At 67.9% G+C, this 45446-nt stretch carries 45 protein-coding genes; 33 read left to right on the top strand and 12 right to left on the bottom strand.

The window, feature by feature from the left end:
- From D0C15_RS27275 to D0C15_RS27255, 5 genes are all read right to left on the bottom strand, one after another.
- A partial coding sequence (locus D0C15_RS27275) for a hypothetical protein (protein ID WP_116050980.1) occupies nucleotides 1-704 on the bottom strand: 704 nt, incomplete at its 3' end.
- Complete coding sequence (locus D0C15_RS27270; RefSeq protein ID WP_116050979.1) at nucleotides 701-2518, bottom strand: carbamoyltransferase family protein; 1818 nt, start codon at nucleotides 2516-2518, stop codon at nucleotides 701-703. The genes D0C15_RS27270 and D0C15_RS27275, both read right to left, overlap by 4 nt.
- Before the next feature lie 16 nt (nucleotides 2519-2534).
- Nucleotides 2535-3836 carry a hypothetical protein gene (locus D0C15_RS27265; RefSeq protein ID WP_116050978.1) on the bottom strand — a complete coding sequence of 434 codons (1302 nt, stop codon included), beginning with the start codon at nucleotides 3834-3836 and terminating at the stop codon, nucleotides 2535-2537.
- Between the two features lie 61 nt (nucleotides 3837-3897).
- Nucleotides 3898-5034, bottom strand: coding sequence for an ATP-grasp domain-containing protein (locus D0C15_RS27260; protein ID WP_425455435.1), 1137 nt, complete (start codon nucleotides 5032-5034; stop codon nucleotides 3898-3900).
- A gap of 131 nt (nucleotides 5035-5165) precedes the next feature.
- Entirely contained in the window at nucleotides 5166-6143 is a 978-nt protein-coding gene (locus D0C15_RS27255; protein WP_116050976.1) for a glycosyltransferase family 2 protein, read from the bottom strand.
- A gap of 276 nt (nucleotides 6144-6419) precedes the next feature.
- Here D0C15_RS27255 and D0C15_RS27250 point away from each other — a divergent pair, with 276 nt between their 5' ends.
- From D0C15_RS27250 to D0C15_RS27205, 11 genes are all read left to right on the top strand, one after another.
- Nucleotides 6420-7202, top strand: coding sequence for a hypothetical protein (locus D0C15_RS27250; RefSeq protein ID WP_116050985.1), 783 nt, complete (start codon nucleotides 6420-6422; stop codon nucleotides 7200-7202).
- Nucleotides 7199-8257 carry a GNAT family N-acetyltransferase gene (locus tag D0C15_RS27245; RefSeq protein ID WP_116050975.1) on the top strand — a complete coding sequence of 353 codons (1059 nt, stop codon included), beginning with the start codon at nucleotides 7199-7201 and terminating at the stop codon, nucleotides 8255-8257. The genes D0C15_RS27250 and D0C15_RS27245 overlap by 4 nt, the downstream gene beginning before the upstream one ends.
- Nucleotides 8254-9324, top strand: a complete 1071-nt coding sequence (locus tag D0C15_RS27240) for a hypothetical protein (protein ID WP_116050974.1) — start codon at nucleotides 8254-8256, stop codon at nucleotides 9322-9324. Before D0C15_RS27245 ends, D0C15_RS27240 begins: the two co-directional genes overlap by 4 nt.
- 7 nt (nucleotides 9325-9331) lie before the next feature.
- The gene (locus D0C15_RS27235) at nucleotides 9332-10336 is read left to right on the top strand and encodes a GNAT family N-acetyltransferase (protein ID WP_116050973.1); all 1005 of its coding nucleotides are present in this window, start codon (nucleotides 9332-9334) and stop codon (nucleotides 10334-10336) included.
- Nucleotides 10333-11361 (top strand): GNAT family N-acetyltransferase, encoded by a 1029-nt coding sequence (locus tag D0C15_RS27230; RefSeq protein WP_116050984.1) that lies wholly within the window; start codon nucleotides 10333-10335, stop codon nucleotides 11359-11361. The genes D0C15_RS27235 and D0C15_RS27230 overlap by 4 nt, the downstream gene beginning before the upstream one ends.
- 96 nt (nucleotides 11362-11457) lie before the next feature.
- The gene (locus tag D0C15_RS27225; protein WP_116050972.1) at nucleotides 11458-12228 is read left to right on the top strand and encodes an ABC transporter ATP-binding protein; all 771 of its coding nucleotides are present in this window, start codon (nucleotides 11458-11460) and stop codon (nucleotides 12226-12228) included.
- A 5-nt stretch (nucleotides 12229-12233) separates the two neighbouring features.
- Nucleotides 12234-13430, top strand: coding sequence for an FtsX-like permease family protein (locus D0C15_RS35220; RefSeq protein WP_245976299.1), 1197 nt, complete (start codon nucleotides 12234-12236; stop codon nucleotides 13428-13430).
- Between the two features lie 126 nt (nucleotides 13431-13556).
- A complete protein-coding gene (locus tag D0C15_RS35215) occupies nucleotides 13557-14177 on the top strand; it encodes an FtsX-like permease family protein (RefSeq protein ID WP_245976294.1) in 621 nt (206 codons plus the stop codon).
- A gap of 96 nt (nucleotides 14178-14273) precedes the next feature.
- A complete protein-coding gene (locus D0C15_RS27215) occupies nucleotides 14274-15089 on the top strand; it encodes a siderophore-interacting protein (protein WP_116050971.1) in 816 nt (271 codons plus the stop codon).
- 112 nt (nucleotides 15090-15201) lie between these two features.
- On the top strand, nucleotides 15202-15786 hold the full coding sequence (locus tag D0C15_RS27210) for a hypothetical protein (RefSeq protein ID WP_162830270.1): 585 nt from the start codon (nucleotides 15202-15204) through the stop codon (nucleotides 15784-15786).
- A gap of 135 nt (nucleotides 15787-15921) precedes the next feature.
- Nucleotides 15922-17160, top strand: a complete 1239-nt coding sequence (locus tag D0C15_RS27205; protein ID WP_116050969.1) for a serine hydrolase domain-containing protein — start codon at nucleotides 15922-15924, stop codon at nucleotides 17158-17160.
- A 165-nt stretch (nucleotides 17161-17325) separates the two neighbouring features.
- Here the strand turns inward: D0C15_RS27205 and D0C15_RS27200 are convergent, their stop codons facing one another.
- From D0C15_RS27200 to D0C15_RS27175, 6 genes are all read right to left on the bottom strand, one after another.
- Nucleotides 17326-18321 (bottom strand): TIGR03842 family LLM class F420-dependent oxidoreductase, encoded by a 996-nt coding sequence (locus tag D0C15_RS27200; protein WP_116050968.1) that lies wholly within the window; start codon nucleotides 18319-18321, stop codon nucleotides 17326-17328.
- A gap of 9 nt (nucleotides 18322-18330) precedes the next feature.
- Nucleotides 18331-19731, bottom strand: coding sequence for a dihydropyrimidinase (gene hydA, locus D0C15_RS27195; protein WP_116050967.1), 1401 nt, complete (start codon nucleotides 19729-19731; stop codon nucleotides 18331-18333).
- Between the two features lie 10 nt (nucleotides 19732-19741).
- A complete protein-coding gene (locus D0C15_RS27190) occupies nucleotides 19742-20584 on the bottom strand; it encodes a nitrilase-related carbon-nitrogen hydrolase (RefSeq protein WP_116050966.1) in 843 nt (280 codons plus the stop codon).
- Nucleotides 20535-22118 carry an NCS1 family nucleobase:cation symporter-1 gene (locus D0C15_RS27185; RefSeq protein WP_116050983.1) on the bottom strand — a complete coding sequence of 528 codons (1584 nt, stop codon included), beginning with the start codon at nucleotides 22116-22118 and terminating at the stop codon, nucleotides 20535-20537. The genes D0C15_RS27190 and D0C15_RS27185 overlap by 50 nt, the downstream gene beginning before the upstream one ends.
- 230 nt (nucleotides 22119-22348) lie before the next feature.
- Complete coding sequence (locus D0C15_RS27180) at nucleotides 22349-22723, bottom strand: SSI family serine proteinase inhibitor (RefSeq protein ID WP_116050965.1); 375 nt, start codon at nucleotides 22721-22723, stop codon at nucleotides 22349-22351.
- Between the two features lie 76 nt (nucleotides 22724-22799).
- Entirely contained in the window at nucleotides 22800-24440 is a 1641-nt protein-coding gene (locus tag D0C15_RS27175) for a PucR family transcriptional regulator (protein ID WP_116050964.1), read from the bottom strand.
- A 180-nt stretch (nucleotides 24441-24620) separates the two neighbouring features.
- On the opposite strand from D0C15_RS27175, the gene D0C15_RS27170 reads away from it, so the two are divergent.
- From D0C15_RS27170 to D0C15_RS27145, 6 genes are all read left to right on the top strand, one after another.
- On the top strand, nucleotides 24621-25925 hold the full coding sequence (locus tag D0C15_RS27170; RefSeq protein WP_116050963.1) for an aspartate aminotransferase family protein: 1305 nt from the start codon (nucleotides 24621-24623) through the stop codon (nucleotides 25923-25925).
- The gene (locus tag D0C15_RS27165) at nucleotides 25922-27418 is read left to right on the top strand and encodes a CoA-acylating methylmalonate-semialdehyde dehydrogenase (RefSeq protein ID WP_116050962.1); all 1497 of its coding nucleotides are present in this window, start codon (nucleotides 25922-25924) and stop codon (nucleotides 27416-27418) included. Before D0C15_RS27170 ends, D0C15_RS27165 begins: the two co-directional genes overlap by 4 nt.
- 29 nt (nucleotides 27419-27447) lie before the next feature.
- Nucleotides 27448-29184 carry a C69 family dipeptidase gene (locus D0C15_RS27160; RefSeq protein ID WP_211323340.1) on the top strand — a complete coding sequence of 579 codons (1737 nt, stop codon included), beginning with the start codon at nucleotides 27448-27450 and terminating at the stop codon, nucleotides 29182-29184.
- Nucleotides 29185-29317: 133 nt separating this feature from the next.
- Nucleotides 29318-30343, top strand: coding sequence for a heat-inducible transcriptional repressor HrcA (hrcA, locus tag D0C15_RS27155; protein ID WP_116050960.1), 1026 nt, complete (start codon nucleotides 29318-29320; stop codon nucleotides 30341-30343).
- 45 nt (nucleotides 30344-30388) lie between these two features.
- Nucleotides 30389-31552: a molecular chaperone DnaJ gene (gene dnaJ / locus D0C15_RS27150; RefSeq protein ID WP_116050959.1), complete on the top strand. Its 1164-nt coding sequence runs from the start codon at nucleotides 30389-30391 to the stop codon at nucleotides 31550-31552.
- Nucleotides 31552-32310: a 16S rRNA (uracil(1498)-N(3))-methyltransferase gene (locus D0C15_RS27145; protein ID WP_116050958.1), complete on the top strand. Its 759-nt coding sequence runs from the start codon at nucleotides 31552-31554 to the stop codon at nucleotides 32308-32310. The genes dnaJ and D0C15_RS27145 overlap by 1 nt, the downstream gene beginning before the upstream one ends.
- Before the next feature lie 288 nt (nucleotides 32311-32598).
- Here the strand turns inward: D0C15_RS27145 and D0C15_RS27140 are convergent, their stop codons facing one another.
- Nucleotides 32599-33729 carry an acyltransferase family protein gene (locus D0C15_RS27140; RefSeq protein ID WP_342768606.1) on the bottom strand — a complete coding sequence of 377 codons (1131 nt, stop codon included), beginning with the start codon at nucleotides 33727-33729 and terminating at the stop codon, nucleotides 32599-32601.
- Between the two features lie 140 nt (nucleotides 33730-33869).
- Between D0C15_RS27140 and D0C15_RS27135 the strand changes: the two genes are divergently transcribed.
- The 16 genes from D0C15_RS27135 to D0C15_RS27060 all read left to right on the top strand — a co-directional run.
- The gene (locus D0C15_RS27135; RefSeq protein WP_116050957.1) at nucleotides 33870-34229 is read left to right on the top strand and encodes a histidine triad nucleotide-binding protein; all 360 of its coding nucleotides are present in this window, start codon (nucleotides 33870-33872) and stop codon (nucleotides 34227-34229) included.
- Nucleotides 34230-34331: 102 nt separating this feature from the next.
- Entirely contained in the window at nucleotides 34332-35408 is a 1077-nt protein-coding gene (locus D0C15_RS27130; protein WP_116050956.1) for a PhoH family protein, read from the top strand.
- A gap of 4 nt (nucleotides 35409-35412) precedes the next feature.
- Entirely contained in the window at nucleotides 35413-35967 is a 555-nt protein-coding gene (gene ybeY, locus D0C15_RS27125) for an rRNA maturation RNase YbeY (protein ID WP_116050955.1), read from the top strand.
- A 9-nt stretch (nucleotides 35968-35976) separates the two neighbouring features.
- A complete protein-coding gene (locus tag D0C15_RS27120; protein WP_116050953.1) occupies nucleotides 35977-37320 on the top strand; it encodes a hemolysin family protein in 1344 nt (447 codons plus the stop codon).
- On the top strand, nucleotides 37313-37672 hold the full coding sequence (locus D0C15_RS27115; RefSeq protein ID WP_116050951.1) for a cytidine deaminase: 360 nt from the start codon (nucleotides 37313-37315) through the stop codon (nucleotides 37670-37672). Before D0C15_RS27120 ends, D0C15_RS27115 begins: the two co-directional genes overlap by 8 nt.
- Nucleotides 37673-37728: 56 nt before the next feature.
- A complete protein-coding gene (gene era, locus D0C15_RS27110) occupies nucleotides 37729-38634 on the top strand; it encodes a GTPase Era (RefSeq protein WP_245976293.1) in 906 nt (301 codons plus the stop codon).
- A 101-nt stretch (nucleotides 38635-38735) separates the two neighbouring features.
- Entirely contained in the window at nucleotides 38736-39071 is a 336-nt protein-coding gene (locus D0C15_RS27105) for a CD225/dispanin family protein (RefSeq protein ID WP_116050947.1), read from the top strand.
- Between the two features lie 46 nt (nucleotides 39072-39117).
- The gene (locus D0C15_RS27100) at nucleotides 39118-39540 is read left to right on the top strand and encodes a CD225/dispanin family protein (protein WP_425455434.1); all 423 of its coding nucleotides are present in this window, start codon (nucleotides 39118-39120) and stop codon (nucleotides 39538-39540) included.
- On the top strand, nucleotides 39537-39989 hold the full coding sequence (locus D0C15_RS27095) for a DUF2752 domain-containing protein (RefSeq protein WP_116050945.1): 453 nt from the start codon (nucleotides 39537-39539) through the stop codon (nucleotides 39987-39989). Before D0C15_RS27100 ends, D0C15_RS27095 begins: the two co-directional genes overlap by 4 nt.
- A gap of 15 nt (nucleotides 39990-40004) precedes the next feature.
- Nucleotides 40005-40439, top strand: coding sequence for a DUF2752 domain-containing protein (locus D0C15_RS27090; RefSeq protein WP_245976291.1), 435 nt, complete (start codon nucleotides 40005-40007; stop codon nucleotides 40437-40439).
- Nucleotides 40440-40533: 94 nt separating this feature from the next.
- The gene (locus D0C15_RS27085; protein ID WP_116050941.1) at nucleotides 40534-41421 is read left to right on the top strand and encodes an RDD family protein; all 888 of its coding nucleotides are present in this window, start codon (nucleotides 40534-40536) and stop codon (nucleotides 41419-41421) included.
- Between the two features lie 78 nt (nucleotides 41422-41499).
- Nucleotides 41500-42273, top strand: coding sequence for a DNA repair protein RecO (recO, locus tag D0C15_RS27080; RefSeq protein ID WP_116050939.1), 774 nt, complete (start codon nucleotides 41500-41502; stop codon nucleotides 42271-42273).
- 39 nt (nucleotides 42274-42312) lie between these two features.
- Nucleotides 42313-43188: an isoprenyl transferase gene (locus D0C15_RS27075; RefSeq protein WP_116050937.1), complete on the top strand. Its 876-nt coding sequence runs from the start codon at nucleotides 42313-42315 to the stop codon at nucleotides 43186-43188.
- The gene (locus D0C15_RS27070) at nucleotides 43185-43622 is read left to right on the top strand and encodes a hypothetical protein (RefSeq protein WP_116050936.1); all 438 of its coding nucleotides are present in this window, start codon (nucleotides 43185-43187) and stop codon (nucleotides 43620-43622) included. Before D0C15_RS27075 ends, D0C15_RS27070 begins: the two co-directional genes overlap by 4 nt.
- Nucleotides 43623-43645: 23 nt before the next feature.
- Nucleotides 43646-44668: a permease gene (locus D0C15_RS27065; RefSeq protein WP_116050934.1), complete on the top strand. Its 1023-nt coding sequence runs from the start codon at nucleotides 43646-43648 to the stop codon at nucleotides 44666-44668.
- The coding region (locus tag D0C15_RS27060) for a TIGR03943 family putative permease subunit (protein WP_116050932.1) at nucleotides 44665-45446 on the top strand (782 nt) is incomplete at its 3' end. The genes D0C15_RS27065 and D0C15_RS27060, both read left to right, overlap by 4 nt.

Raw genomic sequence — 45446 nt, 5'->3', positions numbered from 1 at the left:
GGGGTGGGGGGCTTCAGGGACTGGTCCACCCAGCGGCCCAGTGGGAGGGCGAGCACCAGAGCCGCGAGGACCAGGTGTACGAGCATGAAGATCACGGCGGCGAGTACGGTCGGTGGCCCGCCGAGGAACACAATGATGTGTGAAGCCCACTTGAGCTCCGTCGGCCGCACGCCTGCCGACCACACGTCGTTGAGGGCCCAGAAGGTCAGGTCGTTCAGGCCGGACACCACGACGAGCACCGCGGCGATGCCGGTCTTGAGCACGCTCGTGGTACGGGCACCACCGAGCCGATAGGCCATCAGTGCGAACAGGACGATGAACGTCGTGATGAACAGCTCGAACTGGTAGATCGGCTGGAAAGACCCCTCCGCCTCGGATTCCCGGCCGTACGTCTGGATGCGCATGACGAACTCGGTGTCCAGATAGGACATGTAGCCGACCACGGCCAGTACGATCAACGCGGGGCCGGGCCGAACCTGGGGAAACAGCGCGACCGCGAGCACCGCGAGCACGAACGGGCTGATCTTGAATGCCCACTCGCCGAGATCGTCCAGCGTCTGGTCGGGCGGCAGTACCACCATGATCAGCAGGGTGATCGCCGCGGCGGGAACCGCCGGCAGCACCCAGAGCCAGCGCCGATTGCGGTACAGCGTCCGGAGCCAGTTCTTCTGGGTCTCGGCGGGCGCGTCCAGCTCGGTCGTCATTCGTTCTCGTCCTCCAGGTATGGCTTCTGTGCCCAGAACGGTCCCAGCGCCAGTGCGTCCACATCGGTCTTGAGGAAGCATGCGATCGCATCGGCCGGGGTGGCGACGATCGGTTCGTTGTTGTCGTTGAACGAGGTGTTCACCACCATGGGCACACCGGTGATCTTCTCGAACTCCGAGATCATGGTCCAGTACAGCGGATTGTCCTCCCGGCTGACCGTCTGGACGCGCGCCGTGCCGTCGGCGTGGGTGATGGCTGGAACCGCCTCGCGCTGGTGCTCGAGCACATCGAAGACGAGCAGCATGACCGGTGAGGGATGGTCGCTGACGAAGTAGTCGCCCGCCCGCTCGACCAGACAGGAGGGGGCGAAGGGGCGGAATGCCTCCCTGTGCTTGACTTTCTCGTTCATCCGGGTCTTCGACTCCGGATCCCGCGGGTCCGCCAGCAGCGACCGGTTACCGAGCGCTCTCGGCCCGCATTCCATTCTGCCCTGCACCCAACCGACGATGAGTCCGTCGGCGATCTTCGTCGCGGTGTGTCGTGCGATGTCGTCGACCCGCTGGTATTCGATCCCCGCGTCCTGCAGTGCGACCTCCATCTCCGACTCGCTGAACTCGGGGCCGGTGTAGGTGAAGCCGTCCCGTGGTCGGGGCCTGCCGTACTTTCCGACGCTCACCTCCAGCGCCGCTCCCAGCGCGCAACCGTCGTCGGCGGCGGCAGGCTGGGCGAAGAAGTCCTCGAACGGGGTCTCCAGCAGAATTCTGCCGTTCATCACGCTGTTGAGCGCGACTCCGCCCGCGACGGACAGCCGGGTGGACCCCGTCTGCCGCTGCAGCCACCTGGCCAGGTGTAGTCCGGCCTCTTCCAGCGTCACCTGAAGCGCGTACGCGATGTCCATATAGTGCTGGGGTACCGGGTTCTCGGCCGTCACCTTCGTCCGTGGCCGTGCCGGGCCGAAGGTGTCGGCGAACTTCTGCGACATCATGTGTTTTCCGGAGGTGTGGTGGCGGAACCAGCTCAGATCGAGTTCGAATCCGCCGTCCGGGTCGAGGTGGATCAGCTTTTTGAACTGTTCCACGTAGGTGTCGCGGCCGAAGGGGGCCAGCCCCATGATCTTGCCCTCGTCCCGAGTCGGGTAGAAACCGAGGTATCCGGTCACCCCCGCGTACATGGCGCCGAGTGAGTGCGGAAACTTGATCCTGCGCAGATCGGTGATCCGGCTGCCCTGCCCGTGTGCGAGGTACGTACTCGTTCCATCGCTACCGATACCGTCGAGAGTGAGAATCGCGGACTCCTCCCACGGACAGATGTAGTAGGCGCTTCCCGCGTGCGCGCGGTGATGGTCCACCAGATGCACATCGAACTTCGTGGGCCCGGTGTGGCCGACCGCCGCCCGGACGTCCCGGCCGAGGGTGAACGAGCGCTTCACATGGGCGAGCAGTGCGCCGCCCACGTGGTAGTCGTCGACCCCCTTGCCGCCCCCGGACTTCAGGGTCTCCAGCATCCCAGCGGACCGGCCACCCTCGTCCCCGTTGTCGTTGCGCAGTACCTCCAGTGTCCGCGGGAAGTACCTGGCGAACACTTTCGCCGCATGCAACGGTTCCTGCCAGCGTTGCCAGTAGTAGGCGACATGGTCCACATCGGCCAGTGTGATGCCGCCCTGGCGCAGGCAGAACGCGATGGCCTCGGCGGGAAGCCCGCCGTCGTGCTTGATTCGGGTGAAGCGTTCCTCCTCGGCGAAGGCGATGATCTCGCCGTCGCGGACGAGTGCCGCGGCCGAGTCGTGGACCCTGCTGATGCCGAGAACGTACATGATGACTCCGTCTTTCTCAGTGATTCTGAACGCGAACACGGTTGTGGGCGAGCAGTTCGGGGTGGTGCCGCAACAACATCCGGCGCAGCGTCGTCGCCTCCGCACCGAGTGCGAGCACGATGGCGCAGAAGCCGCCGATCGCACCGAGTGGGGGGACGAGTGCGGCGGCGCACAGCAAAGTGGCGGCAAGGCGCACCACTGCGGCCGCCGAAGTGACGGTCAGGATGCGGCTGTTGGTGTTCTCCAGCAAGAAGCCCGCGTACATGAGCACGATGGCCATGGCGATCTCGACCAGCACGAGAACGCCGAGGGTCAGGTACGCGGACCACGTGGCCTGCTCGGCGGCGTCGGTCAGCAGGAGCTGCCGGGAGGCGGGCAGCACGAGCAGGACGGCCAGCAGTACGGCGAACACCAGTCCGGCCAGTTCCGCCGCCCTGAGCAGGGTCCGTGCCCGTGCCCTTCCCGCTACGGCACCCTGTCCGCGTAGCCGGGCAGAAGTGGCCGGTTGATGCAGTTTGAGCTGGTACAGCACGAAGGAGCAGATGAAGCTGGACGCCATCAGGGCCAGGTAGAACGGCCCGCTGTCGGTGACCCGCCCCGCGACGGCGAGTACCAGGAAGATCGATGAGAGCGTGACGGCGTCGAGCAACTCGGTGAGTCCGAGCAGCCAGGTGCTCCGGCCGAACGCGGGCAGCAGCCTGCGCCCGCTCGGCTGCGCCGGACGGATCCAGTCCTGGGGCAAGGACCGGACGGTGCTGCCGATGATCACCGCGATTCCGGCGACCAGAACCAGAACATGGCTGTGCGGGGACCAGCCCGTGTACCAGGTGGCCGCCGTCGCCCCGATCACCAGCACAGCGGCGACACCGAAGGCGACGGCGTCGAGCACGGGCCTGCCCCGCAGCCGGTGCAGGCCGGACACCGTCATCAGCAAACCCGTGCTCGCCGACCAGGTCGCGGCGGACAGGTACAACGTGACCGTCGACAATGGATCGACCAGCAGGGCGATGGCGAGCACGACCAGCAGTAGCAGCACCGGCGTCGCGGCGATCCGCAGTGCCAGGACGGCCACGTGCGGGGTGAGCAGGCGTGTTCGTGGCAGGACCTTCAGCGCGGCCTTCTCGGCCGCGGTCGGCAGGAACACGAGCCAGGTGCACAGCCCGAGCGCGTTGGTGAACTGGCCATACGTCTCCGCGCCCCATGTGGCCAGTAGCGCGACAGCCATCACTTGCACGCTCAGCCGGAACGCGCCACGTCCCGCGACCAGGCGCAGCATCATCATCGGGCGGAGCGGGGTGACCGAAACCGTGCCCGTCATCGCCGCGGCCCGTGGCGGGTGAGGTGCCCGCGCTGATGGCGCGGGCCGGGAAGAACGGTGCTCAAGGAAGCGGTACCGCCATGTCCTGATCCTCGAGCAGGAACTTGAGCGTCCCCCGCACAGCGCCCTCGGCCGCCCAGAGCCGAGCCGCGGACTCGCCGGCGAGCACGACGTATCCCAGCTTGTAGCCCGCCTGTTCGTAGGGGCGGATGAAGGTGCCCGGCTCGACGAACAGGTGTAGCTCCACCACCTCCGGCATCGCGCGCACCGCCTCGACGCCGTCCACGGCCGACAGGTGTCCCCCTCGGTCCGACGTCAGCATGTGCACCAGAGTCGGCAGCGGTGGTTTCGGGGTCAGAGGCACGTCCTCACCGACAGCGAGCGCGATCGTGGCCTCCATGAGATCGACGCCGTAGCAGGTCTCGACCAGTTCGGCCAGGCCGTTGCCGCCCATCCTGGCACCCATCTCGATCAGGTAGAGCTCGCCGTCATGGCCGAGTACCGCGTCCAGTGTGAGTGGACCGTTGCGGTAACCGAGTTCCGCGCAGATCGACGTCAGCATCGGTATCAGCCGGGCGTCGGCCTCGGCGGGAAGCGCCGCGGGCATCAGGTGCGAGGACGTGACGAAGAACGGCGGGGGAGTGATGGTCCGCTCGGTGACCGCGTGGAAAACGATCTCGCCACGCGCGACCAGCGCCTCGATCGTGAAATGTATCCCGTCCAGATGTTCCTCGACAACGACTCGTCCTGACGGGGAGAACGCGATCGACTCCGTGCACGCCGAACGCAGCATCCCCGGCCCCGCGCAGGCCACCACACCCCTGCTGCCGGAGGAGTCCACCGGTTTGACCAGCGTCGGGAACCTCAGTCCGCGCGCGTTCGAGAGCAGCTCTGGTCCGGGAATGCCGGACACGTTCCGATAGCTCGGAAAGCCGAGCCGATCACACAACGCACGAAAGACCGGTTTGTCGGTCGAGGCGGTCACCGCGGCCTCGGGCAGCGGCTCCGGCAGATTCCAGTGCCGCGAGAGCCAGGCCTGTGCGGGTAGACCCACATCGCTGGCCGGACACAGCACCGCCGCGATATCCGTGCGTCCCGTCAGCGCGGCGGCAATCTGCTCCGGTGCGCGAACGCTCGCGTGCAGGTACTCGTCGGCGACAGCTACTCCCGGAGCTCCGGGCCGGACATCGACGCACACGGTGCGAAATCCCAGCTCTCGGGCCCGGCGGTAAACGCTGACGGATCCGTCCGCCCCGCCCAGTACCAGAAGAGTTCTCGCCGCACTCGGGTGCGCAATGGCACCGGGGCCGTCGTCTCTTGTATTGGTCCTCATGGTGTTGCCCCCAGGAATCGTGAAGTGACGCAGAGCCGATCGTCATCCCGGACAGGGAGAGTCGACTCGCGGATGTAGAACTGGCGTGGTCGTGCCTGGGCCCCGCCGAGCACCACGAGATGGCGCACGGTGAGCGACAGCGTGAAAAGCACGACGGCCAGTAACAGCAGCAGCATCGCGGCGATCGCGTGACCACCGACCAGGCCGGCGGCGGAGGCCGCTGTCAACAGCAGTGCCAGCAGGCCGCTGAGGAGAGTGCCGATCGAGGCGGCGGTGGTCGGCCTACTGCTGAATCCGACGAACAGTTCGACGGCGTGCGCGCTGAGAAATCCGAATCCGACCTTGGATTCGCCGCGTGTGCGCGGGCGATGCCGTACCGGCACGGTGGTGTAGCGGTTGGTGAGTCTGGGCACCGTCGCCAGGAAGTACGGGGTGGGGAGCCTGAGGTCCACGATCTCGCGAGCCAGATCCGACCGCACCAGGCGGAAGGCTGTTGCGCCTCGCGGAATCTCGATCCGCAGGATTCTGCGCCCGATGTAGTGGAAGGCGGCGGTGCCCCAGCGCCGCAGACGGGGATCCTGCCGGTTGGTCCGGACACCGAAAACGGCGTCGTGGCCGTGTTCGGCCGCTTCGATGAGCACCCAGGCCTCGGCCGCCGGGAACTGCTGGTCGGCATCGATATGCAGGATCCACGGGCGGCTCGCGTAGCGGTACCCGGCGGAGAACGCCGCCTCGAAGCCGAAGTTGCGGGTGAAGGAGATGTACTGGACGCGGGGATCGGATTCGGCTATTCGGCGGATCGCCTCCAGTGTGCCGTCGGTACTGCCGTCGTCAACATAGATGATTTCCAGATCGAGTGTGCCGAGTTCGGCGAGAATCTCCCGATAGGACGGTTGGATGTTGTCCGCTTCGTTGTAGCAGGGAATGACCACCGTGAGACCGGTTCTGGCAGGGGACTCCGCCGCATCGGTCATCGAGCCGGGTCCGAAGCGGGCTTCGGCGGGTGATCGGTGTGTCTGGAAAGTGGTGGGCCAGGCATGGGTATCCTTTGTTCGATCTCAGGCAGGCGGGTCGCGCCTACGTAGAGCAGCGATTCGAGAGTTATAGGCCTGACCCCCTCCGTCAGGGGAAGCCTTTCGTCGTTAATTGCGCCGTTCGGCGGCGCGCACCCTCCGAAAGATGTGGGGTGTTTGGCCGATTCCACCGTCGGGCGGCCGAATTCCGCCGGCTTGCTGGCACACTCGGTCGCCATGTGGACTACTGGGGTGAGTGCTTTGTGGCGCTCGGAATACCGTCGTGTCGTCCGGTCCGCGTTCGACACGGTCCCGTTCTACCGCGAGCGATGGGCACTGGACGGAAGGACCGAACCCACCCTGGTTCCGGGCAGGACCGGCCTGCTCGACGGAGCTGTGACCACCGCGGACACGACACGTGCGATGGTGGATCTCGTGCCGCTGGCGGGCGGCGCCACGGAGCCGGACCCGGCACGCGGCCTCGGCAGGATGCTGCCGCAGGCTCGATCAGTTCCACGCGGCTCCCTGGTCGTCATCGCGGATCCGGAGATCGCCTTGCCGCCCACCGATCTCGGTCGACACCTGCGCGGTTCCGTACTCGATCCCGGAGCGCTGCGTACGGATTCACCCGCGCTCGCCGAACTGGCGAACGCCTTGCTGCGCGGCGACAGCGTTGTCGCGGTCGGTCCGGACAAGGGGCTGGCCGCACTGGACGCGGCGCTGCCCCCGGATCTCGGGCAACGCCTCGCTCGAGTGCCACATCGCGCGCTCGACGAACTCGACGGCGGACCGTACGGAGTCCTCCATGATGCACAGCTGGGCTACCTTGGCGCGTTCGGCCGGTGTGGACGGTGGCATCTGGACTGGCGCCAGGTTTATGTGCGGTCCACCAAAGCGGGGCTCGCCGTCACCCTGCTCAGGCAGAACTCGCCGAGGATGGTCGACGTGCTCGTCGCGGGCGGGGTCGCGGGGAAGGTGACGTCCTGCCGCCGGCACGGAACACCGGTTGTGCTGCCGTGATTTCGGAGGTGCTGGTCGTCGATCCACGTGTGGATCCGGAACCACCTGGCTGGCGCGAGTTCCATCGGCGATGGCGGTTGCACGCGGTGTGGGACTACGAACTGCTCCGGCTGGAGGCTTGGACGGCACGTAACCCTCCCGTGCTGATCGTGATCCGGGATTCGGGCAAGGTGGTCGCCGGCCTTTCGGTTCTGGTCTGCAGGCCGTGGCGCGAACCGAGGTACGCCCCCGCGCCGCGACGACAGGGCCGGTGGCCGACGATCCGGGGACCGGTCTGGGCGGAGGTGTATCAGCCCTGGCTCAGTGGCTTTCCCGGGATCGTGTTCGATCCCGGCCTCGACACGGCCGTACGTGAGGAAGTGGTGCGGCTGGCGGAACGAGAACTCGTCCGTCGTTTCGGCTTCGCCTTGCTCGGTGTGCTCTACCGTGCGCTGGATCGCGAACTCGCTGGGATCGTGGGTGGGCGCAGGCGCCTGACCCGCGAGGTCGATTCGGTTTCGGTGCTGGCCAACGTGTTCTCCTCACCCGATGACTGGTTCGCCGCGCTCTCGAAGAGCCGCAGGTCGAGCTTGCGCAGACAGCGCAAGGAGCTTGAGTCGTCGACCGATCTGCTGATACACGGAGGAGCGGGCCGGAGAGATCTCGACGGTGCGCAGGTCGCGCGGCTGATCAACCGGCATCGCGCCGAGCGCGGCAAGGCTCCGTTGGACACCCGTAGCCCGCTCTCCGGTGCCTACTTCGAGACTTTCCTGCGCAGGCCGGACGTACACACGCTCACGTATCACGACGACGAGGGAAGGCTGCTCGCGGTGAACACGATGCTCGACCACCCGGACAGTGTGATCAAACAGCACTGGGCCGCGTTGTCCGAGGCCGAGGGCGGGCGCAAGCACCTGTTCTTCGACAGCTACCAGCGTGCTGTGCGCCACCTGGTGAGCAGGGGTGCCGGAGAGCTGTCCGCCGGACGGCAACCGCACGAGGTCAAGCGATCACTAGGTTTCGGGACCCGCCCGATCTTCGGGGTCGCGGTGCCGCGTCCGGTGGTGGGCCGATGAGCGTCGACATCGTGGATCCTCGGATCGAGGCGGAGCCCGTGGGATGGCGGGACTTCTGCCGCAGGGCGGGACTGCCACCTGTATGGGACTACCAGCTCATGCGGACCGAGGCGTGGCTGGCCCGCAACCCGCCCGTGCTCGCCATCGTCCATAACGGACCCCAGGTGGTCGGAGCGCTTTCGGTCATGGTCTGTCGTACGTTTCGCGATCCTGCTTTCGCGCCTCGGCCGCCCAGGCGGCTCAGGCGGCCGCGCCCGGTGTGGGCGGAGGTCTACCTGCCGTTGCTCAGCGGGTACCCGGCCTGTGTCTTCGACCGTTCGATGGACGCGGCAGCACGCCGAGCGAGCTTGCGGCACTTCGAACGTGAGCTGGTGCGCTTCCTCGGCGTCGGCACACTCGGAGTGGTGTACCGCGCCATGACACCGGAGGTGGGCCTGGCCGCGGTCGGCCGCGGGCGGGTGGCCAGGGAGATCGATCCCACGTCGGTGATGCGTAACCGCTGGTCCTCCTTCGCGGACTGGCTGGCCACCCTTTCGCCGCGATTGCGCGCGATCGTCCACCGGTTGGCGGGGGACGACACGCTCCATGTCACAACCGGTAGCGAGCGAACCGATCTGGACGGTCGCGAGCTGGCCACCCTGCTCAACGCGCATCGGGCGCGGCAGGACGCGCGGGCCTGGGCGGAAGGGCAGCGCTCGCGTGTCGGCGGGCTGCATTTGGACACGCGCAGCCCCGTCGCCGCGGCCTATCTGGACGCGTTCGTTCGCAGGCGGGACGTCGTGACCACGGAATATCGCGACCTGAATGGCAGATTGCTGGCCTTCAACACCATGATCGACCACAAGGTGAGTTCGGCCGTACATCATTGGGCCGCGGTACCGGGCGGGGAAGGCGGACGCAAAGAGCTGTACGTCGACGCCTACGCGCGATGCGTACGGCAGATGATCGAACACGGCAGACCAGAGTTGACCGCGGGTCGCACATTGCTGGATGTCAAGGGGGAGCTGGGTTTCGAGACGAGGCCCTTGACTTCGGTCGCCGTGCCCAGACCGCTGCTGGGGCGGTGAGCAGGCGATGACCGAATCCGTCGAGGTACTCGACCCAGGATACGACGCGGAGCCGGCAGACTGGTCCGGCTTGTGCAGGACGGCGGCGCGGCACGCTTCCTGGGACTTCGGCCTGCTCGGAGTCGAGTCCCGGTACTCACGGCATCCGACCAGGGTGGCGGTGGTCAGGCGCGACGGCATCGTCACGGGTGCGTTGGTGTCGACCCTGATTCGTTCTCGTGGTGGACCCAGCCTGGTGGAGGTGCACAATCCGTGGCTGTCCGGCTTTCCCGGCTGGGCCTTCGCGGACCGCTTGGAACCAGTCGAGCGCAGGGCGGTGTTGCGGGCGTGCGAGCGTGCGCTCTGCCGGGCGGCGGGCGCGGGCTGCACCGGACTGCTGTACCGCTCGGTTCCCGCGGACAGTTTGTCTCTTGTGCGCGGCCGGGGACGCATCGTACGGCCGGCCACGGGCACGGCGATCCTGGACAACACCTTCACCAGCGGTGCGGATTGGATCGCATCGCTGCCGCGCAGTCGCAGGCACAGTATCCGGGGCCAGGTACGCAAGGTCGAAGCGGACTCCGAGCTCGTGGTGCGGTTCGAGACGGCGCGGGACGACCTCGACGGGGCAGAACTGGCCGAGTTGGTCAACCGGCACCGGCATCGCCTCGGCAGGCCGAAGTTCGACAGCCGAAGCCCCGTCACGGCCGAGTACCTGCACGCGCTCGTCCGCAGGAAGGACGTACGGACACTGACTTATCACAACGGGGACGGCAAACTGCTCGCGTTCGCGGATCTGCTGGATCATCCGGACGTCCCGCTCTACCAGCACTGGGCGGCGTTATTACCGGAGGAGGGCGGCCGCAAGCATCTCTACTTCGACTCCTACGCACGGCTGATCGGGCAGATCGTCGCTGATGGTCGCAAGTCGCTGGCCGCGGGCAGGGGAAGGCTCGAGCTGAAGGCCTCACTCGGATTGGGGACACGTCCACTGTGGGCGGTGGGCGTCCCGCGTCCGGTGGCCGGACGATGAACGCGACCGTCGAGGTGCTGGATCCCAGGACGGATCCGGAACCGTCGTACTGGGCCGATCTGCGTCGTCGAGCGGGACTGCGCGCGGACTGGGCGTGGGAAGTGCTGGCGGTGCAGGCGTGGTGTGCGCGGACGCCGCAGTTCGTCACGGTGCTGCACGAGGCAGGACGGCCATGCGGTGTCGTGAGCGCTGCCTGGGTCGGATCGCGCACCCGCAGGAACCGGTTCGTGTCCTCGAAGCGTGGCGGTCGCCTTGGTGGACTGGACGTACGGGCTCCCGGCACGAGTTCGTTGCCGGGCTGGTGGTTCGCCGCGGCGGAGTCCGACGGTGGGTGCCGGGAACTGCTGACCGAATACGTACCGATGATGCGGGAGGTACTCGGCCGCGGACTCCGTGCTCTGTTGCTACGACAGGTGCCCGCGGGCGGACTGTCCGCAGTGGATGGCAGGTTCCGGCTGGTCCGGGAGACCGAGAGTGTCGCCGTGCTCCGGACCGACACATTCGGCGAGCGGCAGGACTGGATGGCGACCCTGGCCAAGAAACGCAGGCAGAACTTGCGCAAGATCTTCCGCACCGTCGACGAGGACGAGACGCTGGACGTGCGCGTCACTCCCGGGAGCGAGGTGGAGCCGGCGCGGGTCGCGGAACTTGTCCGGTACAACGAGAGCAAACACCATGACGTGCCGATCGTTCCGTTGCCCCAGTTCGTCGGGTATCTGGAGCGTCTGCTGCGTCAGCCGGACGTGTTCGTGCTGCGCTATCTCGATCGCGGCTCGGGACGGCTGCTGGCGATCGCGACGATACTGGACGATCCGGAATGGCCGGTCATGCGCACGTGGTCGGCGCTGCCGGTGGAACTCGGCGGGCGGTCGAACCTCTACTTCCATTTCTACGGGGAATCGGTGAGATGGTCGATCGAGAGCGGAAAATCCGGAGTGATCCTGGGAAAGAAGATGGCGGAGACGAAGCGGACACTGGGGGCGGAACTCATTCCGCAGTACGCGGCCGCCGTGCCATTGCCGTGACCGCTTCCCGGAATCCGCGGAGGTAGGGCCAACCCCACGCCGGATTAGGGGGCTGGGGCTGGTGAACCGTCGCCCGGTTCACGATGAGATCGACCCATGACAGCGGCGACGGGGACATCCCGGGAACAACAGGCGAGCAGAACACCCATGGCGGTCGAGTTGCGTGGGGTCAGCCGGGAGTACGGCTCGGGGCAGGCCAGGGTGCGGGCCCTGGACGAGGTGGACGCCGAGTTCGCGCCGGGTTCGTGGACGGCGGTGATGGGACCTTCCGGCTCGGGGAAGTCGACACTGCTGCATTGCGCGGCCGGGCTGGAACAGGTGAGCGGGGGGCAGGTGTCGCTCGCTGGGCAGGACATCACCGCGGCATCGGACGGCGAACTGACCGCGTTGCGTCGCGGGACCATCGGCTTCGTCTTCCAGAGCTTCAATCTGATCGGGTCGCTGACGGCCGAACAGAACGTCGCGCTGCCGCTGAAGCTCCGTGGGGGGCGCAAATCCACAAAGGACGTAAGAGAGGTACTGGCGAGTGTCGGCCTGGATGATCGGCGACGACACCGCCCTCGCGAGCTGTCCGGTGGACAGCAACAGCGGGTGGCCATCGCCCGGGCCATGGTCACCAGGCCCGCCGTACTCTTCGCGGACGAACCCACCGGTGCGCTCGACTCCGGATCGGCCAGAACCGTGCTGGGACTGCTGCGCCGGATGGTGGACTCGGCAGGCCAGACGATCGTCATGGTCACGCACGACCCCGCGGCAGCGGCGAGCGCCGACTCGGTCGTCTTTCTCTCCGACGGCCGCATCGTGGACAGGGCGATCGCGCCCTCGGCCGCCGCCGTCGCCACGCGTCTTGCCCGGCTGGAGGCGTGAGCCTGATGCTGCGCCTGTCGATGAGCACGTTCCGGGAACGCTGGCAGCTGTTCATCGGTGCCATCGTGACCGTGTGTATGGGGGTCGCCCTCGTGCAGTCCTCACTGTTGATCCTGATCTCGGCCGCGACCGCGCAGGCGCCGGCCGGTGTGACCGCCATGGAGCGCGCCGAGATCGAGAACGCCTTCACCGCCGCGATGGCGCTACTCGGCATCACCCTCGGACTTTCGGTGTTCCTCGCGGCCTTCATCGTCAGTTCGACATTCGCGTTCACTGTCGCGCAGCGTCGCCGCGACCTGGCCCTGCTGCGGCTGGTCGGTGGCGCGCGCGGCCAGGTGCGCAGGCTGTTGCTGTCGGAGGCCCTGCTGCTCGGGGTGCTCGGAACCGGCGCCGGGATCCCCGTCGGGCTACTGGTGATGAGGATGCAGGCCTGGCTGCTGACCGAACTGGGATTCCTGCCCGCATTCTTCGTTCCACGATGGCAGGACTGGATTCTCGGGGTGTCCTTCGGGATGGGGGTGGCAGTGGCGCTGGCGGGGGTGTTCGTCGCTTCGCGCCGGGCGGCGAAGGTCCGTCCGCTGGAGGCCCTCAGGGAAACCGGTGCGGCCACGCGCGTGATGACCGTTTCTCGCTGGTTCCTCGGGCTGCTGTTCCTGGCGGGTGCGGTGGCCATGGTGATCGTGGCGGGCGTCGCGGGCCCGGAGGGCGCGATTCCGCTGTCGATCAATGCCGCGTTGGCAGCCGCCGTGGGCCTGTCCGCGCTCAGTCCGCTGTTGGTGCCTCTGGTCGGCCGGTTGTTCGGCCTGGCATTGCGGGGCAGTGTCCTCGGTGGCCTCGCCGAGGCGAACCTGCGGGACGGTGTGCGGCGCAGTGCCTCGACGGCGGCCCCGCTGCTGGTGCTGGTGGGTTTGCTGGTCGGGCAGTTCGGTGCGATGTCCACCATCGCCGCGACGAGTGAGCAGCAGCAGCGTCGAGAACTGGACGCGGACCTGGTGGTCGAGTCCGGCGGCCGTGGGACCGCGCAGCTGGCGGATCTCGCCGGGGTGGCGCTGGTGTCGGCCGAGACGAGAGTGCCGATGTCGGTGACCCGTACGGAGTCCGACGATGACGAGGTGGAGACCGAGACCGAGAACGCGATGGCGCTGGCGGTGGATCCCGTGTCATATCAGAGCGTGCACCGAGACACAGTGGAGAGTGGCTAGCTGGACGAACTGCGTGGGCGAACCGTCGCGATCGGACCGGGAGGCGGCGGCGAAAGCGGCCTCGGCCTCGGCGGCGTCGTCGATGCCCAGGTCGGTGACCGTACGGTCGCACTGCGGATCGTCGCGGTGCTGCCCGCGTCGATGACCGGTGGTCCGGATTTCCTGCTGCCCGCGAGTCTGCCGACTGCCGCGGAGGCCGCCGCGGGATCGACGCGGTCACTGGTCCGGGTGGCTCCAGGTGTGGACGCCTCCGCCGTCGCGGAACGGGTCCGGGCCAGCGGGCTCGGTGAGGCGACCACAATGGACGATTGGATCAGCCGGTCGGCGTCGGCGCAGCAGGACACCCAGACCGGGATCACCGCGGTCGTCATGGGGTTGGGCGGGCTGTACGCATTGATCGCGGTGATCAACGCCGTCGTGATCGCGGCGGCGGAGCGCAGGCGGGAGTTCGCCGCGGCCAGGGTCAGCGGTCTGAGCAGGGGGCAGGTCGTCCGAATGGCGTTGATCGAGTCGTGGGCGGTCTCGGCGATCGGTGTGCTGCTTGGTGGCGTGGCCGCGTCGCTGACCATGATCGGGATTACCTCGGCATTGCAGCGGATCACCGGTTTGTCCGTGGTCGACGTCCAGTGGGCGCTCGTGGCCGCCGTGGCCGCCGGCGCGTTCGTCGTTGTGGGCCTGACCAGCGTGTGGACCACACTTCCGGCCACCAGAGCCGCGCCGGTCTCGCTGATCACCGCGAGGGAGTGACTCCTGCGCGATCGGGTCTCACACGTGCCCTCGCACGGTCCGCTGCTTTGTGAGGGTAGCCTTAGTTCAGATGGACCCGTTCGTTGAGGAGTAGGAATGGCGGAGCGACCCGCACCGAAGGCCAGGCCGTCCACCCGGCTACGGGTGCTGCGGACCGAACGCCTGACCCCGCACATGATCCGGGTAGTCGCCGGTGGCGAGGGGCTGGTGAACTTCCGGCCGAACGAGTTCACCGACAGCTACGTCAAGCTGGTGTTCCCGGTGCCTGGGGTGCGCTACCCGGAGCCGTTCGACACGCAGCGCGTGCGGGCGGAACTGCCGAGGGAACACTGGCCCAGGATGCGGACCTACACCGTGCGCTACTTCGACGAGCGTGCGGGCGAACTGGCGATCGACTTCGTCTACCACGGCGATGAGGGCCTCGCCGGCCCCTGGGCCGCCGCGGTCCGGCCGGGGGACGAGATGCTGATCCTCGGGCCGGGTGGTGCGTACGCCCCGGCCCCGGAGGCCGACTGGCACCTGCTGGTCGGGGACGAGAGCGCGCTGCCCGCGATCGCGGCGACGCTCGAGGCGATGCCCGCTGGGGCACAGGTCTCGGCGCTGATCCTGGTCGAGGACGCGATGGAGGAGCAGGCGCTGGCGACCAAGGCCGATGCCCAGGTGCGGTGGCTGCACCGCAGTGCGGGCGACGACCTCGGCACCACGGTCCGGGCCCTGGACTTCCCCGCCGCGACCGTGCAGGCCTTCGTCCACGGCGAAGCCGGCATCGTGCGGGAACTCCGCGGTCACCTGCTCGACGAGCGCGGCGTGCGCAAGGACCTGCTCTCGATCTCCGGCTACTGGCGCAGGGGCAAGGTCGACGAGGCCTGGCGCGCGGAAAAGGCAGCCGAACGCGAGTCCGCCCGCCCCTGACTTTGCACTTCCAGGGCCTGACTTTGCAGTTCCCGGGCTCGACTTGGCAGTTCCGGGGCCCTGACTTGGCAGTTCGCCGGTGAGTACGGTCGGGCAAGGAAGGAGTCGTCGCTTGAGGACGTCAGCCTGGGTGCGTGTGCCTGGCAAGGGCAGGTTCGCCGTGCACGAGCTGCGCGACGGCATCGGCGTTCTCCCGGACCCGTACGTCTGGTACCGGTACCAGCTGCTGCTGGGAATCCCTGCCGTTGTGGTCGCGATCGCCGTGGGTGTGTTCGTCTGGGACGATCTGGGGTTGGCCGAGTCCGCCGCCTTGTTCCTGCTTGTGACCGTGGTGATCGTCGAAGGACTTCTGCTTCGGATCTCCCGAGGGGTCGGTGAAGTAGGTCGAGCTGCGCTGGGATGGACCGTTCCCGGTAGGCTCGCGCGCCCACCAGTCTTCGGACTACTGGGGCCGAGACACGGCCTGCGAACGGTGTCGGATACGCGCCGTGCGCTTGCGCTTCGTGGGTTCGCGGAGAAGGTGCTGCACGCAAGTTCGATCGCGCAGGCCCGAGTCGTCCGCCGGGGCTGGACGGTCGAGGTGCACCTCCGCACCAAATCTGGTGACGAGCTCACGCTGACGCGGTCGTTTCCCGTCGGCCAACGCAGGTTCCTCGCGATCCTGCGCAGCACGCTGGGCAACAAGCTCGACCTCTGACCGCGACGCGAGCGACTTCGCCGCACAGCCGTGGGGCAGCTTCGTCTACTTCCGCGATCCCGACGGCAACAGCCGGTCTCACTTATCATGGCGCGCTGACAGCAAAGTGCGCGGTTGTCCCGACGAGAGGGTCCGATGACTGAACTGCCTGCGCGGTCCGATCCGGCCGAACTCGGTTTCGACCCCGCGCGGCTCGCGCGGATCGATCGCAGAATGGCCCGCTACGTCGATGAAGGCCTGCTGCCCGGCTGGCTGACAGTGGTGAGCAGGCGTGGCCGGCCTGTGCACGTATCGACTTACGGCAGCCGCGACCTCGAGGCCGACCTGCCGGTGGAGTCGGACACCCGCTGGCGCATCTTCTCCATGACCAAACCGGTCACCTCGGTAGCCGCGATGATGCTGTTCGAGGAGGGGGAGTTCGACCTCACCGACCCGATCTCCCGCTGGTTGCCGGAGTTCGCCCGCCCATCGGTCTACACGAAGGGTTCGTCCCTGCGGCCGGTCACGGAACCGGCCACCGAACCGATCCGGGTGTGGCACCTGCTCACCCACACCGCCGGGCTGACCTACGGCTTCCATCACGCGCATCCGGTCGACGCGCTCTACCGGCAGCGCGGCTTCGAATGGTCGACGCCGCCGGGCATGGATCTCGCGGCCTGCTCGCAGGCATGGGCGGACCTGCCGCTGGTCCACCAGCCCGGTACGGAGTGGAACTACTCCGTGGCCACCGACGTACTCGGCAGGCTGGTCGAGGTGGTGTCCGGCACCACGCTCGACCGCTTCTTCGCGGACCGCATCTTCGGCCCACTCGGGATGACCTCAACGGGCTTCCACGTGGAGGGCGACGCGTTGCACCGCCTCGCGGCGTTGTACGTGCCGAAGCCAGGGACCCGCGAGGCCGTCCGCAACGACGCTTTCGGCGCCGCGATCACCCGGCCGCCCGACTGCCTTTCCGGTGGCGGTGGGCTGGCCTCCACGGCCGCCGACTACCACCGGTTCGTCCAGTTCCTGCTCCGCGGTGGCGAACTGGATGGTGTCCGGTTGCTCAGCCCGAGGACGGTCGAGCTGATGGGCCGCAACCACCTGCCGGGCGACGTCGACCTCGAAGCATTCGGCAGGCCGCTGTTCGCCGAGATGCCCTTCGACGGGTTCGGCTTCGGGCTCGGCTTTTCCGTGCTGCGGGATCCGGTGAAGGCCAAGACCCTTGCCACGGAGGGCGAACTCGCCTGGGGAGGCGCGGCGAGCACCGCGTTCTGGGTGGATCCGGCTCGCGAGATCACCGTGCTGTTCTTCACCCAGCTACTGCCGTCGAGTACGCACCCGTTGCGGCAGCAACTGCGCCAGCTCGTCTACCAGGCGCTGGTGGACCGGTAGTGCCACCGAATCTGCCAACTCGGGCCCCGAATCTGCCAACTCCGGCCCCGAATCTGCAAAGTCGGGCCCCGGATCTGCAAAGTCCGGCCCCGAATCTGCCAACTCGGGCCCCGGATCTGCAAAGTCGGGCCCGGATCTGCAAAGTCGGGCACGGGGTCTGCGAAGTCAGGTCAGGGTGGGGATTACCTCCTTGCCGTAGGCGTGCAGGGTTTGCTCGCGCTGGTCGTGCATCAGGTATAGCGAGAACTGGTCGACCCCCAGGGCGGCCAGTTCCTGTAGCCGTTGCACGTGCGCCTCGGCGGGGCCGAGTAGGCAGAAGCGGTCGACGATCTCGTCCGGGACGAAGTCGGTCGAGGGGTTTCCGGCCCTGCCGTGGTGGGCGTAGTCGTAGCCCTCCCGGCCCGCGATGTAGTCGGTCAGTTCACGCGGTACCGGGCCGGACTCGCCGTAGCGGGAGACCAGGTCCGCGACGTGGTTGCCCACCATCCCGCCGAACCAGCGCAGTTGCTCGCGCTGGTGCGCCAGGTCGCTGCCGACATATGCGGGCGCCGCGACGCAGATGGTAATGCCCTCCGGATCCCGGCCGGCGGCTCGCGCTGCCTCGCGGACCGAGCCGATCGTCCACCGCGCGATGGCCGGATCGGCGGTCTGCAGGATGAACCCGTCGGCGTGCTCGCCCACCGCCCGCAGCGCCTTCGGCCCGTAACCGGCCATCCACATCTCCAGCTTGCCGCCCCGTACCCACGGGATCCGCACCGCGGTCTCGCCGAGCACCACCTCCCTGCCCTCGGCGAGTTCCTTGATGACGTGCATCGCGTCGCGCAGGGTCGCCAGGGTCGACGGCGGCTTTCCCACGACCCGGTGCGCCGAGTCACCCCGGCCGATCCCGCAGACGGTGCGGTTGCCGAACATGTCGTTGAGCGTGGCGAACAGCGACGCCGTCACCGACCAGTCCCGCGGTCCCGGGCTGGTGACCATCGGTCCCACGGTCATCGCCGAGGTCGCGGCCAGGATCTGCGAATAGATGACGAACGGCTCCTGCCACAGCACACAGGAGTCGAACGTCCAGCCGTGGCTGAACCCCTGCTCCTCAGCGGCGACCATCAGCCGGACGACCTCCCGTGCGGGAGGATCGGTCTGCAGCACCACACCGAAATCCATCACACACTCCTAGTTGAGGTACTGGCAGAGATCGCGGGACAGGAACCGGCCGTGCCCGGTGCTGCCGGTGAACCCGTCCGCCGACACCACCACGGTTCCCCTGCTGAGCACGGTCTCGACCCGGCCCATCAGCTCGAAACCCTCGTACGCCGAGTAGTCCACGTTCATGTGGTGGGTCTCGGCGGACAGGGTCTGCCGGGCAGCGGGGTCGTAGATCACGACATCGGCGTCGGAGCCCGGCGCGATGACGCCCTTACGGGGATAGAGCCCGAACATCCGGGCCGGGGTCGTCGAGCACGCCTCGACCCAGCGGGCGAGTGAGATCTCGCCGGCCACCACGCCTTGGTGCAGCAGGTCCATCCGGTGCTCCACGCCCGGCATCCCGTTGGGAATGGCTCGGAAATCGGAGCGCCCGAGTTCCTTCTGATCCTTGAAACAGAAAGGACAGTGATCGGTCGACACCACGGAGAGGTCGTTGGTCCGCAATCCGCGCCACAGGTCCGCCTGATGCGACTTGTCCCGCAGCGGGGGCGACGCGACGTACTTGGCGCCCTCGAAACCTGGCTTCGCCATGTCCTCGATGGACAGATAGAGGTACTGCGGACAGGTCTCCGCGAAGACGTTCTGCCCGGTGTCGCGGGCGCGGGCGACCTCCGCCAGAGCCTGTGCCGCCGACAGGTGCACGATGTACAACGGCGATCCGGTGACCTTCGCCAGGGTGATCGCACGGGAGGTGGCCTCGCCCTCCAGTTCCGGCGGGCGGGTCAGGCCGTGCTGCACCGGATCCGTTTTGCCCTCGGCAACGGCCTGCGCGGCGAGTTCGTCGATCGCGATGCCGTTCTCGGCGTGCATCATGATCGTCGACCCGGTTTCACGGGCCTTGTGCATCGCCCGCAGGATCTCGCCATCGGTGGAGTAGAAGACGCCGGGATAGGCCATGAACATCTTGAAGCTGGTGACCCCGCCGTCGATGCAGGTCTCCATCTCCTTCAGCGAGGTGTCGTTGACATCCGACACGATCATGTGGAACCCGTAGTCGATCGCGCAGTTTCCGTCGGCCTTCCCGTGCCACGTGTCCAAGGTGGACAGCAGCGACGTACCCTTCTTCTGCACGGCGAAGTCGATGATCGTCGTCGTACCACCCCAGGCCGCCGCGGTCGTCCCGGTCGCGAACGTGTCGTGCGAGAACGTCCCGCCGAACGGCATTTCCATATGCGTGTGAGCGTCGATACCACCGGGCATGACGTACTTCCCGGTGGCGTCCAGCACGGAGTCGGCAGTGCCCTTGACGTCGGCGTCGAACCATCCTGGCGCGGTGACCGCCGCGATGGTCTCGCCGTCCACAAGTACGTCGGCCAGGTGAGCACCGGTGCTGCTGAGCACCGTCCCACCGGAGATCAGTGTCCGCATGCGACTCCTCTCATGCCTCGGTCAGTGGTCCGTAGGTATCGGGCCTGCGGTCGCGGTAGAACGCCCACAGGTCCCGGACCTCGGCCAGTTTGGTCATGTCCAGGTCCCTTACGACGATCTCCTCCTCGGAGTCGGACGCCGCCTCGCCGACCAGTTGCCCGCGTGGGTCCGCGAAGTAGGACTGTCCGTAGAAATCGTTGTCGCCCAGTGGTTCCACGCCCACCCGATTGATCGTGCCGACGTAGTACTCGTTGGCGACCGCGGCAGCCGGCTGTTCCAGGCGCCAGAGGTACTCGGACAGGCCCCGGCTGGTGGCGGAGGGATTGAACACGATCTTCGCTCCCGCCAGGCCCAGCGCCCGCCAGCCCTCCGGAAAGTGGCGCTCGTAGCAGATGTAGACACCGATACGTCCCACCGCCGTGTCGAAGACCGGGTAGCCGAGGTTGCCGGGCCGGAAGTAGAACTTCTCCCAGAACCCCTTCACCTGTGGGATGTGGTTCTTGCGGTGCTTGCCGAGATAGGTGCCGTCGGCGTCGATCACCGCCGCGGTGTTGTAGTACAAGCCGGGCTGTTCGGCCTCGTACATCGGCACGATCAGTACGACGCCGTGGCGCTCGGCGACCTCCTGCATTAACCTCGTGGTCGGACCGTCCGGAATGGACTCGGTGTAGGAGTAGTAATCGGTGTCCTGCACCTGGCAGAAATACGGTCCGTAGAACAGTTCCTGCAGGCACACGACCTGAGCGCCCTGCGACGCGGCCTTGGCGATCGCCTCGACCGCGTTCGCGATCATCGACTCCTTGTCACCCGTCCACCGCTGCTGGATCAGGCCTGCTCGCACGATTTCGCTCACTTGTGTCCTCCTGTGGGATGTGCATGTCTGCGCCACGAGACGTGGGCAGGGAGAGCGCCAGAAACACCAAGAACGCCGCGACCAGCCCGACCAGCCAGCTGTAGTCGTAGAACTGCTGGAACAGCGGGATCAGTCCGTCCTCGGGGAACGGACCTTCGCCCGGCGCGGAGTAGGCGCCGCCGACCGCTAGGACGGCGCCCACGGCGGTCGCTACCAGCGCCCGCCAGTTCCACCCGCCGGTGAACCAGTACCGGCCCCCCGGCCCGTCGGCGTAGAGGTCGGCCAGATGCAGCTGGGTCCTTGCCTGCACCCAGTACCCCGCGACCAGCACGCCGGCCACCGCCGCGAGCACTCCGCCGTAGAAGTTCAACCAGGCGAAGATGTAGATGTTGGGATCGGAGATCAACCGCCACGGCTGGATCGCGATACCGATCACGCCGGTGATGAGGCCACCGAGACGGAAGCTGATTCGCTTCGGGAACGCGTTGGAGAAGTCGTAGGACGGGCTGACCACGTTCGCGGCGAGGTTCGCCGACACCGTGGCGAGGCCGAGCCCGAGCAGGGCGAGCACGACCACCAGCGGGGAGTCGAAGCGGGATGCCAACTCGACCGGGTCCCAGATCGCCTCGCCGTAGATCACGATACCCCCGGAGGTGATCATGATCGAGACGATTGCCATGAACGACATCGTCGTCGGCAGACCGAGTATCTGCCCGAATGCCTGCTTGCGCTGACTCGAGCCGAAGCGGGTGAAGTCGGGCATGTTGAGCGACAGCGTGGCCCAGAAGGCGATCATCCCCATCAGCGACGGCGCGAAGATCTTCCAGAAGTCCGCTCCCCAGCCCAGTTGTGATGGTTGCGAGAAGATCGGGCCGAACCCGCCTGCCTTCACCAGCACCCAGATCAGCAGAATCAGGAAGCCGACGGTGACCAGTGGCGCGGTCCAGTTCTCGAACTTGCGAACAGCGTCGATACCGCGCCAGATGATCGCCATCTGGAACGCCCAGAACGCCAGGAACCCGAGCCACATCGTCCATGGTTGCCCGAACACCTCGCCCGCGTTGATCCACTCCGGACCGACGAGTTTGCCGAGGATGACGAAGATCGCCTGTCCGCCGACCCAGGTCTGGATGCCGAACCAGCCGCAGGCGATGAACGCCCGTAGCAGCGCCGCGAGGTTGGCGCCCCTGATCCCGTAGAACGCCCTGGCGAAGATCGGGAACGGAATGCCGAACTTTGTCCCGGCGTGGCTGTTGAGCAACATCGGGATCAGCACGATCAGGTTGCCGAGCGTGATGGTGAGAAATGCCTGCGCCCAGTTCATTCCGATGGCGATCAGGCCGGAGGCGAGCAGGTAGGAGGGAATGTTGTGGGCCATTCCCATCCACAGTGCGAAATAGTTGTAGGTGCTCCAGGTGCGTTTCTCGATGGGCACCGGTGCGAGTTCGTGGTTGAAGTACTGACTACCGTGCACCGACGTGGCGTCGGTGAGCTCGATGCGACCGTCGGGGTGGCGAACCTGGGCTGGCTCCATCACGGCATACTCGGCTCGACCCCGGCCGTCCGGCAGTGTCAGAGTGTTCACCATTGGTGCCGTCACCGCACATTCTGACGATTGCGGAAACGGCCGAACCGCGCGGCTGGGACGAACGACCGGTCAATACTGCTCCGATCGATCCAACGCTGGTCCACATCGGGGAGAGGCTCCGGCCACCGCGATCTGCATCGCGGGGCCGGAGCGCGTGGAATTTCCGTGCGCGACTGTCAGAAGCCGAACACGCCGGAGGACTCGGCCCCGGCGACACACGCGTTGGGGTAGACGGTCTCGAAGTCGACCGGCTCACCGCGCCAGTGGCCGTGCGCGGTCGCCTGCACCGGGGCGTAGATCAGTGCGCAGGCCACGTCCTCGGTCTCCAGGTCCTCGAACTCGCCGTCCGCACGGGCCAGTGCCGCGCAGGCCTCGCCAGGCGAGGGATGGTTGCCGGCCGCGGGATCGCAGTGCAGGACGACCGTCTTCGTGCTGCCGTTGACGTCGTGGGTCGCCAGGGTGAGCGCCGAGTCGGTGGGGGTTGCCGGTCCGCCGATGCACATCAGGGTGAGAGCGCAGGCGGACAGGGGCTCGAAGGGGAACAATGCCATGCCTTCTCTATCGGCACGCCGAACCCGGTCACTGTGTGACTCGCCCGAGTGAAAATTGACTACCCGATCGTGGTGTTCAGCCGGCCCCGTTGTTGTTCCTGCCCTCCCGGACGTCGAGGGCGAGCAGGGCGACATGCAGCGAGAGCATCGACTCCGGGTCTTCAAGTGCCACCCCGAGTACCTGCTCGATCCGGGCGAGCTGCTGGTAGAAGGCGGTCCGTGAGGTGTGGGCCGCCGCGGCGGCGGCGGACTTGTTTCCGCCGTGTGCGCAGAAGTGCCGCAGCGCCTGCACGAGTCTGCTGCCGGTAGCCGCGTCCCTGGCCTGCAGCGCACTCAGCTCCCGTCCCACGAAGGCCGTCACCCGATCGTCGTCGGCCAGCAGGTGCAGTAGCCCACGGAGCCGGACGTCCTCGAGGCGGTGGTAGGCCCCCTGTCGATCGGTGGCCCCGGCGCCGGTCGCCGCCGCGACGTGTCCGGCCTCGGTGAGGCTGCGTCCCGCGTCGGCCGCGGCCTCGACCACGCTGCCGACGGCGATCACCGCGGGCACGGTGCTGCGGTGCTGGTGGATCTCGCGAGCCACCCTCCGCAGGACGGCTTCGGCGTCCGCGCCGGGCGACAGCGAGACAAGGGCGTTGACCTCGGTGTCGCCCGTGTCGGCCACCAGTGCGCAGACTCGCGCCCTGCGCGCGGCGAGCGCGGTGGCCTCGGCGAGGTCACGCAGTAGCGGGGCGACGGCGGCGGCCGGAGCGGGAGACGCGGCGGTGGTGAGTCGCGGCCGGATGGCGACGCCGATGAGCCGTCTGTCGTTCAGTTCGACGGCCAGCGCCGCCGAGCGGGCGAGGACCTCCGCCGACGGCGCGGGACAGCGGAGCAGCTCGGTGAGAACCGCCCTGTGTGCCTGCCGCTCGAGGCTCTCGCCCTCCCTGGCGAGCAACCGGTACACCGCGAGCGCCGAGGCCGCCCGCTCCGCGACGACGATGTGCCGGTGTGGCGGCGATTCCGCGGACAACAGCACGAGCCTGCCCCAGTCGTGCCCACGAGCGCCGACGATCGTGACGAGCCATCCCGCGGCCTGGTGGTAGCCAGTGCGATCGCCGAGGCGAACGCCCTTGGAGCGAGACTGCCACCGGTGCAACAGCTCGCCGGGTTCGGTACCGGCGGCGTCGTAGGCCAGCACCTCGTGTGACAGCGTCTCCAGCACCACCGGCAGTTCGGTGCTGCGCGCGACCTCCCGCAGTACCTCGCCAGGCTCCGCGCCGGCGACGGTCAGTGCCGTGAACGCCTCGTGGACCTGCTCCGCGGCCCGCAACTCGGCCACCTGGTTGTCCACGATCAGCCCGTTGACGGTTTCGGTCACGGTGACGTAGCGGGTCTCTCTCGACAGCGTGACCAGTGGGATCCCGTGGCGGTCCGCGGCCTCGCACAGCGCGGATGGCAGCACATCGTTCCAGTGCCGCACCAGCTCCACGACGACGCCCGAGGCGCCGACGGCGGCCAGTTCGCGGATGTAGCTCGTGAGCGCGGCCTCGTCGTCGGGGAGTGCGATGCCGGTGGTGAGCACGAGCTCGCCACCCCTGAGCAGATGAGCGATGTCGGCGACCTCGGCCACGTGCACCCAGCGGACCCTGCGGTCCAGTCCTTCGGCGCCCGCGGCGACCCTGGGACCGCCGTGCCGGATCACCGGTAGTGCCAGCACATCCGCAACAGTTGGATACATCGCACCTCCTGCCTGCGGAGTCACGAGCCCGCGCATCGGCGCGAGCCACGGAATCGATCAGGCACAGACTGTACGGCCGCGACCCTTAGTCCGTACATGTTGCGGGTGGCGGCGCCGAGGCCGCTGCGGCAAAACTCGCGGAGGAGGCGGAACACCGTGTCGCGGCGAAGGGAACGGCGCATGACGGAGGCAGATCTGCTGGCTCGGCACCGAGCTGTGCTACCGAACTGGCTGGCGCTGTACTACCAGGAACCGCTCGAGATCGTCCGCGCCAACGGCAGGCACGTGACGGACGCGCAGGGGCGAACCTACCTCGACTTCTTCGCCGGAATCCTGACCAACGCCATCGGCTACGGCGTCGCGGAGATCTCCGATGCGGTTCGCTCCCAGCTCGACACCGGCGTCCTGCACACCTCGACCCTCTACCTGATCCGTAAGCAGGTCGAACTCGCCGAGCGCATCGCCGAACTCTCCGGAATCCCGGACGCCAAGGTCTTCTTCACCAGTTCCGGCACGGAGGCCAACGAGACCGCGCTGATGCTGGCCACGCAGTACCGGCGCAGCAACCAGATCCTCGCGTTGCGAAACTCCTACCACGGCAGGGCGTTCGCGACCGTTGGCATCACCGGTAACCGCGGCTGGTCGGCCACCTCGCTTTCGCCGGTGAAGGTCAGTTACGTGCACGGCGGGTACCGGTACCGGGGACCGTTCGCGGGCTGGTCCGACGCCGACTACATCGCCGCGTGTGTACAGGATCTGCGCGACGTCCTGCAGACCACCACCTCCGGCGACGTCGCGGCGATGATCGCTGAGCCGATCCAGGGCGTCGGCGGGTTCAACGTGCCGCCGGACGGGCTGTTCGCAGCGTTCAAGGAGGTGTTGGACGAGTACGGCATTCTGCTGATCTCCGACGAGGTGCAGACCGGCTGGGGGCGGACCGGCGAGCACTTCTGGGGTATCGGCGCGCACGGCGTCACCCCGGACGCCATGACGTTCGCGAAGGGACTGGGCAACGGCCTCGCGATCGGCGGTGTCGTGGCCCGTGGCGAGCTGATGGACTGCCTCAACGCCAACTCGATCTCCACCTTCGGCGGCAACCCACTCGCCACGGCGGGCGCCGCCGCGACCCTGGAGTACCTGCTCGACCACGATCTGCAGGGCAATGTGGCCAAGCTCGGGGACCGGCTGCTCGCCGGACTGCGCGAGATCGGTGCGCGCAGCGGCATCGTCGGCGACGTCCGGGGCAAGGGGCTGATGATCGGCATCGAGCTGGTGGAGCCGGGCGGCAGCGAACCGAGCCCGGCCGCCGCGAGTTCGGTGCTGGAACACACCCGGGAGCGTGGACTGCTGGTCGGCAAGGGCGGGCTGCACAACAATGTCATCCGGCTGGCCCCGCCGATGACACTGACCGGCGACGAGGCCGAGCAGGCACTGGACATTCTCGGCGAGAGCATCGTCGAGGCAGGCAAGGAGCGCACCACGTGACTACCCGAATCAGCCACTGGATCGACGGCAAGGCCTGGTCCGGGGTGGCTGAGCGCACCGGCGAGGTTTTCGACCCGGCGGCGGGCACCGTCCAGGCACACGTCGATCTCGCGGCGCCGGAGCAGATACAGGAGGCGGTCGCGGCGGCGAAACGTGCGCTGCCCGGCTGGCGGTCCACCTCGCTCGCGGCCAGGACCAGGGTGATGTTCGCGTTCCGTGAGCTGCTCTCGGCCCGCAAGGACGAGCTGGCCAGGATCGTCACAGCCGAACACGGCAAGGTCGTGTCCGATGCGGCGGGCGAGATCGCGCGGGCGATCGAGAACGTGGAGTACGCCTGCGGCGCAGCGCAGGTACTGAAGGGCGGATACACCGAGAACGCCTCCACCGGGGTGGACGTCTACTCGATCGCGCAGCCGCTCGGCGTGGTCGGGGTGATCTCGCCGTTCAACTTCCCCGCGATGGTCCCGCTGTGGTTTGTGCCGAACGCCATCGCGTGCGGCAACACGGTGGTACTCAAACCGAGCGAGAAGGATCCCTCCGCGGCCAACTTCATCGCCGAACTCTTCGCCGAGGCGGGCCTGCCCGACGGCGTGCTCAACGTGCTGCACGGCGACAAGGTGGCCGTCGACGGCCTGCTGGAACACCCGGACGTCAAGGCGATCTCGTTCGTCGGCTCCACGCCGATCGCGCGGTATGTGTATGAGACCGGTACCCGGCACGGAAAGCGGGTGCAGGCACTCGGCGGGGCCAAGAACCACATGGTCGTCCTGCCCGACGCCGATCTGGACCTCGCCGCCGACGCCGCGGTCTCCGCCGGCTTCGGCTCGGCGGGGGAGCGCTGCATGGCGGTGTCCGTGGTGGTGGCGGTCGACCCGGTCGGGGACGAGCTGGTCGCCAAGATCGCCGAACGGATCAGCGGACTGAAGGTCGGCGACGGCAGGCAGCCGGACTCGGAGATGGGCCCGCTGGTCACCGCCGCCCACCGGGACCGGGTGGCGAGCTACCTCGACTCCGGGGTCGCCGAAGGAGCCGAACTCGTCGTCGACGGCCGCACGGTCGAGGTGGCGGACGGCCAGGACGGCTTCTGGCTCGGGCCGACCCTGTTCGACCGGGTGGAGCCGGGCATGTCGATCCACCGCGACGAGGTCTTCGGCCCGATGCTCTCCGTGGTGCGCAGGCCTACCTACGAGACGGCCCTTGAGCTGGTCAACGCCAACCCGTACGGCAACGGGACGGCGATCTTCACCAACGACGGCGGTGCCGCTCGGCGGTTCCAGAACGAGGTCGAGGTCGGCATGGTCGGGGTGAACGTGCCGATCCCGGTGCCCGTGGCCTATTACTCCTTCGGCGGGTGGAAGGACTCGCTGTTCGGTGACAGCCACGCCTACGGACCGGAAGGTGTCCACTTTTTCACCAGGACCAAGGTCGTCACCTCGCGCTGGCTGGACCCGTCCCACGGCGGCGTCGAACTCGGTTTCCCGCGCAACAGCTGAACGAACCTGGATAGGAATGGTGGTTGGTCGTGTCGCGGTCTCCGGAAAAGTCCAAGCTCAGGTCGCTGGCGATCCTGGCGGCGGCAACACTGGTCATTCCCGCGGGAGCCACCTCGGCAGCGCAGTCCGCCGCCGAGCGTGCCTCGGCCGGAGTGGAATCCGCCGACCAGGAGAGTCCGACGAAGAGCATCGGTTTCTACGTCGGTAAGAACCTGACCGAAGACGGCAGTGTCCTGCTCGGCGGCTTCGGCCACGAACCGTCCAGCCATTGGCTCGAGATCGTGCCCTCCAGGCAGTTTCCCGAAGGCGCCACGACGACCGTCGGGGTGACCGAGCGGGCCGGTTTCCCCGGCAAACTCACCGAGATTCCGCAGGCAGAGCAGACGAACAGGTACATCACGTCGAACTATTCGGAGTTCGCCGGCTTTCCCGCACCCCTGACCAACGGAGGTCTGAACGAACACGGGGTCGCGGCGCGAGACATCTGGTCACCGTCGAGTGAACGGCTGCTCGAGTTCACCGCGGATCCACAGACCGGGCCCAACTACAGCGACCTGTCCAGGATCGCGATGGAGCGGGCCACGACCGCACGGGAAGCGGTCGAGATCGTCGGCGGCCTGATTGACCAGTACGGCTACTCGACCTACGGCGGAAACTCCCATATGTTCGCGGACCAGAACGAGGGCTGGGTGCTCGTCAACTACGGCGGCAGCCAGAACCTGTGGGCCGCCGAGCGGCTGGGACCGGACGAGACCCGGGTGTCCTACCCGGGGTACCTCAACCCGTTCCCGCTGGACTACCAGGAGCACCCCGAGGAGTTCCTGGCCTCGGACAACTTCATCGACTTCGCGGTCGAGCAGGGCTGGTTCGATCCCGCGGAACGCGACGTGTTCGATCCGCAGGAGGTCTACGCGGGCTGGCAACCCAACGAGCGCAAGGTGACTCCCACACATCCGTGGGGAAACAACATCCAGGCGGACCTGGAGCGGGAACTGAGCGATGCACTCGGCCCGGTATCGCTGCAGGACATGATGGCCTATGTGCGCGACCCGCGGTGGTCGCATGATCGGTCCGGCTACGGGCAGGTCGCGCAACTCGGCGAGGTCGACCACGCCGACCTGAACGTCCTCTGGACCGCCGTGACCGGCGCCGTGACGACCCCGTACGTGCCGATCTACATCGGCGCCCAGGACGTGCCGCCGGAGTACAAGCAGCATCGGTACCTGACCAGTGACGGGGCCTCGACGCATATCGCCGCCGACTACGCACCGCTGGAGGCGACGCGCTACGCCACCAGGGAGTTCAAGCGGCTGATGTACCACACGTGCGAGCACCCGGGGACCTTCCTCAAGCCCGTCACGGCCGAGATCGAGGACTTCGAGCGGACGCTGCTCCGGGAGCAACGCGGGATCGAACGCCAGGCGCTGGCGCACGAACGCCGTGGCGGTGACGACGGACGGCGCGAGTTTCTGACCGAGTACGTCGAACGACGCCTCCTCGACGCGCTCGACCTCGGCGAGGACCTGGTGCGTGAGGTCGAGGACCAGACCCGGGAACAGTTCGGTATTCGTATGCCGACCGGTCGTGACCTGCCCGGGGAGACGTATCGTTCCGAAAGCCAGAGCATGAATCGCGGCGGCGGTCTCTCCGGCCGGGCGAACGACATCGTCTGGTGCTTCCGCGAGAACATCGGCGACTACCCACGCGAGCACGGCTCCTACCGGAAGCTCGCCGGCTCCCTGGTTCCCGGACGCCCGTCGTCCTGACGCGCAGGCGCCCGGGTCCGTCATCGGGTGCGGGCTGAGGCGCCCCGCCGAACGCACCCGCCGCCACGGGCACCAACCGGTACGTAAACTCGTTGTCAGGTACGCGGCAGGGCTGACGACGTAGGAGGTGCCGGTGGCCAACGCGGACGAGCGCCGTTTCGAAGTGTTACGCGCCATCGTCGCCGACTACGTGTCCAACCAGGAGCCGGTCGGCTCGAAGGCGATCGTGGACCGGCACAACCTCGGTGTGTCGAGTGCCACTGTGCGAAACGACATGGCGACGCTGGAAGAGGACGGGTACATCACCCAGCCCCACACCAGCGCGGGCCGGATACCCACGGACAAGGGCTACCGCCTCTTCGTCGATCGGCTCAGCGAGATCAAGCCGCTCAGCGGTGCGGAACGCAGGGCGATCACCAGCTTCCTGGACGGCGCGATCGACCTGGACGACGTGCTACGCAGGTCCGTTCGGCTGCTCGCGCAGCTGACCAGGCAGGTCGCGATCGTGCAGTACCCGATGCTGACCAATTCGACGGTCCGCCACGTCGAGGTGGTGCCGCTCACCGCGGCCCGGCTGATGCTGGTGCTGATCACCGACACCGGCCGCGTCGACCAGCGCACCGTCGACCTCGGCGACGTCATCAGCGAGGACAGCGTGTCCCGGTTACGCACTGTGCTGAACTCCATGCTGGCCGGGCAACGGATGTCCGAGGCGGCGGCGAAGGTGGCCGAACTGCCGGATCAGTCGCCCGCCGAGCTGCGTGACACCATGACCCGAGTCTGTACCGTGCTGGTGGAGTCACTGGTCGAGCATCCGGAAGAACGCCTGGTGCTCGGCGGTACGGCGAACCTGACCCGCAACGTCGCGGATTTTCCCGGTTCGCTGCGACAGGTGCTGGAGGCGCTCGAGGAACAGGTCGTGGTGCTCAAACTGCTCGCCGCGGCCCGTAACCCCGGTGCCATCTCCGTGCGCATCGGCGAGGAAAATGAGGACGAGCAGATGCGCAGTACCTCGGTCGTGTCGATCGGCTATGGCATGGACGACATGCTGCTGGGCGGCATCGGCGTGGTCGGCCCGACGAGGATGGACTACCCGAGCACGATCGCCGCGGTACGCGCCGTGGCAAATTACGTGGGCCAGATCCTGGCCGGCAGGTAGCCGGCGGATCGTATGCGCCCGAAGACCTAGGAGGACAGCAAGACGGTGGCGAGGGACTATTACGGCACCCTGGGGGTGGCCAAGAACGCGTCGGATCAGGAGATCAAGCGCGCCTACCGCAAGCTCGCTCGGGAACTGCACCCCGATGTGAATCCCTCCGAGGACGCACAGCACAAGTTCAGCGAGGTCACCAGCGCCTACGAGGTGCTGTCCGATCCGCAGAAGCGCAAGATCGTCGACCTCGGCGGGGATCCGATGGACGGCGGGGCAGGCGGCGGTGGCGGCCGCGACCCGTTCGCCGGGTTCGGCGGCCTCGGCGACATCATGGATGCCTTCTTCGGTGCCGCGGGCGGTGGTGGTGGCCGCGGACGTGGGCCCCGCAGCCGCGTGCAGCCCGGCTCCGACGCCCTGATCCGGATCGGCCTGACGCTCGAGGAATGTGCCACCGGGGTGGACAAGGAGATCACGGTCGACACGGCGATCCTGTGCGATCTGTGTCGTGGCGCGGGTACCGGCGAGAACGGCACCACCACGACCTGCGACACGTGTGGCGGAGCGGGTGAGATCCAGTCGGTGCAGCGCTCGTTCCTCGGCCAGGTCGTGACCGCCCGCCCGTGCCCGGTGTGCCGTGGCTTCGGCGAGGTGATCACCGATCCATGCCGGCAGTGTGGTGGTGACGGTCGCGTGCGGTCTCGCCGCGACGTGACCGCCAAGATCCCGCCTGGCGTCGGTGACGGGATGCGGATCCGGCTCTCCGGGCAGGGTGAGGTCGGCCCCGGTGGCGGCCCTGCCGGTGACCTGTACGTGGAGGTCGACGAGGCACCGCACGAGGTGTTCGTCCGGCAGGGCAATGACCTGCACTGCAACTTCCGCATCCCGATGACCACCGCCGCGCTCGGCGCGACCGTGCCGCTGGAAACACTGATCGACGGCGAGCACGACATCGACATCGAGCCGGGCACCCAGCCCAACACCGAGCTCGTGCTGACCGGGCTCGGCATGCCTCGCCTCCGCTCGTCGGGACGCGTGGACGGCCGAGGTGACCTGCACGTACACATCGACGTAGTGGTACCCACGAAACTCGACGACGGCCAGGAGGAGCTGCTGCGCGAGCTGGCCCAGCGCCGTGGCGAGGAGTCGGCGACGCTGGCCAGCAACGGCAGCAAGCACGGCGGGCTCTTCTCGAAGCTGCGCGCCAGGTCCCGCTAGTGCGCGAGGCGGGCAGCACCCCGCCGGTGTTCCTCGTCCCCCGGCTGCCCGAGGGCGAGGACGCCGTACTCGACGGCGAGGAGGCCAGGCACGCCGCCACGGTGCGCAGGCTCCGCCCCGGCGAATGGCTCGTGCTCTCCGACGGTGCGGGCGGCCTGGCCGACTGCGTCGTCGCGCAAGCACGCCCGGGCCGCGACGCCGAGCTGATTCTCGACGTACGGCAGTGGCGTCACGAGCCCGCTCCCGAGCTCACGGTGACGGTGGTGCAGGCGCTGGCCAAGGGCGACAGGGGAGAGCTCGCGGTGGAGTTGGCCACAGAGGCGGGTGCGGACGCCGTGCTGCCGTGGCGGGCGGCACGCAGCGTCGCCCGCTGGGACGAGGGACAGCGGGGGGCCAAGGCGCTGCAGCGTTGGCGTGCAAGCGCACGCTCGGCGGCCAAGCAGGCGAGGCGTGCGTGGCTGCCCGAGGTCCGGGAGCCGGTGAGCACACGCGAACTCGTGGAGCTGGTCCGGGGCAGTGCGCGGACGTTGGTGCTCGATGCGGAGGCAGCGGGCCCGATCGATGCCGCGGTGCTGCCCGAGCGCGGCGAGGTGCTGCTCGTCGTCGGACCCGAGGGTGGCATCACGGCCGAGGAACTCGCCGCGCTCACCGACGCCGGGGCCGTCGGTGTACGGCTCGGGCATACCGTCCTGCGGACCTCGACCGCGGGCGCCGTCGCGCTCGGTGCCATCGGTGTGCTCAGTACCCGCTGGCGCTGACGTTTTCGCCGCTGTCGCCACGAAAACCACTGACTCCACTGAATGCCGTAGCTGCGGGCGCCGCCAGATCGGGTTATTTGCTGGCATTCGGGGGCTGATCCTGGCGCGCGCACACTGACGCGTTTACCCTTGGCGACTGACGCCACGAAAGGTTTTGGCGCACCGGGGGACTACCGGCGCGCCGTTGTCACCGCCGGACACCTCCCCCCTCGGTCCGGCGGAGCCGCGGTGGCGGTGGAGCGACCCCCAGGCTTCACCGCCCCGCGGCGCTCTTCTCCCGGCACTTCGTCAGGACGCTGGACGCGACCCAGCCTTGGCCGGCAGCCGTTTCGTCAGCAGCCGGAAGGCCGGTCGCTCGACGCAGATCGTCAGTAGCCAGCCGAGAAGCACGGCGCACAGCACGAACGCGGGTACCCACACCCACCAACCGAGCCCGAGATCCGCCAACCGGCGGGCCAGTACCGTGCCGATCGCGTAGTGCATCAGGTAGACGCCGTAGGAGATGCCCGCAAGCCACTGCAGGGGCCGCGCCAGTGTGAGCAGAAGTGGCAGTTGCCAGACCGGACGGTAGGCGGCGAGGCAGATGAGCACGAGTGCGGCGGCGAACGGTGGCACCGAGTCGCCATCGGGCGGGTGTTCGGAGTGTGCGAACAGCACGACGCACAACATGGCGAACAGTTGCGGAAAGCTCATCCTCGCCTTGGACCAGCGGTAAATGGCCACCCCGGCGATGAGCAGGTGGGCTCTGTTCAGGCCGCTGCCGTCCATCACCGCGCTCAACCAGGCAGGCGCGTCCTGCGTCATCAGAGTGATCCGGACGAGGATCGGAACGAGAAGGATCGTCCACAGCAGCGTGGTGGCCGCGCGACCGCTGATCCGCCCGGACAGCACCGCGATCGCGGTGAAGCCGCTGACCTGCACCGGGATCGTCCAGTGTGCGAGATCGACGAGTTCGATGTGTGGCAGCAAAAGATGCAGCAGCGCCAGATTGCCGACGAGGTCGGTGCCGCTCGGCCGGGGAAAATCCGGCGGAGCGAACAGGCGGACGATGGCGAAGATGACCAGTACGGCCACGAAGAACGCGGGTAGCAGCCGGGCCAGCCGGCGAACCCACCAGTGCAGCGGTAGTTGATTGCCGACCGTCATCGCGGCGAAGTAGCCGGAAACCACGATCAGCAGCGAGGCGCCGAACGGGAAGTGCATCCGCAGCGGCCAGGGTGGCAGGTCGAGACCGGGCAGATTCAGCGGGGCCAGGAACGTGGCGTGGTAGGCGAGTACCGCCGCGATGGCGATCACCCGAAGTGCATCCCAGCTCACGTGGCGCGGTGTCGCCGGCGGCACCATCGACCCGGCCTCTACCGGTGCGGGGGCAGGGCCGGAGAACGGACGCTCGCCATCGTCGGATTTGGTCACGGCCATAGGCACAGGACAGTAACAATTCGATACTGACGACGTTCAGGGGTGTTCAGTTTCACCGCCGAGGCCCTCCGTGACCGCGTCCGGAGCTTGTGCTCGCGCTGCTGAAATCAGCCTGCCGTGCAAGGTCTAGGCTGAGGAGCATGAGTGACGCCGAGACCTTGTTCGAGCGGATCATCGCCAGGGAGATACCGGCCGAGATCGTTCACGAGACCGAGAACACGGTGGCCTTCCGGGACATCAACCCGCAGGCGAGCGTGCACGCCCTCGTGGTGCCGAAGCAGCGCTACCGCGATGTGGGTGAACTCGCCGAGGCGGATCCGGCCCTGCTCGCGGAGGTGCTGACCGCGGCTGCGGCCGTGGCGAAACTGGACGGGATCGCCGACTCCGGGTACCGGGTGGTTTTCAACACCGGGGCGGACGCGGGACAGACGGTCTTCCACGTGCATGCTCACGTGCTGGGTGGTGAGCAGCTCGGCTTCTTCGGCCGTGGTGACGGCTGAGAAGTTACGTGACTGCGCGCACCCGGCTGGTACCGCTAGCATCGAGGGCGTCCATACCGAACGAACGACAAGCGAACGCGCAGAAAGCAGGCCCGAGCGCACGTGGCCGGTACCGCACAGGGTGGAGCCGCCCGATCCGACGACGTTCCGGAGAACATTCCGCAGCCGGCGTCCGGGGCTGCAGTTCCACCGGCACAGTCCAAGTTCCCCGTTCCCGACGCCGCGGTGCTCACCCTGCTGGGGTCGCGGGACGAGAACCTCCGCATCGTCGAGGAGTTACTGGACGCGGACGTGCACGTCCGCGGTAACGAGGTGACGCTGACCGGAGCCCCTGCCGACATCGCTTTCGCCGAACAGGTCTTCGCCGAACTGGTGACCCTGGCCAGTCGAGGGCAGCAGGTGGGGCCCGACACCGTGCGCCGGACGATCGGCATGCTCTCCGCGGGCGATTCCGAGTCGCCAGCCGAGGTCCTCAGCATGGACATCCTGTCGCGGCGTGGACGCACGATCAGGCCCAAGACGCTGAATCAGAAGCGCTACGTGGACGCGATCGACAAGCACACCGTCGTGTTCGGGATCGGCCCCGCGGGTACCGGTAAGACCTACCTCGCGATGGCCAAGGCCGTGCAGGCACTGCAGGCCAAGCAGGTGACCCGGATCGTGCTCACCCGGCCGGCCGTCGAAGCGGGGGAGCGCCTCGGTTACCTGCCGGGCACCCTGTACGAGAAGATCGACCCCTACCTGCGGCCGCTCTACGACGCGTTGCACGACATGGTCGACCCGGAGTCGATTCCGCGGCTCATGCAGGCGGGAACCATCGAGATCGCACCGCTGGCGTACATGCGCGGGCGCACCCTCAACGACGCATTCATCATTCTCGACGAGGCACAGAACACCACTCCCGAGCAGATGAAGATGTTCCTCACCCGGCTGGGTTTCGGCTCGAAGATCGTGGTGACCGGCGACATCACCCAGATCGACCTGCCCAGCGGGCAGCGCAGTGGTCTGCGGATCGTCCGGGAGATCCTGGAAGGCGTGGACGACCTGCATTTCTCCTCCCTGACTAGTCAGGACGTCGTTCGGCACCGGCTGGTCGGCGACATCGTCGACGCCTACGAGAAGTGGCAGGTGGCCGAGGACTCGAAGGAGTCGGGAAAGTCCTGGAAGGGCCGCCGGTAACCGAATGAGTATCGAGATCGCCAACGAGTCGGGCGTGCAGGCGGACGAGACGTCCATCGTCTCCGCGGCCCGGTTCGCCTTGGACAAGATGGAAGTCAGCCCGCTCGCGGAACTGTCGGTCCTGCTGGTCACCCTCGAGGTGATGGAGGAACTGCACGAAAGGTGGATGGACCTGCCGGGCCCCACCGACGTGATGGCGTTCCCGATGGATGAGCTGGAGTCGACGCGGCGCCCGGACGCTCCGGAGTCGTCTCCCGCGCTGCTCGGGGACATCGTGCTCTGTCCAGCGTTCGCGAAGGACCAGGCGCATACGGCCGGTCACTCGCTGACCGACGAGTTGCATCTGCTGACCGTGCACGGCGTGTTGCACCTGCTCGGTTACGACCACGCCGAACCAGCTGAGGAACGCGAGATGTTCGGCTTGCAGAAGCGCATCCTCGCCGAGTTCCAGGCAGCCACCCTCGCCGCCCAGCGCAGGGACGCGCAGCGCAGCGCCGATGACCGCCTGCTCGGCACGGTGGGCCTCGACGGAGGCCCAGCCGACCCATCGGGTCACTAGGTCCGCACCGTGCTTCCTTCCGTAACCCTGCTGGTTGTCGCCGTGGTGCTCGTGCTGCTCGGTGGCGTGTTCGCCGCCGCGGACGCCGCCGTGAGCACCGTGTCCAGGGCGCGGGCGGACGGCCTCGTCCGGCTCGGCAGCACCGGTGCCCGGCAGCTGTCCCTGGTGGTGGACGAGCGCAGGCGGCATATCAACCTGCTGTTGCTGCTCAGGATGAGCTGCGAACTCACCTCCACGGTGCTCGTCACGGTGGTGTGCCTGCGCTGGATCAACCCGGACGGGCTGGCGGTGGCCGTCGCCGCGGTGGTGATGGTCGTCGTCAGCTACGTCCTGATCGGGGTCGGCCCGCGCACAATCGGGCGCCAGCACCCTTACCGGGTCGGATTGTTGCTGGCGGGACCGGTCCGCGTGCTCGGCACCATCCTCGGGCCGCTGAGCAAACTGCTCATCGTGGTCGGTAACGCCATCACCCCCGGCCGTGGCTTCCGTGAGGGTCCCTTCAGTTCAGAGGTCGAGCTACGCGAACTGGTGGACATGGCCGAGGAACGCGGGGTCGTCGGCACCGAGGAACGGGAGATGATCCACTCGGTCTTCGAACTCGGCGACACCGTGGCCAGGGAGGTCATGGTGCCGCGTACCGAGATCGTCTGGATCGAGAACACCAAGTCGGTCCGGCAGGCGCTCGCGCTGTCGCTGCGCACCGGCTTCACCCGGCTGCCGGTGATCGGTGAATCCGTGGACGACATCGTCGGCGTGGTGAACCTCAAGGACCTGGTGCAGTCCTCCATGGCCGCGGAAGGCTCGGCGACCGCGGTGGGCGAACTGATGAACCCAGCCAGCTACGTGCCGGACTCCAAACGCCTGGACGAGCTGCTCAAGGACATGCAGGTCTCGCACAATCACATGGCCATCGCCGTCGACGAGTACGGCGGAACCGCGGGCCTGCTGACGATCGAGGACATTCTGGAGGAGATCGTCGGGGAGATCACCGACGAGTCCGACACCGACGAGAGACCACCGATCGAGCACATCGACGACAGCACCGTCCGGGTCTCCGCTCGCCTCGGCGTCGACGATCTCGCGGAGTTGTTCGGCCTGGACCTCGGCGAGCAGGACGTGGAGACCGTCGGCGGCCTGCTGGCGCAGCGGCTCGGCAGGGTGCCACTGCCCGGGGCGGAGGCCGAGGTCGAGGGTCTGCGGCTGCACGCTGAGGGCGGTAAGGACCGGCGTGGCCGGATGCGGATCACCACTGTGGTGGTGCACGCCAACGATGAGCGGATCGCCGGGCGCAGGATGCGCGTGACCGGTGCCGGGGACGACGACGAGCGGGACAGGAGTGTCGAACATGCCTGAGGAGACGGCCGGGATCGAGCTGGGGCCGGAGGACGAGAAGATCGTGATCCTCGCCAGGTCCGCGAGGGCCCGCACCCAGGCGGCGGAGGGAGCCGCCATCCGGGACACCGATGGACGCACCTATGCGGCGTGCACGGTCGATTTGCCGTCGTACTCGCTCACCGCGATCCAGGCCGCGATCGCCGCCGCGGTCTCCAGCGGGGCCGAAGGTATCGAGGCCGCGGCGATCGTCGGTGCGGCTCCGCTGTTCGACCAGGCTTCGGTGCACGCGCTGCGCGATATGGGTGGGCGCGCGCCGATCTTCCTCGCGGATCCGTCCGGCACGGTCCAGGAGGTCCTGCGGCCGGAGTAGCCGGTGAGGGTCATGGGCTCGTCAGCGTGCGGCGGGCATAGGCGACAATGCTGTGGGTGAGCACTCAGCCAGAGCACCGGTCCGGATTCGCCTGCTTCGTCGGACGTCCCAATGCGGGCAAGTCGACCCTGACCAACGCACTGGTCGGAAGTAAGGTCGCGATCACCTCGAGCAAGCCGCAGACCACCCGGCACGCGATCCGCGGGATCGTGCACCGGGAGGACGCACAGCTGGTCATCGTCGACACGCCGGGCCTGCACCGGCCGCGCACGTTGCTCGGCCAGCGGCTCAACGACATCGTGCATTCCACGTGGTCCGAAGTGGACGTGGTCGGGCTCTGTGTCCCGGCTGACGAGAAGATCGGGCCGGGGGACCGGTTCATCGCCGCGGAGCTGGCCAAGATCGCCAAGCGGACACCGGTGATCGGCGTGGTGACCAAGACCGACCTGGTGGGGCCGGAACGCGTCGCCGAGCAGTTGCTGGCGCTGCAGGAGGTCATGGAGTTCGCCGAACTGGTACCGGTGTCCGCCGTGGACGGCTTCCAGGTCACCACCCTCGCCGACCTACTGGTCCGCAAGCTGCCCGAGGGGCCACAGCTCTATCCCGACGGCGATCTGACCGACGAGCCCGAGCAGACGCTGGTCGCGGAGCTGATCCGGGAGGCCGCGCTGGAAGGGGTCCGCGATGAACTCCCGCACTCGATCGCCGTGACAGTGGAGGAAATGCTGCCCCGCGAGGGCCGCGACGACCTGCTGGACGTGTACGCGTTCCTTTACGTGGAGCGGTCCAGCCAGAAGGGCATCATTCTCGGGCACAAGGGCGAGCGCCTCAAGGATGTGGGCGCGAGGGCGCGTCAGCAGATCGAAGCCCTGCTGGGCAGCAAGGTGTACCTGGACCTGCACATCAAGGTCGCCAAGGACTGGCAGCGCGATCCGAAACAGCTGCGCAGGCTGGGCTTCTAGGGTCTCGATGTGGTCACGGCGGGGCCGATTCGGACACCCGCTGCAACAGTCGCATCCTAAGGTTCGTCGGTTCCTATCGAGAGCCAGTGCAAAGGACGACCATGACCGACGAATACGGCCTACCGAGCCACCCTGGTGAACCTCAGGGCGGGCCGCAGTACTCGCAGCAGCCGCCTCCCGGAAGCAACCTGGTGTGGGGCATTCTCACCACTATCTTCTGCTGCCTTCCGTTCGGCATCGTGTCGATCGTCAAGGCCAGCAAGGTGAACTCACTCTGGGCTACGGGAGCGCAGGAGCAGGCGCGGGCGGCGGCAGCGGACGCCAGGAAATGGGCGATCATCGCCGCGGTCACCGGCGTCGCCCTCAGCATGCTCTGGGGAATCCTGTTGGTCGCCGGTGTGATCACCTTGGGCACCACCGCGAATCTGGAGTACTAGGCCGGAATCAGGTCGCCGGGCCCGGTGGCAAGGAACAGGAGGTTCAGTGAACGACCAGTACCCCCAGTACCCGCAGAACCAGGGGGGCCAGGATCCGCACGGCGGGTACGGCCAGGCGCCGCAGCCGGGTCCGGTGGGGCCCATGGGCCAGCCGTGGCCGCACGGTCAACAGGGTCAGTACGGCGGCTACGGGTACGGCCCTCCCCCGGAGAACCACCTGGTCTGGGCGATCCTGTCCACCGTGCTCTGCTGCCTGCCGCTCGGGATCGTCTCGATCGTGAAGTCCAACCAGGTGCAGACGCTGTGGGCACAGGGCTACCCCACCGAAGCGCAGAAGGCCGCGAACGACGCCAAGAAGTGGGCTATGTGGTCCGCGATCGTGGCGGGGATCGGCGTGCTGCTCTATATCGCGTTCATAGTGGTGGGGCTGGTGGTCGCCGGCGTTTCGCTGCAGGACTCCTTGCCATGACGGCAGGCGTCTACACCGGAGTCCCCGTGCCGGGATGGCGCTCGCGGCTCAACGCACTGGCGCCGCCGCTCGGTGTCGTGGGCGTGGCGGCGGCCGGATGCGCCGTCGTCGCGCTCGCCGATCCCACGACGCCGGGCGGGGTCCTGCCCACTTGCCCGACGAAGACATTGTTCGGGATCATCTGCCCCGGCTGCGGCGCGCTCCGGATGATCTACAGCGTCCTGCACGGCGATCTCCCCGCGGCACTGCACTACAACGCCGTGAGCCTGGCTGTGCTGGTGCTGTTCGCGTGGAGCATGATCGCGTGGACCGCGGGCAGGTTGCGAGGGCGCTGGGTACCGAGCTGGCTGCACTGGCGGTGGGCTCCGATCGCCACCGGGGTCGTGATCGCGGTGTGGACGGTCGTGCGCAACCTGCCCTTCGAGCCGTTCGTCGCACTGCGGGTCTGACGGGTGCGGCGGCCGGTGCGGTGTGCCGACATCGCGGGCAACTCACGGGTGCGCGCACTCGGACCGCCACTTGCGGCGCTGGCAGGCGTCGCCGGGTGCTGCGCGGTCATCCTGTGGGCGGATCCGACGACGCCGGGAGGTGCGCTCCCGATCTGCCCGACGAAGGCACTGCTGGGCCTCACCTGTCCGGCCTGTGGCGGGCTGCGGATGGTCTACAGCCTGCTGCACGGCGACTTTTCGGCCGCTCTGCACTACAACGCGCTCGGTGCGCCCGCCGTGGTGCTCTTCGTCTGGGGAATGCTCACGTGGGCACGCACCCGCCTGAATGGACGCCCGGTGCCCGGATGGCAGCACCAGCGGTGGACCTCGCCGGTGTTCGCCACGGTCCTGGTCGTGTGGCTCGTCGTGCGTAACCTGCCGTTCGCCCCGTTCGTCTTGCTGCGGGTATGAGCTGCTCCGGGCTTCCGGCACAGTCCGCGATCAAGGATGTACGCTCCTGCAGGCCCGGGCGCGAATCCGGGTGTGCCGAGCAGGGGGAGATCTGATGACCAATCCGTATGAGCCCCAGTCGTATGGGCAGCAACAGCCCGGCGGCTACGGGCAGCCGTCCGGTGGATTCCAGGCACAGCCTGGTCCGGCTCAGGGGCAGCCGCCGCAGGGCGCCTACGGCCACCCCTCCGGCCCACTTCCCGCGCCGGGGCAGTTCCCCGGGCAGCAGCCACCCTTCGGCGGCGCTCCCGGTCAGCCACCATTCGGTGGGCCGCCCGGTCCGCAACAGGGACTCGCGAGCTGGGGGCAGCGCGTCGGGGCATACCTGATCGACATGGCGCCCCCGTACGTCATCATCTTGATCGGCTACGCCGTGATGCTCGGTTCGATCACAGCCGGCAGCATCCTGGTGGGCATTGGCGGCATGGTCGCGCTCGGCTGGTCGATCTACAACCGGTGGATCCAGGGTGGCAACACCGGGCAGTCGCTTGGCAAGCGGGTGGTGGGCATTCGACTGCTCGGCGAGCAGACCGGACAACCCATCGGAGCCGGCATGGCTTTCGTTCGCGACCTGGCGCACTTCTTGGACGGCGCTGCCTGCTACATCGGCTTTCTCTGGCCCTTGTGGGACGAGAAGCGCCAGACGTTCGCTGACAAGATCATTTCGACCGTGGTGATCCAGTCTCCCGCAGGGCCAGGAGGGCCCGGGGGCGCCCAGCAGCCCGGCGCCTTCCCGGCTCAGCCGGGCGGTTACCCGCAGCAGTTCGCGCCCCAGCAGCCCGGCGGGTTCCCCCAGCAGCAGCCCCAGCAGGGCGGCTACGGCCAGCAGCCGGGTGGGTTCCCCGGCCAGGGCGGCTTTCCGCAGCAGCCGCCGCAGCCCGGTGGCTTTCCCCAGCAGCCCCAGCAGCCGGGCGGATTCGGTGGCCAGTACCCGCCGCAGTAACAGCGCCCTTCCCAAAGGCACGCAACCCCGCCGCACGTTGAGCGCCCGGTTGTCACCCCGAGGTGGGACGATGGTCAGGTGAGTCTCTACCGCGACACCGGAGTTGTGCTGCGGGTGCACAAGCTGGGTGAGGCCGACCGGATCATCACCCTGCTCACCCGCAGGCACGGCAAGGTGCGCGCTGTGGCGAAGGGCGTGCGCCGGACCACCTCCAGGTTCGGCGCGAGACTCGAGCCGTTCGGCCACGTCGACGTGCAGTTCTACACGGGGCGCAGTCTCGACGTGATCACGCAGGTGCAGACGGTGGACGCGTTCGCCCTGCCCCTGGTGGCCGACTACCAGCGCTATATGGCGGCCAGTGCCATCACCGAGACCGCCGACCGGCTGGCCGCGGAGGAGGGTGAGCCCGCCCTCAAGCTGTACCTACTGGTCACTGGGGCACTGCGCGCCCTTGCGGCCGGCGAACGGGACGCGTCCCTCGTGCTGGACGCGTTCTTCCTGCGGGCGATGTCTTTCGCGGGCTGGGCCCCGGCGATCGCCGAGTGTGCCCGCTGTGGCGACCCCGGCCCGCACGCCGCGTTCCACGTCCAGGCGGGCGGATCGCTCTGCGTACGCTGCAGGGCGGCCGGTTCCGTCCATCTCGCACCGGAAGTGCTGGTACTGCTCGAAGCGCTGCTGAACGGCGAGTGGACCGTCGCAGAGCGGAGTGTGCAGGGGACCCGGCGCGATGCCAGCGGGCTGGTCGCGGCCCATCTGCAGTGGCATCTGGAGCGTCAGCTGCGGTCGTTGCCGTTCGTGGAGCGCAGGGCTCACGAATGGCGTCCCCGCGAGGAGCCGGTGAGCGGCAAGTAGGGTGAGCAGTTGCTCAGGTCCGCCGGCGAGGAGGTATCAGTGCGGCGCAGGGGACGCACGACCGTGGTTTCACCAGGAGATCTGCGAGCTCCGGATCCGCATCCCTCCGGTGCGCGGCCGCCGGACATTCCGGCGGAACTGGTGCCACAACACGTCGCGCTGGTGATGGACGGCAACGGTCGCTGGGCCAACCAGCGCGGCCTGCCGCGGATCGAGGGGCATAAGCGCGGCGAGGCCGTGATGATCGACGTCGCCAGCGGCGCTGTCGAACTCGGCGTCAAATGGTTGTCGGTGTACGCCTTCTCGACGGAGAACTGGAAGCGGAGTCCGGACGAGGTCCGTTTCCTGATGGGCTTCAACCGGGACACGATCCGGCGCCAGGTCGACTATCTCGGTTCGATCGGGGTCCGGATCCGCTGGGCCGGCCGCAGGCCGAAGCTCTGGCGCAGTGTCATCAAGGAGTTGCAGGTCGCCGAGGAGAAGACCAGGCACAACACCACGATGAACATGACCATGTGTGTCAACTACGGCGGCAGGGCCGAAATCGGTGACGCGGTGCGCCGGATCGCGCAGCTGGCGGCCGAGGGGCAGATCAATCCGGACAAGGTGGACGAGCGAACCATCGCTCGGTACCTGTACCAGCCGGAAATGCCGGACGTGGACCTGTTCCTGCGGCCTTCGGGTGAGCAGCGCACCTCGAACTTCATGCTGTGGCAGGCGGCTTATGCCGAGTTCGTCTTCCAGGACACGCTGTTCCCGGACTTCGACCGGACGCATCTCTGGAGAGCGTGTCTGGAGTACGCCAAACGGGACCGCCGCTTCGGCGCGGCGCAGGACCTGGCAGCCGACACCGAAGGGGTGGCCCCGTCCCGGCCGTCCACACCGTCTGCGCCGTTTTCGGAGGACGCATCATGACCATGGAAGCCGCCGACACCGCGGACCTGCTGACCAGAGCACGGCAGTCGCTCGAGCGCTACCTCGAAGTCCATGTGGACGATGACGGTGCGCTCACCTTCTCCCACGCCGACGTCCCGTGCGTCGTTCAGGCGACCCGGCTCGCCGAGGGACTGACGATGCTGAGCCTGACCTGCGTCGTCGCCTGGGACCTGCCCGCGGACGCGGGATTGGCCGCCGCGGTCGCCGAACGCGCGGGGCAGGGGCTGTTCGGCACCCTGGGCACCGTCCACACGGACCGGGGTATCGATCTCACCTTGCGCTACGCGTTTCCGGCACAGGGGATGGATCTCGCGCCGCTCGGCACGCTGCTGATGCTGGTCGTGTCCACCGCCTCACAGGTCAGGTCAGACCTGCTCGGGACCGAATCAGGAGAGCCGGGCGCCGACGGCTGACGCCGCCTGGCATCATTCGTCAGGTGGAAACGGTTTCCGATACCGCGGTAGGTCCCGCCGAGCCGGTCCGCCGCAGGCGCGGCCTCACCTCGGTCGAGGTGCTGTGCGCGATCCTGCTGATCGCGATCCTGGGGCAGTCCTGGTTGCAGACGACGCTGGATGTGCCGGCGTTGCGCACCGGAGCCACCGTTTTCGTCGCGGTGTGCGTGCAGGCGATGCCCTTCCTCGTGCTCGGCGTGCTGATCAGTGGTGGCATCGCCGCGTTCGTTCCGGCGCGGGTGTTGCGCAGGATCCTGCCACGCAAGGAGAACGCCGCCGTGGGTGTGGCAGGCCTTGCCGGTGTCGCGCTGCCGGGCTGCGAGTGTGCCTCGGTTCCCGTCGCGCGCAGGCTGATCGGGCAGGGCGTGGCCCCAGCCGCGGCGCTGACCTTTCTGCTGGCCGCACCCGCGGTGAATCCGGTGGTGCTCGTGGCCACCGCCGTCGCCTTCCCTGGCGAACCCGGCATGGTGCTCGCCCGGTTCCTCGGCTCGCTCGCCACCGCGATGGTGATGGGCTGGCTGTGGGCACGGTGGGGCAAGCTCGAGTGGATCGCGGAGCGGGCACTGCGCCGCATGCCGGACGTGGCGGTCGGTAACCGCTGGCGCACCTTCGCCGAGACCGCACGGGCGGACCTCGTCGACGCGGGCGGGTTCCTTGTGCTGGGCGCGCTGATCTCCGCGGCGATGGGGGTACTGGTACCCGGCGAGTGGTTCAGCGCGCTGGGCGAGCAGATCGTGCTCGGCATCCTGGTGATGGCCGTACTCGCGGTGTTGCTGGCGCTGTGCAGTGAGGCGGACGCGTTCGTCGCGGCGTCGCTGAGTGCGCTCCCACTGCTGCCGAAGCTGGTGTTCCTCGTGGTCGGTCCGGCGATCGATGTCAAGCTGTTCGCGTTGCAGGCGGGCACGTTCGGCAGGTCGTTCGCGCTGCGGTTCGCGCCGGTCACGTTCGTGGTGGCGATCAGTTGCGCCGTACTGGCCGGCTGGCTCGTGCTGGGCGGTGTCAGGTGAGGCGCGAGACGCAGAACATCCTGCTGATCCTGCTTGGCGGGGCGCTGCTGAAGATCGCGATCACCGGGGACTACCTGCGCTATGTCAAGCCGTCGCAGCAGTGGTGGGTCCTCGGCGGTGGTGCGGTCATGGTCGCGCTCGGCGTGGTCGCCATGGCACGGGATCTATTGGCGGCCAGGGCGGCCGCCGCCGCGGAATCGGCGGATTCCCTGGGGCCGGGGGAATCGGGGGAGGGCTGCGGCAGCGAGCACCACCACGCGGCGCGCTCGGCGTGGTTGCTGATGGTCCCGGTGCTCGCGGTGTTTCTCGTCGCTCCGCCCGCGCTCGGCTCCGATTCTGTTACCCGGACACAGGCCAGAGCGCCGCAGAGTTCGGAGGCGAGGGACGCCGCGGCGTTTCCGCCACTGCCCGACGACGAGGTGGTTCCGCTCGCGGTGTCGGACTTCGTGGCCAGGGCGGGCTGGGACAAGAACGGGACGTTGAACGGCCGTACGGTGTCGCTGTCCGGGTTCGTAGTGCAGGACGATGGCTCCACCCGGCTGGCCCGGATGGTGATCGGCTGCTGCGCGGCCGACGCCTTTCCGGTCACCGTGCGGCTGGCCAACGGCAGGCCGGAGAGCCTGGCCGGGCTGGAACAGGACAGCTGGATCGAGGTCACCGGCCAGGTCGTACCGGGCACGGCGACTCGAAAGAACCGCTATACCCCGGACCTCACCCTCTCCTCGCTACGCCCGATCCCCATCCCCGAAACCCCCTACGCTGTCTCCTATACACATCT

It is taken from the genome of Amycolatopsis palatopharyngis, assembly GCF_003385185.1.
GTDB classification, from domain to species: Bacteria; Actinomycetota; Actinomycetes; order Mycobacteriales; family Pseudonocardiaceae; genus Amycolatopsis; species Amycolatopsis palatopharyngis.
The sequence above is the reverse complement of the archived record's forward strand: the minus strand, read 5'-3'. Positions and strand labels throughout refer to the sequence as shown.

Excerpts from the sequence above, each read along its gene's own strand:
- D0C15_RS27270 (WP_116050979.1), bottom strand. The coding sequence starts at position 2,518 with ATGTACGTTCTCGGCATCAGCAGGGTCCACGACTCGGCCGCGGCACTC.
- D0C15_RS27265 (WP_116050978.1), bottom strand. The coding sequence starts at position 3,836 with ATGACGGGCACGGTTTCGGTCACCCCGCTCCGCCCGATGATGATGCTG.
- D0C15_RS27255 (WP_116050976.1), bottom strand. The coding sequence starts at position 6,143 with ATGACCGATGCGGCGGAGTCCCCTGCCAGAACCGGTCTCACGGTGGTC.
- D0C15_RS27250 (WP_116050985.1), top strand. The coding sequence starts at position 6,420 with ATGTGGACTACTGGGGTGAGTGCTTTGTGGCGCTCGGAATACCGTCGT.
- D0C15_RS27240 (WP_116050974.1), top strand. The coding sequence starts at position 8,254 with ATGAGCGTCGACATCGTGGATCCTCGGATCGAGGCGGAGCCCGTGGGA.
- D0C15_RS27235 (WP_116050973.1), top strand. The coding sequence starts at position 9,332 with ATGACCGAATCCGTCGAGGTACTCGACCCAGGATACGACGCGGAGCCG.
- D0C15_RS27230 (WP_116050984.1), top strand. The coding sequence starts at position 10,333 with ATGAACGCGACCGTCGAGGTGCTGGATCCCAGGACGGATCCGGAACCG.
- D0C15_RS27225 (WP_116050972.1), top strand. The coding sequence starts at position 11,458 with ATGACAGCGGCGACGGGGACATCCCGGGAACAACAGGCGAGCAGAACA.
- D0C15_RS35220 (WP_245976299.1), top strand. The coding sequence starts at position 12,234 with ATGCTGCGCCTGTCGATGAGCACGTTCCGGGAACGCTGGCAGCTGTTC.
- D0C15_RS27215 (WP_116050971.1), top strand. The coding sequence starts at position 14,274 with ATGGCGGAGCGACCCGCACCGAAGGCCAGGCCGTCCACCCGGCTACGG.
- D0C15_RS27205 (WP_116050969.1), top strand. The coding sequence starts at position 15,922 with ATGACTGAACTGCCTGCGCGGTCCGATCCGGCCGAACTCGGTTTCGAC.
- D0C15_RS27200 (WP_116050968.1), bottom strand. The coding sequence starts at position 18,321 with ATGGATTTCGGTGTGGTGCTGCAGACCGATCCTCCCGCACGGGAGGTC.
- hydA (WP_116050967.1), bottom strand. The coding sequence starts at position 19,731 with ATGCGGACACTGATCTCCGGTGGGACGGTGCTCAGCAGCACCGGTGCT.
- D0C15_RS27185 (WP_116050983.1), bottom strand. The coding sequence starts at position 22,118 with ATGGAGCCAGCCCAGGTTCGCCACCCCGACGGTCGCATCGAGCTCACC.
- D0C15_RS27180 (WP_116050965.1), bottom strand. The coding sequence starts at position 22,723 with ATGGCATTGTTCCCCTTCGAGCCCCTGTCCGCCTGCGCTCTCACCCTG.
- D0C15_RS27175 (WP_116050964.1), bottom strand. The coding sequence starts at position 24,440 with ATGTATCCAACTGTTGCGGATGTGCTGGCACTACCGGTGATCCGGCAC.
- D0C15_RS27170 (WP_116050963.1), top strand. The coding sequence starts at position 24,621 with ATGACGGAGGCAGATCTGCTGGCTCGGCACCGAGCTGTGCTACCGAAC.
- D0C15_RS27140 (WP_342768606.1), bottom strand. The coding sequence starts at position 33,729 with ATGGCCGTGACCAAATCCGACGATGGCGAGCGTCCGTTCTCCGGCCCT.
- D0C15_RS27135 (WP_116050957.1), top strand. The coding sequence starts at position 33,870 with ATGAGTGACGCCGAGACCTTGTTCGAGCGGATCATCGCCAGGGAGATA.
- ybeY (WP_116050955.1), top strand. The coding sequence starts at position 35,413 with ATGAGTATCGAGATCGCCAACGAGTCGGGCGTGCAGGCGGACGAGACG.
- D0C15_RS27115 (WP_116050951.1), top strand. The coding sequence starts at position 37,313 with ATGCCTGAGGAGACGGCCGGGATCGAGCTGGGGCCGGAGGACGAGAAG.
- D0C15_RS27105 (WP_116050947.1), top strand. The coding sequence starts at position 38,736 with ATGACCGACGAATACGGCCTACCGAGCCACCCTGGTGAACCTCAGGGC.
- D0C15_RS27095 (WP_116050945.1), top strand. The coding sequence starts at position 39,537 with ATGACGGCAGGCGTCTACACCGGAGTCCCCGTGCCGGGATGGCGCTCG.
- D0C15_RS27085 (WP_116050941.1), top strand. The coding sequence starts at position 40,534 with ATGACCAATCCGTATGAGCCCCAGTCGTATGGGCAGCAACAGCCCGGC.
- D0C15_RS27070 (WP_116050936.1), top strand. The coding sequence starts at position 43,185 with ATGACCATGGAAGCCGCCGACACCGCGGACCTGCTGACCAGAGCACGG.